This is a genomic window from Cellulomonas carbonis (assembly GCF_014636275.1).
Lineage (GTDB): Bacteria > Actinomycetota > Actinomycetes > Actinomycetales > Cellulomonadaceae > Actinotalea > Actinotalea carbonis.
Genome location: NZ_BMEB01000003.1, coordinates 108,997 through 165,593, shown reverse-complemented (window position 1 = coordinate 165,593; position 56,597 = coordinate 108,997). Strand labels below are relative to the sequence as shown.

Sequence of the window (56,597 nt, the reverse complement as noted above, 5' to 3'; positions counted from 1 at the left end):
GGCACGGGCCGAGGTGGGCCGGCCGCGGACGTAGGCTCGTGACCGTGGCGACCTTCTCCTCCGTGACGGGACAGCACGTGCTCCAGGCGATCGCGGAGTACGACCAGCGCGGCGGCGACGCGTTCCTCGACGTCTACGGCTTCGGCCCGACGCCCGGCTACGCGCTCGTCCACGAGGGCCGGACCTACGACGCCCGGGCGCTGCTCGCGGTCGCGCACCGGTTCGCGACAGGCCGGCTCGCGACGCCCGAGGAGTTCCAGAGCGGCGGGATGGACGGCGTCGTGACGATCCTGCGCCGTCGTGGGTTCATGGTCACCGAGCCGGCGGTGGCCCTCCGCGAGGCCCCCGGGCGGGCGTCGCACACCCGCACCGCGACTCCGCGCGCGACGCGGACGACGCGGACGACGCGGTCGACGGCCGAGGTCCCGCCCCCGATCTGCCCGACGTGCTCGATGACGCTGCCCGCCACGGGCATCTGCGACGACTGCGGCTGACCCCGCGCCGACGACGCCGCCCGGTGGTAGACCTCGTAGGTCGCTCGAGCGGGGGGTCACCATGGCGGGCAGCAGACGGACCGGGACGGCCACGGAGCGGTTCCCCATCGTGCGGGTGGTGGTGCTCGCGACGGTCGCGACGCCCGGCCTGTTCGGTCGCCCGTCCTCGGTCCCGCGACGCAAGGCCGAGACGCGTCGCGACACGTACCCGGTGAGGACGGGAGGCGTGACGTGCGACGACGACGCGGGGCGTGGCTGGCGGCCGTCGTGGGCGCGGCGATCGGGGTGCTCGGCGTGACCGCGTGCGGCCCGGACGGCGGGCGACCCGTGCCGCCGGGCGTCGCCGAGCAGGACGCGGACGCCGACCCGCAGGGCCTCGTCGGCCTGTGGCGCGTCGAGCGCCCGGGCGGGTCCGACGCCGAGTGGCTCCGGCTCGACGCGTCCGAGCTCCAGCTCTGGTCCGACGGCGACGTCGTGCTCGGGTCGTGGACGGCGGGTGGCTCGCTGCTCGTCGCGTCGGTCGACGGCTGGATCGGCGACGCGGACCCCGAGGACGCCGGGTGGCTGGGCGCCGTCGTCGGGTACCGCGGGACCGGCTCGGGCTGGGAGCTGGTGGACGTCGACGGCGCCGTCGTCGCGACGCTCCGCGTGGACGGCGCACCGGACCCGCACCCCGACGTCACGGACGAGTGGACGCGCCCACCTGAGGTCACCGATCGGACACGGGAGGTCCTCGCGTCACCCGCGCCACTGCCTCCCGCGTTGAGCCCGCCGACCCGCGAGGACCTCACGGGACGGTGGGTGGCCGACGCCCCCGTCGCCGACGACGAGCCGCACGTCGACCTCGCGGGCGACGGGACCTACACGGGGTCGGACGGCTGCAACGGCGCCGCCGGGCGCTGGGCGCTCGGCGCGGAGGGCCGCTTCCTCGCGACCTCCGGGCCGATGACGGCCATCGGCTGCGACGGTGCGCCCGTCCCGTCGTGGGTCGCGACGGCCCGGCGGGTCGGGATGGACGGCGGTGCGCTGGTCCTGCTGGACGCCGACGGCGAGGAGCTCGGACGGCTGAGCAGGAGCGACTGACCGCACCACCCGTGGACCCGGCTTGATCGACGACTGAGGTAAGGCTTACCTTCCTCCTCGTGACCACCGTCGAGCTCGAGCCCCTCCGTGCCGTCGGGGCGGCCGCCCGTCCCGACGCCCCCGCCCTCCGCGGCGACTCCCTGCGGCTCGCCTACCGCGACGCCGTCGTCGTCGAGTCCGCGAGCATCACGCTGCGCGCCGGCGAGGTCACCGCGCTCGTCGGGCCCAACGGCTCCGGCAAGTCGACGCTCCTCCGCGCGCTCGCCCGCCTGCACGCCCCGGCCTCCGGCTCGGTGCACCTGCCCGACGCCGACGCGCTCGCGCTCGACGCGACGTCGTTCGCGCGCCGGGTCACGCTCCTGTCGCAGAACCGGCCCGTGCCGGGCGGCGTCACCGTGCGCGACGTCGTCGCCTACGGCCGGCACCCGCACCGGCCGCGCTGGCGCGGGCACGACGCCGACGGCGCCCGGGCGATCACCTGGGCGATGGACGTCACGGGCACCGCGGACATGGCCGCGCGCGCCGTGGACGAGCTGTCCGGCGGCGAGCTCCAGCGCGTGTGGCTCGCGTCCTGCCTCGCGCAGGACACGCGCGTCCTGCTGCTCGACGAGCCGACCAACCACCTCGACCTGCGGTACCAGGTCGAGGTGCTCGACCTCGTCCGCGACCTCGTCGAGGAGCACGACGTCGCGGTCGGCGTCGTCCTGCACGACCTCGACCAGGCCGCAGCGGTCGCCGACCACCTCGTGCTGCTCGAACGCGGCCGCGTCGTCGCCGCCGGCGCGCCCGCCGACGTGCTCACCGCGGAGCGGCTCAGCGCCGTGTACGGGATCCGCGTCGACGTCACGACCGACGCGGCCGGCCGCGTCCGCACCCACCCCGTGGGACGGCACGCCCGCCGCTGACCCGACCCACCGCGACCGGCCCGGCCCGCCGCCCGCGGCACCGCACGACAACCCTCCCCACGCCGCGTCCGCGGCACCCCCTTGCCCGCGAGGGCTCGACCGAAGGACACCCATGCGCCTGACCCGTCCCGCCACCCGCACGCGTGGGGCTTCCGCCCCTGAGGCCGCCCGGAGCGCGCGCCGACCCGTCGCCGCGCTCGCCACGATCGCCGTCGTCGGCCTGCTCGCCGCGTGCGGCACGACCGAGGAGCCCGCGGAGGCGACCGGGGCCACGACCGACGACCGCGCGGTCAGCGACGCCGGGCCGGTCACCGTGACGGACGAGCGCGGCGAGGTCATGCTCGACGCACCCGCGGTCGACGTCGTCTCGCTCGAGTGGGGCCTGACGGAGAACCTGCTCAGCCTGGGCGTCGTGCCCGTCGGCCAGGCCGACGTCGCGGGCTACAACACCTGGGCGACGGTCGAGCCGCTCGACGCGTCCGTCCCCGACGTCGGGTTCCGCGGTGAGCCGAGCCTCGACGCGATCGCCGCGCTCGACGCCGACCTCGTCGTCACGACCACGGACCTGCCGGACGCCGTCATCGCGCAGATCGAGGAGTCCGTCCCGGTCCTGGCGCTGCGGGGGTCGGACGCGGAGGACCCCATGGGCTACCTGCGGCGCACCGTCGAGACCCTCGCCGAGGTCACGGGCACGCAGGACCGCGGCGAGGACCTCCTCGCCGACTTCGACGCCGCGTTGGCCGACGGCCGCGCCGCGCTCGCCGACGCCGGGCTCGAGGGCGCACCCGTGACGATGGCCGACGGCTGGGACAACAACGGCGTCGTCTCCGTGCGCATGTTCACCGGCGGCTCGTTCTTCGGGGCCCTGCTCGGCGAGCTCGGCCTGGAGAACGCGTGGACGGGTGAGGGTGACCCGGACTACGGCCTGAGCGCAACCGACGTCGAGGGCCTCACCGCGCTCGACGACGTGCACTTCGTCTACGCCGCCAACGCCGCCGAGACCGACCCCTTCGCGGAGGGCCTCGCCGACAACCCCGTCTGGCAGAAGCTGCCGTTCGTCACGTCGGGTCAGGTGCACCGCATCCCCGACGGCATCTGGATGTTCGGCGGCCCCGCGTCGGGGACCGCGTTCGTCGACGCGGTCGTCGCTGCCCTGACCGAGTGACCACGACGACGAGCACCCCGACCCCCGGTGCGTCCGCGCTCCGGGGGTCGGCGTCGCGCCCGGGAGCCGGTGCTGCCCTGCGGCGGCCCGGCGTCGCGGCGGCGCTCGCGCTGCTCGTCGCCACGGCGGCCGTGGGTGTTCTCGCCGTCGTGGACCTCACGCTCGGCAGCGCCGACGTCGGCGCCGGGGACCTCCTCGCCGCCGTGCTCGGCCGGGGCGGTGAGGCCGATGTCGCGGTGCTCGTCGCGTCGCGGCTCCCCCGGGTCCTGGCCGCGCTGCTCGTCGGCGTCGCGCTCGGCGCCGCGGGTGCGGTGCTGCAGTCGGTCGCGCGCAACCCGCTCGCGTCCCCCGACACGCTCGCCGTCAACGCGGGCGGGTACGTCGCGGTCGTGGCCGTCGCCGCCGTCGGGCTGACCCTCCCGGTCGCGCTGCGCGGGTCCGTCGCGTTCCTCGGCGGGCTCGCCGCCGCCGCCCTCGTGCTCGCGCTGTCACGTGCCGGCGCGAGCGGCCCCACGCGCCTCGTCCTCGCGGGCGCTGCCGTCGCGCTCGCGCTCGACTCCGCGGCGACGGTCATGCTGCTGCTCTACGCGCAGGAGACGACCGGGCTGTTCGCCTGGGGGGCGGGCAACGTCGCGCAGTCCGGCACGGGCACCGTCGCGCGCGTCGCACCCGTCGTCGTCGTCGCGCTCGCCGCGGCGATGCTGCTCGGGCGCCGGCTCGACCTGCTCGCGCTCGGCGACGACGCCGCGTCGGTGCTCGGCGTCGACGTGCGGCGGCTCCGCGTCGTGTCGGTGCTGGTCGCCGTCGTGCTCTCGGCCGCCGCGGTCACCGTCGCAGGGCCCGTGGGGTTCGTCGGCCTCGGCGCTCCCGTCGTCGCGCGCCTGCTCGCGCGGCGCGTCCCCGGCCTGTCGCGGCACGTGCTGCTCGTGCCGTTCGCCGGCCTGGTCGGGTGCATCGTCGTGCTCGCGGCCGACGTCCTGCTCCGCACCCTGCTGCCCGACGCCGCGCGCATGACGGTCCCGACGGGCGTCGTCACGACGGTGTTCGGCGCGTCGGTGCTGATCTGGGCGGCGCGCCGCCTGCGCGACGACGTCTCGCGCACGACGGCGGCCGCGGGCGCCCGGCCCCGGACCTCACGTCGCGCGGCCGTGACCGTCGCGGTCCTCGCGGCCGCCGTCGTCGCGGCCGGGGTCGCGGGCCTGCTCCTCGGCGACCGTCTGCTGCTCACGGGCGACGTCGTGAACTGGCTGCGCGACTCCGCGGGTCGGACCGTCACGTTCGTGCTCGACCAGCGGTCCCCGCGCGTGGTCGCGGCCCTGCTCGCGGGCGCGGCGCTCGGTCTCGCGGGTGCGCTCGTGCAGACGCTCGTGCGGAACCCGCTGGCGGACCCCGGCCTGCTCGGCATCACGGGCGGCGCGGGCATCGGGGCCGTCGTGACGATCGCGCTCGTGCCCTCGGCGGGGGTGTGGGCCGTGACCGGGTCGGCGGCCGTCGGCGCGGTCGTCGCGTTCGGGACGCTGCTCGCGCTGTGCGGACGCAGCCGCGGCGCCGACCGGCTCGTCCTCATGGGCGTCGGCCTGAACGCGGTCACCGCGGGTCTCATCACGGTGATCGTCGTCGTCACGAGCCCGTGGAACACCACGATGGCGCTCACCTGGCTGTCGGGCTCGACGTACGGCCGCACGCTCGAGCAGAGCGCCCCGGTGGCAGTCGCACTGCTCGTCGCCCTGCCCCTCGCGTGGGCCGCGCACCGCCGGCTCGACCTCGTCGCGATCGACGAGGACACGCCCCGCGTGCTCGGCGTGCGCGTCGGGGCGGAGCGGAACCGGGCCCTCGTCCTCGCCGCGCTGCTCGCGGCCACGGCCGTGTCGGCCGTCGGGGTGGTCGGGTTCGTGGGACTCGTCGCACCCCACATGGCGCGACGGCTCGTCGGGGCGGCGCACCGCTGGTCGCTCCCGGCGGCGGCGCTCACCGGGGCGCTCCTGGTGAGCGTCGCGGACACCATCGGGCGGACGGTGATCGCGCCCGCGCAGCTGCCCGTCGGGCTGGTCACCGCGCTCGTGGGTGCGCCGTACTTCGTGTGGCTGCTGAGCCGGACGGCGCGCGGCGCGCGGGTGTGAGGCGGGGCGGGCGTGTGCCATGCGGCTCGGCGCGCGCGGCGGCGCCCGGCCCTCGTCCCGTTCAGTCGAACCAGCGACGCAGCTTCTTCCGCGACGCGACCGCCCACGCCTCGGCGAACGCGCTCTCGGCCGCGTCGGCCCGCGCCTGCTCGAGCCCGTGGAGCAGACCCCAGGTGAAGCCGTTCTCACCCGCCAGGTGCGCGCGCATCCCGAGGTCGCGCAGGACCCGCCGCGCGACGACGGCGTCCTGGTGCTCGCCGAGCGCGTCCTGGACGGCCTCCATCGCGGCCGCGTAGCGCTCGGCCGGCTCCCCGAACCGGGTCGCGACCGCCTCGGCGGCGTACCGCGCGCGCTTGGCGGCCTTGCGGACCTCGTGCAGCGCGACGTCGCGCGACCCGCCCGCCGTCGACGCGGCGCGGTCGACCGCACGGACGACGTCGCGGTGCGCGGAACGGACGCGGCGCGGCAGGACGTCGTCGGCACGGTCGCGGGCCCGGCCCGTCCACGGCGGGTCGGCGACCAGTCGGTCGAGGTCGTCGAGCAGCCGCAGGTAGCGCTTCGCGTCGAGGACGCGGACGGCCGCCCGGTGCGCCGTCCGGTACGCGCCGTCGAGCTCCTCGCCGACGCGCGCGGCGACCGGGCCGACGACGAGCTCGGCGTCGAGGTCGTCGACCGTCGAGCGGAGACGGCCGCGCAGGACCTCGGCGTCGCGGGCCTCCCCGAGGACCTGGCCGAGCCGCTTCAGCTCGTCGCGGAGCGGGTCGGTGACGTCCCGGTCGACGAGCGGCCGGAACGTCCTGAGCGCGCTGCGCAGCCGCCGGGTCGCGACCCGCATGTCGTGGACGGCGTCCGGCTCGTCGGTCCGCACGAGCGGGTCGTTGGCCTGCAGCGCCGCGACCTGCGCCGCGAGGTGCTCCCACACGACCGTCCCGGCCCGCTTGCGCCCGAGCCCGCTCGACGGCTCGGGCGGGGCGTCCGGGAGGACACCGGACAGGACGCGGCCGACCTTCGACGCGCGGCCGGCCGGCTCGGCACCGGCCCGGGTCAGCAGCTCGCCGGCGGCGTCGAGGAGGTCCGGCTCGCCGTCGACGAGCTCGACCTCCCACTCGCGCCACGCGTCGTCGTCGGGCGCGGCAGCGTCGTCACCCCGCCGGACGGCGTCTCCCACCCGGCCGCGGACGACGTCGTCGCAGACCTCGGCGAGCACCCGCCCGTCGTCGGCGACGAGACGGTGGTAGGTGCGGGTCGTGCTCAACGTCGCGACGGGCACGATCGGGCGGCCGCGGACGACCACCTGGACCTGTCGTCGCAGAGCCGCGGGGACCGTGGTCGACGAGCCGAGCGGGGCGTGCAGCTCGGTGCGCCGCGTGCCGTCGGCCGACACGGGCCGCTTGAGGTGCCACCCCTCGTCCGGGCCGCCCGTGCGCCGACGCAGCGTGGTCCGGGCGCGCAGCAGGGACAGGTCGGCCGTGTCCATGTACTGCGCCTCGAGCTCGACCGTCTCGGGCCGCACCTCGGCGACGCCCGGCAGCGACCTGAGGTCCGGGACCTCGGCACCGGCCGGGACGTCGAGCTTGATCTCGTGCTCCACCTGCGAGGACGCCATGCGGCCCATCCTGCCGTGAGGGCTCGTGGGGTGCGCGGGTGGGGCAGCCCCGGCAGACCACCCTTGCGTGAAGCGTTCGGGTCGCCTTCCGGTCAGAGGTCTTCACGCAAGGCGGGGACTACGGTCGCGGGGCTCAGGCGCCCGTCGCGACCGGCCGGGAGGGGTCGCGGATCCACCCCGACCACGAGCCCGGGTAGAGCGCGACGGGCACCCCGGCCTCGTGCGCGGCGAGGACGAGCTGTGCGGCCGTGACACCGGACCCGCACGACGCCGTGAGGGCGGGGCGCGCGGCGTCGTCGTCGTCGCCATCGCCGGGGCTGTCGTCGACCCTGTCGTCGGCCCTGTGGTTGATCCCGCCGCCTGTCCCGGCACCCGCGGCCCCGGTCGCACCACCGGCGCCCACCGCGGCGAACACGCCGGCCAGCTCCCCGGCCGGCCGGTACCGGCCGCCGTCGGCCTGCACGTCCGCGACCGGCAGCGACACCGCCCCCGGGATGTGCCCCGCGACAGGATCCACCGGCTCGGCCTCGCCCCGGAAGCGCTCCGGCGTCCGCGCGTCGACGACGAGCCCGGCGCGACCCGCGAGCACGTCGTCGGCGGTCACGGTCGGCATGGCGCCCGGGTGCACGACGGCGTCGTCGGCGGCGGTCGGCTCGACCCACCCCGACTCGACGGGCAGGCCCACCTCGCACCACGCCGCGAACCCGCCGTCGAGCACGCGCACGTCGTCGTGCCCGACCCAGCGCAGCACCCACCACAGCCGGGCGGCCGCCGCGCCGTGGCCGCCGTCGTACGCCACGACCGTCCGGCCGGGCGAGACGCCGAGGCGCCGCAGGGTCCCGAGCAGCGCGTCGGGGTCGGGCAGCGGGTGGCGGCCGCCGTCGCCGGGGGGCGCGGCGAGCTCGGCGTCGAGGTCGCAGAACACCGCGCCGGGGACGTGCGCGGCCTCGTACGCGGCGCGCTCGGGGCCCGCGAGCGCCCACCGGACGTCGACCACGAGCAGGTCGGGCCGCTCGCGCAGCAGGGCGTCGAGGGCCTCGGGCGAGACGAGCGCTCGCGCGCGGTCGGGGGCATCCGTGCTGGTCATGAGCACACTCTCGCAGCCTCGCCGGGAGTGTGGCCAAGGTCACAGCCGCATAACGATCCGTCTCCCTGGGAAGAAAGTACCTAGTACCGGGGGTCCGGAGACTTCGTGTCGCTGCTAGAAACCTCTCACTCGCGGGGCGGCGTACGACAACGGGGTCGGGCGCCGCCCTCGCGATGCCCCCGACGCTCCCTCCCGCACACCACAACGAGGTGGTCCATGTCCCAGCTGCTCGCCGGCGTCGCGCTCGCGATCGCCGCCGCGCTCACGGTCGTCGTCTCCGGTCTCGTCGGTCCCGAGGTGCTCGGCGTCGCCCTGCTCGGCCTCGCCGTCGGCGGCGCGCTCGCGCTCGTCCCCGCCGCCACCCCTGCACGCCGGGCCGGGGCGTTCGCGCTCGGCCTGCTCGCCGCGTGGGCCGGTTACCTGCTGCGCGCCGTCGCCCTGCCCGACGCGACGAGCGGCCGCACGGTCGCGGTCGTCGCGGTCGTCGCGCTGTGCGTCGTCGTCGCCGTCGCGAGCGGCGGCCGGCTCCCGCTGTGGGCCGCGCTGCTCGGCGCGGGCGCGATGGCCGGCGCGTACGAGACCGCCTACACGGCCAACCCGACCGCGTTCCTCAGCACCTCACCCGCGCAGGCGACCGCCGTGCTCGTCGCGGCGGGCCTCGGGTTCGTCGCGGCGGCGCTCGTCGCGCCCGGGCACGAGACCGCTGACGACGACGCGGACGACGACGCCGGCCCGCGCCGTCGCCGCGAGCGCACCGCCGAGCAGGTCACCCCGACGCCCGCCCGCACCGCGGCCGCCCCGGAGCCCGCCGCTGCCACCGCCACCGGCGTGGTGCACCCGTTCCCGAGGGCGGGCGAGCCGTCCGCCCGCACGTCCCCCGAGCGGTCCGCCCCGAAGTCCGCCCGGACGTCCGCGCCGCTCGTGTCCCGCCCGTTCGAGCTCTTCCCGGAGGCCTGACGTGACCCACCGCCACCGCCGGGCCACGCCCGGGACCAGCCCCGCCGCCTCCCCCGTCCCCACCACGGAGTCGCGCCGCCGCGCGACCCGCCGCACGGTCACCGCCGTCGCGAGCGTGCCGCTGGTCGCGCTGCTCGCGTCACCGTTCGCGACCGCGGGTGCGGCCGCCGCGACGACCGACGACGGCGGGCTCACGATCGTCAACACCGAGACCGTCCAGGCCAAGCTCGACGCCACGGGCCGCGTCCGCGAGGCGCGCCTGTACGAGCAGCTGTCCTTCACCGGCTCGGGCACCGCGACCGTCGTCAACCCGACGTCGACCGACGGCCTGCGCAACCTCGACGCGTTCGGCGGCTTCTCGGTGCAGGACGGCGCGATGCGCGCGACGGTCGAGGTCGACGGCGAGCGCCGCCTGCGCACGGTCTCCGACCACGACGGCGACCTGCCCGTGGGCGTCGAGGTCACGTACCTGCTCGACGGCGAGCCGGTCACGCCGGGCGCCGTCGTCGGGCGCAGCGGCGAGCTCGAGGTCCGCTACACCGTCCGCAACCTCACGGTCCGCGAGGACCAGGTCACGTACGACGACGGGCACGGCGGCACCGCGACCGCGACCGCCGAGACGGTCATCCCGATGGTCGGCCAGCTCACGACCGTGCTGCCGTCGTCGTTCACCGCGGTGAGCTCGGGTGAGGCGTCGATCGCGGGCGACGGCCGGGGCGGCACCAAGCTGTCCTTCACGATGACGCTGTTCCCCCCGATCGGGTCGCCCACGGCGGAGTTCGGGTACACCGCGACGATCCGCGACGGCGTCGTCCCCGCGGCGAACGTGTCGGTGCTGCCCGTGCGGCCGCTCGAGTCGCCGTCGTTCCGCGGCGGCGCGGCGAGCTACGCGGGCGGCGCCGAGAGCGGCATCGCGCTCACCGCGGGCGCGAGCGAGATCGACGCCAACCTGCTGCGGCTGCACGACGGCGCCGCGACCCTGCTCGACGGGCTCCGGCAGCTCGAGGCCGGCGCGCGCACGCTGTCCGAGGGCCTCGCGGGCGAGGCCGTCCCGGGCGCGGGGCGGCTCGCCGACGGTGCCGCCGACCTCGACGACGGCGCACGCGAGCTCGACGCGGGCGTGCGGCGGCTGAACACGGGTACGGCCCAGCTCGCCGACGGCGTGCTGCGCGTCGGCGCGGGCGCCAAGGCGCTCGCCGACGGTGCCGACAAGGCGGCCGCGGGTGCGCAGGACCTCGCCGCCGGCGCAGACCAGGTCGACGACGGCGCGGCGACGCTCGCCGACGGCACGGGCCAGGTGGACGAGGGAGCCCAGGCGCTCGCTGCCGGGACCGCCCAGGTCGACGACGGCGCGCAGGACCTCGCGGCGGGCGCGACGCAGCTCGACGCGGGCGCACGGACCCTCGCCGCGGGCACCGCGAGCGCCGACGACGGCGCGCGGTCGCTCGCCGCGGGCGCCGCGCAGCTCGACGCGGGCCTCACGACGGCCGGCGGCGAGGCACCCGCGCTGCTCGACGGCCTCCGGCAGGTGCAGGGCGGGCTCGACCGGCTCGACGCGGGCCTCGCGCAGCTGCACGACGGCGTGGGTGCGGTCCCCGCGCAGGCCGCTCCCCTCGTCGAGGGCGTCGCCGACCTCCGCGCGGGCATCACGCAGCTCCAGGCCGGCGCGACGTCGCTGCGGACCACGGCAGGGCAGCTCGGCGCGCTCCTGACGGTGCTCGCGGACACGGGTGCGACCGTCGTCGTCGCGGAGCCCGGCAACGCGCAGCGGCTCGCGCAGCTCGGGGCGTTCGTCAGCGGGGTCGCGCAGACCAAGAGCGGCACCGAGCGCGCGACGCTCGAGGCGGTCGCGGCGCTCTACACGACGCCGCCCGCGCCGGTCGTCCCGCTCGGGCCCGGGCTCCAGGTGCTCGGCGGGGTGCTGACCGACGGCGTCGTGCCGGGCGTGTGGCGTCTGCAGTGCGGGCTCGGCGGGCTCGACGCCGCGACGACGTCGGCGGTGTGCGGGGACGAGGCCGGGCTCGACGGCGGGCTCGACGGCGGGCTCGTGCGCGTCGGCGGCGGGATCGACCAGCTCGTCACGACCGTCGTCGCGAGCGTGCAGGGAGCGGTCGGCACCGAGGGCCAGACGGTCGCGGACGGCACGATCCGCGGGGGCACCGCGTCGCTCGAGGCAGGCACGACCCAGATCCTCGCGGGTGCCGACGAGCTGCTCGCCGGACTCGGCCGGCTCTCGGCGGGTGCCGCAGCGCTGAGCACGGGCGCCGGGACGCTCGCCGACGGCACGGGCGCGCTGCGCGTCGGCGCGTCGACGCTCGCCGCCGGGACCACCACGCTCAGCACGGGTGCGGGGGCGCTGGCCACGGGCACGACCACGCTGCGCGAGGGTGCGGCGCGGCTGGCCGCGGGGACGGGCGCGCTCAGCACGGGGTCGGCGGCGCTCGCCGTCGGGACCGCCGCGCTGCACGCGGGGGCGACGACCCTCGCGGCCGGTGCCGGCACGCTGGCCGACGGCGCGGGGACGCTCGCCGAGGGGTCGGGCCCACTCGTCGCGGGTGCCACGGCGCTCGACGACGGCGCGGACGAGCTCGCGGCCGGGACGGGCCGGCTCGTCGACGGGACCGACCAGCTCGCGGCCGGGAGCGCCGAGCTCGCGGCGGGCCTCGCCGACGCGGGCGACGGGGCGGTGCTCCTCGCCGACGGCCTGACCGAGGCGGCCGCGGGCGCTCCGGCGCTGGTCGACGGCGCGAAGCGGCTCTCCGACGAGGGCACCTCGGTGCTCGTCGAGACGGGTGCCGCGACGGCCGCCGACTACGGCGTCAAGTACGCCGTCATCGAGGCGGGCACGCAGCGCGCCGAGGAGGAGGGCATGGCGTACGGGGCTCCCGACGGGGCTGCGGCGATGACGGCGTACTCGCTCGACATCGCCGCCGTCGACGGCTCGAGCGCGGGCACGCTCGGCCGCGGGATCGCCGCCGCCGCGCTGTTCGGGCTGGGCGCGGTCGCCCTCCCGCTGCGCCGCCGCTTCCTGTAGCCCGGCGCGGACCGGCCCGCGGCGCGGGGCCGGTGCTGACGGGGCGGTGCGATGGACGGGACGGTGCGATCCGGACGGGGCGGGCTGGTCACGAACCAGCCCGCCCCGTCGTCGTCGGCCCGACGGCGAGCTCGCACGTCGCCAGCGGGATCACGAGGCGGAAGGCGCGGCGACCTTCCGACGCCGAGTTCGCGTCCTTCGGCCGAACTCGCGTCGCAGGAACGCGAACTCGGCACCAGAAGCGCGAACTCGACGATGTCCGGGGGCGGTCCGACCGACACACCGCCGCTCCCGGCCGAGACAGCCACCACCGGACCGGGCGCCTACCCGCCCCAGACGACGTGGTCGCGGCCCTCGCGGGACACGAGCAGGCCACCATCGACGGCGGGGCCCGCCCGGCCGGGCTGCAGCGGGGTCGACCAGCGCTCGCTGCCGGTCCGCAGGTCCCGCGCGACGAGGCGGCGCGCGCCGTCGCGCTCGGCGAGCACGAGGAGCCGCACGCCGTCGGTCACGGCGGCCTGGTCGGGGCCGCGGTCGCCCGGCACCCCGACGCTCCACAGCAGGTCACCGGTGCGCAGGTCGACGACGCGCACGGCCCCGTCGCCCTCGAGCGCGACGAGGCCGTCGATGCGCAGGAGCACCCGCTCGACACCCGACCGCGTCCACAGGTGGAACCCCTCCCGGACGTCCACCGCCTGGAGGGACCCGTCGACGCGCACGAGCACCATCTCGGGCGCCGACCCGTCCGACACCTCGGTCCGGACCGGGTCGCCCGGGAACCACGCGCCGACCGAGCCGTCGCGGTCGAACCACGACGCGCCGACGGCGGGCCGCCACACCGTGAACCCGACGGTCGTCGCGTCGACCGTGATCGGGCCCGCGGGCGGTCGTGGCCACGCGCCGACGAGCGTCCCGTCGTCGACGTCGATCACCGCACCCAGCGCGTCCTCGACGGTCACGAGCCCTGCCTCGACGTCGATCGCCACCGTCTCGGGCGGCACGCCGTCGGCGAGAGGCTGCGGCAGCGGGGTGGACCACCGGACCTCGCCCGTGCGCGGGTCGGCTCGCTCCACGCGGACGAACCCGCCCTCGACCCGCGCGACGACGACGTCGGCGTCCGCGACGGCCACGTCGACGACGTCCGTCGCGTCCTCGACCCGCACCGTCGTGCCGTCGTCGGCGCGCACCGTGAGCAGCATGTCGGGCGGCCCGCCGAGGACGGCGTCCGTGTTGGGCGCGCGCACCCCGCCGCCGGTGACCTCGCACACCAGGACGTCGTCCGCGGCGGCGCAGTCGGGACGCGCACCACCCGCCGCGGGCGACGCGCGGTCGGTCGGGACGGGAGCGGTCCAGACGACGTCGCCCGTCGCGTCCCGGGCCGTGAGGACGACGCCGTCGGGCGTGCTGCCGTGGGTCAGGACGAGCCCGGCGACGGTCTGCGCGCGGCCCTCGACGCGCCACACCTCCCGAGGAGCGACGCGCAGGGAGGGTGCGACCCCGGGGACGGCCGAGAAGCCGGCGACCACGGCCGCGTCGTCGCGTGCCGCCGCGGCGTCGGACACGCGCGCCGACACGCCCAGCACCAGGACCGCGACGACGGCGACCGGCCAGCGACGTCGGGCGGCGCGGCGCAGGCGGTCACCGAGCGGACCGGCCGGCGCTGCAGGGCGGCCACGAGCGGCCGCCGGCTCACCCTCGAGCGGCGGCTCGTCGAGCTCGACGTCGACCATCCCGTCGCCGCCCCGGGCCATCCCGTCAGGCTACGTCCGCACGACCCGCTCGCCCAGCCGTGCCGCCCCGGCGCCCGCCGCGCCGACCCGGCTCAGTGACCCGCGCCGAGGTTCCCCGCGAGCCGGTCGTGCCGCGCGGCGCTGTCGGGGTTGAGCCCGACGATCGTGACCCTCTTCCCCCGCCGCGCGTACTTGTGGGTGATCGCGTCGAGCGTCGCGACCGTCGAGGCGTCCCACACGTGCGCCTTCGTCATGTCGATGACGATCTCGTGCGGGTCGCCCGAGTAGTCGAACTGGTAGACGAGGTCGTTCGACGACGCGAAGAACAGCTCGCCCTCGACGGCGTAGACGCGCTGGTCGTCGTCGTCGGACGCGTCCAGGCGCGTGACCGACGTGACGTGCGCGACCCGCCGCGCGAACAGCACCATCGCGACGAGGACGCCGACGACGACGCCGTAGGCGAGGTTGTGCGTGAGCACCGTGACGGCGACGGTCGCGACCATGACGGCCGTCTCGGAGCGCGGCATGCGGCGCAGCGTCGCGGGGTGCACCGAGTGCCAGTCGAACGTGCCGACCGAGACCATGATCATCACCGCGACCAGCGCCGCCATCGGCATGATCGCGACGAGGTCGCCGAGGCCGACGACGAGCCCGAGCAGGAACACCCCGGCGAGGAACGTCGAGATCCGCGTCCGCGCCCCCGACACCTTCACGTTGATCATCGTCTGGCCGATCATCGCGCAGCCACCCATGCCGCCGAAGAACCCCGTGATCACGTTCGCCGCACCCTGACCCCAGGCCTCACGCGTCTTGTTCGAGTGGGTGTCCGTGACGTCGTCGACGAGCTTCGCCGTGAGCAGCGACTCGAGGATCCCGACGAGCGCCATCGCCAGCGCGTACGGCGCGATGATCTGCAGCGTCTCCAGGGTCCACGGCACGTCCGGGATCAGCAGCGCCGGGAGCGACTCGGGCAGCTCGCCCTCGTCGCCGACGGTCGGGACGGCGATCGCCGCGAGCACCGTCGCGGCCGTGATGAGCACGATCGCGACGAGCGGGGCGGGCACCACCGTCGTCCAGCGCGGCATCAGCACCATGATCGCGATGCCCACCGCGACGAGCGGGTAGACCGCCCACGGCACGCCCGTGAGGTGGGGCACCTGCGACAGGAAGATGAGGATCGCGAGCGCGTTGACGAACCCGACCATGACCGATCGCGGGATGAAGCGCATGAGTCTCGCGACGCCGAGCACCCCGAGCACGACCTGCAGCAGGCCGCCGACGACCACCGTGGCCAGCAGGTAGTCCACGCCGTGCTCGCGCGCGACGGGCGCGATGACGAGCGCGATGGCCCCGGTCGCCGCCGAGATCATGGCGGGCCGCCCGCCGAGGAACGCGATCGAGACCGCCATGGTGAACGACGCGAAGAGCCCGAGGCGCGGGTCGACGCCGGCGATGATCGAGAACGCGATCGCCTCGGGGATGAGCGCGAGCGCGACGACGAGCCCGGCGAGCACCTCCACACGCAGTCGACGCGGTGACCGCAGCGCGCCGAGCACCGAGAAGGACTCGTCGGCCTCGGGCGCACCGCGGACGGGCAGGGGCTGAGGCGCCGGGTCGCGCAGGGTCGCGCGGACGTCGTCGGACATGCAGCTGCTCCAGGAGGTGCGGGGCCGCGCGTGCACGACCCGGGCGCCCGGCGTGCCGGGCTGGACGGGAGGGCACGCGACGCTGCGCACGGGAGGCGACCGCGTTCGCGGCGGTCAGCCGGCGGCAACCCTACCCTCACGTGACGGTAGGGTTGCGCCACCGTCCACCCGAGGAGCCCGACCCATGGCCGACGACGCCGAGCACGCGGCCCTGGCCCCGTCCGCCCCTGCACCGCCCACGGCGCCCCGCACGGCACCGTCCGCGGGCCCGGGCGCGACGATGCACATCGGCGCCGTCGCGGACCGGACCGGGCTGTCCCTGCGGACGCTCCGCCACTACGACGAGGTCGGCGTCCTCCGGCCGTCAGGTCGGACCGACGGCGGGTTCCGCCTCTACACGCAGCACGACGTCGAGCGCCTGCTGCTCATCCGACGCATGAAGCCCCTCGGCTTCACGCTCGAGGAGATGCGCGAGGTCCTCGACCTCGTCGAGTCGCTCGCCGACCCGGCCGTCGACCCGCAGGGCCCCCGCGAGCACCTCGCCGCGTTCGTCGTGCGGGCCGAGCAGCGTCGGGCCGAGCTCGCCCGGACGCTCGAGATGGCGGACGAGTTCATCGACCTCCTCCGGCGCCGCTGACGGCACGACCCGCCACCTCCGGGCCGGTCCGGCCCCGGGCACGCGCCCCTCAGCCGCAGCCCGCGATCCCCGCCTCCCGCACGACGTCCCGCAGCGCGCCGACCAGCGCGTCGCCGTGCGCGAGCCCGCCGTCGTCGTGCCCGGCCCCCTCGACCTCGCGCACCACGACGGTCAGCCCCGCCTCGCGCGCGGCGTCCGCCACGGCCCGGCTCTGCCCGGGCGGGACCAGCGTGTCCGCCGTCCCCAGGACCACCGCGACCGGGCTCCCCACCTCGCGGACCTGCCGCTCCACGGGGTACCGGTCGCGCACCACCCACCCCAGCGGCACCCCGTACAGAGCGTCGACGACGGCGGGGAAGGACGTCATGGGCGACCGGAGCACGAGGGCTGCGGGCGGGTGCTCGACCGCGAGCTCCGTGACGACGCCCGTGCCGATGCTCTCCCCCAGGTAGACGAGCCCGTCGGTCGGTACCCCCTGGTCCAGCAGCCAGTCGCGCGCCGCACGCACGTCGAGCGCGAGCCCGGCCGCCGACGGCGTCCCGGGGTTCCCGCCGTAGCCGCGGTAGTCGAGCAGCAGCACGCCCGCACCGGTCGACCGGACGGCCTGGACCAGCCCGACGCGTCCACCGCGGTTGCCCCCGTTGCCCGGCGCGACGAGGACGGTCGCGCCGCAGCCGTCGTCGGCGGGGGCGTACCAGACGCCCAGGTCCATGCCGTCGTCCGTCACGACGACGACGTCGCGCAGCCCCGGCAGCACGTCAGCCGCCCGCGGCGGCACGGACCGGTCCGGCACGTACATCAGCGACCGCTGCCCGAACCACACGACACCCGCGAGCGCGACGACGGCGACGAGCGCGCCGACCGCGACGGTCCTCCCCCTGGTCACGCCCTCACGGTCCCACCCACGGCACCGCGCGCGTCAGGACCATCGCCCCTCGGCCGCCGCTCCGGGCGACCTCAGCCGCGCCGTCGAACTCGCAGCGCGAGTGCCGACAGCCCACCGACCACCAGCACGCCGACGCCGGCCGCGGTCAGCGCCGCACGACGCGACGCGGCGGCACCCCGGACCACCTGGTGCACGCGGCACCACACCAGCGACGTCTCGCGCCGGGCCGGACCGAGCGACAGCAGCTCGTCGATCTGGTCGGTCACGGGTCCCATGTCGCCGAGCTCGAGCTCGTCGGGCGGGATCGCCCGACCGACCCGCACCTCGACCGGACCGGGCCGGAAGCGCCCGCCCTTGGGCAGCAGCGCGTGCGTGCCGACCACCGCGACGGGCAGCAGGGGCACCTGGAACTCCTTGGCGATCCGCAGCGCGCCGCTGCGGAACGTGCCGAGCTCGCCCGTCGTGGACCGCGTGCCCTCGGGGAACACGAGCAGGCTCGAGCCCGAGCCGAGCACCTGCTGCGCCGCCTCGAGCAGGCTCTCGTACCCACCCCCGCCCACGCGGCGCACGGGGACGGCCCCGATCAGCACGGTGACGACCGCACGCCGCCAGCGCGTGGTGAACCAGTAGTCCTGCGCCGCCACGACCATCGGCTTGTAGGGCGTCGGGAACGCGGCGAGCAGCGCGGGGGTGTCGGCGTGCGACGAGTGGTTCGCCACGACGACCATCGCCTCGTACGGTGCGGCGCCCGTGACGGTGAAGCCGCCGACCGTCCTGAACAGCGCGCGCCAGAGCGCACGCCGGACGGCGCCCGACCAGGTGAAGCCGGGCGGCGGGCCGACGTGGTGACGGCGGAAGCGGACGCTCACGGGAGCCTCGTCACGTCAGCGCGCCCCGACCTGGCGCTCGTCGGCGCGCGTGCCGCGTGCCGCCTTCGCGCGGTAGAGCGACCGGTCGGCGAGCTCGAGCAGGCGGTCCATCGGCACGGGCTCGGTCGCGAGCGCATACCCGACCGAGATGCCGATCCCGACCTCCCCGCCGCCGGACAGGCGGTACCGCCCCGCGACGGCGTGCCGCAACCGGTCGACGACGACGAGCGCGGCGTCGTCGTCCGGGATGTCGCGGCACACGACGAGGAACTCGTCGCCGCCGTACCGGGCGAACAGGTCGTCGCCCCGCATGGCCGCGTGCATGCGCGCCGCCGCGAGCTGGAGCACCTCGTCGCCCGCGAGGTGGCCGTGCGTGTCGTTGACGGCCTTGAAGCCGTCGAGGTCCGCGAGCGCGACCAGGACGGGCGGGGCGCCCGCAGCGAGGTCCGCGAGCACGCTGCCGAGGTGCTCCCGCGCGCGTCGACGGTTCGCGGCACCTGTGAGCTCGTCGTGCTCGGCGCGGTGCAGCATGTGCGCCTGCGCGCGGCGCAGGTCGCTGATGTCGCGGTACTGACAGACGACCCGGTCGCCGTCGACGGCCGCGTAGAACACCGCGAACGTCCGCCCGTGCAGGCGGCGGTCGGCGCTCTCGTCGGCGTAGGCGACCTCGGTCCGCAGGGTCCTGCCGGTCGCGAGCACCGTGCGCATCGTGTCGAACAGGGTCGCGTCCGAGCCGTAGAGCTCGAGCAGGCCGCGGCCGAGCAGGGCTCGCCCGGCGTTGACCTCCGCCGCCGCGTTGACCCACTCGTGGACGAGCTCGACGACCTCGCCGTCGGCGTCGCGGACGGCCTGGAGCAGGACGAGGCCGTCGTCGGGGTGCTGCGCCAGGCCTCGCCCGATCGCCTCGCACGCGACGTCCTCGGGCGGTCTGGGGTCCACGCCGTCATGATGCTCGCTCCCGCCCGTGCTCGCGCGCCGCTGCGCGCGCAGGTCCGCCGTCGTCCCGGTGCCGGCGGGCGCCGTCAGGGCACCACCGCCCGCACGTCGTCGAGCGTCAGCACGATGGGCGCCGACGTCACGCCCGAGGACAGATAGGTGTTGAGACCCGTCGAGCCCGCCGCCTGGAGACCCGCGGTCGCGTCGGTCGCGGTCGCGTTCCACGAGGTCGGCTCGGGTGTCCCCGCCTCCCACACGCGGGCCCGCACGGTGGTCGGGTTCGTCCCCACGGCCTGGGTGCGGACGAGCAGGCCCTCGCCCGGCGCGACGACGGGACCGGCGAGGAGCGTCGCGGCGGTGAGCGCGGTGTGGGTCCCGCCCGTCACCCGGACGAGCGACAGCACGACGCGCCCGTCGCCGCGCAGCTGCACCTTGGACCGGTACTCGCCGACGCCCGCGACGCGTCGCGGCGACGGGTACAGGTACAGCCCGCTCCCGCCGGCGGGGAGCTTGTCGACCCGGAAGGTCTGCACGAGGTCCGCCGAGGACGCCGTCGCCGGGAGGCTCACGTCGGGCCCGACGCCGGGTGCGGCGAGCCGGATCCGGCCCGCGCCGCCGGCGACGGAGTAGAGGTCGAGCGAGCCGCTCGTGCGCCACGCGCCGCCGGTCTCCGCGGAGCCCCACCCGCGCGCGAGGTCGCGCGTGAAGGTGTCGGCCGCGAAGACCGCCGACGGCGCGGCGACCTCGACGACGCGCTGGACGGTCCCCGTCGCGCCGTCGTCGTCGGTCACGGTGAGCCGGGCGGTGAAGGAGCCGTCGGCCGCGTAGGTGTGCGTCGTCGTCGCGCCGGACGCGGTGGCGCCGTCGCCGAGGTCCCACGCCCACGCGGTCACGGTGCCGTCGCCGTCGGACGACGACGAGCCGTCGAACGCGCACGTCCGCCCGGTGCACGACACGGTCGCGCGCGCGACGGGCGGGGCGTTGGTGCCCGGGTCGGCGGCGCGCAGCGTGAACGCGTCCGAGAACGTGGCGCCGGACGCGCGCACGAACCGCGCGCTCAGCTCGTCCGCGGTGACCTGCAGGTCGAGGACGCCCCACGACGCGGTCGCCAGGCCGTTCGCCGTCGCGAAGTACGGCTCCTCGGGGTCGCCGGTCGCGACCGCCCGCTGCTGGATCCCGCCCGTGCCGACGGTCGCGAAGACGGTCCCGGCGCCGCGCACCATCGTGGGGTCGGCGTCGACGACGCAGTCGAGGTCCGCGGCGGCCCCGGGGACGACGGTCGGGCACGCCGCACCGAGCGCGAGCTGGTGCGTGCGCTGGTAGAGGTGCTCGTGGCCGCTGAGCACCAGGTCGACGCGCTTGCTCAGCAGCAGGTCGTTGAGGTCGCTGCCCGAGAGGCACGAGTAGGTGCCGACCGACAGGCACGGGTGGTGCATCCCGACGACGACCCACGGCACCCCCGCCGCGCGCGCGCCGTCGATCGCGGCCTCGGTCCACGCGTAGCGCGGGCTGCCGACGGTGTACTCCCACCGCGCCTGGCCGGGGAAGTCGAGCGCCGGCGAGACCATCACGACGCGGACCAGCGGGTCCTGCGCGGGGACGTCGACGTACCACTCGCGCCCGTAGGTGCCCACGAGGCCGGGGAGCTGGTTGGGCAGGCACGCGGAGAAGTCGTTGATGTTGCCGTTGAGGCCGTTCATCTCGTGGTTGCCCGCGACGAGCTGGAACGCGAACCCGGCACCGACGCGGGCCACGACCTGGTCGCACCACGCCTGCTCCGCACCCGTCTGCCCGTAGGAGAGGTCGCCGAGGACGAGCATCGCGTCGGGGTCGAGCGCGCGGACCGAGTCCAGGACCGCCCACGTGTTCGAGGTGGCGCCGATGTCCCCCGCGGCGGTGAGGTGCACGCCCCCGGCGACGGCCGCCGCCTGGACCTGCGGCTGGGCCGGAGCCTGGGCGCCCGCCTGCGCGTGCACGGCCGCGCCGACCCCTCCGGGAGCGGGCCCCGTGGCGAGGCCGTCACGCGTGGCGACCGCACCGCCTCCACCGAGGGTGGCGGCGACGGCGAGCGCCGCGGCGGTGAGCGGGACCAGGGCGGGACGAGCGCGCACGGCGGCCTCCGGTTGTCGGCGCTGACGGTCCGTTCCTACTCCTGAAACGGACATTTCGGAAGCGTCGCCGTCGCCGGCCGGGGTGGGTCGTGCGCCGGGCGCGGACCCCGCTCCTGTTGCCGACCATGAACGGCGCTCCTACGGTCGAGATGGAGGGCGACCAGGCCGGACGTCCGGCGCCCACCTCAGCCAGGAGGACACGATGAGCACGAGCCCCCAGGAGCCCCGCCGCACCGACCCGGCCACGCCCGGGCGGGACGACCGGACCACCGCACCGACCTCCGGCACGACGGGCACGACCCACGGTGCCCACGCCGACGACGCGCGGCGCGGCGAGCGTCGCGGCGACGACACGTACCGCGGCACCCACGACGACCGGCACGACGACCGGCACGACGACGTGCGGCGCGACGACCACTCCGCGACCGACTCCCCGCGGGACCTCGACCGCGACCGCCGCACGGTCCTCGCCCGGGAGCGCGAGGAGTTCGGCGGGATGAAGATCGGCTCCGCCTTCTTCGGCTGGCTCACCGCGACGGGCACCGCCGTCATCCTCACCGCCCTCGCCGCGGCGATCAGCGGTGCGCTCGGCCTCGTCACGGACACGCCCGAGGAGGCCGCCGACCAGGTGGGCACGTCGACGACGACGCTCGGCCTCGTGAGCGGCATCGTCCTGCTGGTCCTGCTGTTCGTCGCGTACTTCGCGGGCGGCTACGTCGCCGGGCGCATGGCCCGGTTCAGCGGCGCGAAGCAGGGTGTCGCGGTCTGGCTGTGGGCCGTCGTCATGGCCATCGCCGTCGCGGTGCTCACGCTGCTCGCCGGCGCCGAGTTCGACGTCCTGTCCGACGCGCTCGCGTTCCCGCGCATCGAGGTCGAGGACCTCACCACGACCGGCGTGCTCGTCGCGCTCGGGGTCGCGGTGGTGACGCTCCTCGGCGCCGTCCTCGGCGGCGTCACCGGGATGCGCTACCACCGTCGCGTCGACCGGGTGGGCCTGGGCGACTGACCGTGCCTGGCCGGACCGCGGGTCGCCGTCCGGCGTCCGCCCGCCCCGCCGTCGGCGGACGGTCCCGGGCCCGGCGCGCGCCCCGCACTAGACTCCCCCTGTGATCTTCAAGGCCGTGGGGGACGGACGCCCCTACCCGGACCACGGCCTGACGACGCCGCGGGACTGGGCCGAGGTGCCGCCGCGGCAGATCCGGCTCGACGAGCTCGTGACGACCAAGCGCACGCTCAACCTCGACAACCTGCTGTCGGAGGACTCGACGTTCTACGGCGACCTCTTCGCGCACGTCGTCCAGTACAAGGGCGTCATGTACCTCGAGGACGGCCTGCACCGTGCGGTGCGCGCGGCCCTCCAGCAGCGGTCGATCCTGCACGCGCGCGTCCTGGTGCTGGAGGACTGATGACCGCGCGTGACCCGCAGGCGCTCCGGCGCCGCCACCGCCGCGAGCGGCAGGCCGTCGTCTTCGGCAGCATGCTCGCCGCGATGGCCGTCGCCGCGCTCGGCGCGACGGCCGTCTACACCGGCGTGATCGACCCGCCGTTCGCGCGCGAGTTCACGACGCTCCGGCCCGAGGCGGAGGGCGCGGGCGCCGCCCCGTGCCCGCCCGAGGGTGCGGTGCCGACGACGTACGGCGAGGTCCAGGTGCAGGTCCTCAACGGTGCCGGGCGCGCCGGTCTCGCGGCCGACGTCGGCGACCAGCTCGCGGCGCGCGGCTTCACGGTGCTGAGCGCGGACAACTTCCCGGGCGACTACCCCGGCATCGCTCTCGTGCGCTTCGGCGAGACCGGCCTGCGCGCGGGGTACACGCTCGCGGCCCAGATCGACGGCGCGGCGCTGCTCATCGACACCCGCACCGAGCCGACGGTCGACCTCGTGCTCGGCGGCGCCTACTCGACGCTCGTGGAGCCGGCGGCCGTGCCGCTCGCCCCCGGCGAGCCGCTGGTCGGGGTCGAGGGCTGCGTCCCGCTCGACGAGGCGCTCCAGGTCGCACCTCCCGGGCCGGCCCCGGCCACCGAGGAGCCCGCCGAGGGCGAGCAGGCTCCCGCCGAGGGCGAGCAGGCTCCCGCCGAGGGCTGACGTGCTTGAGCGCGACGGGGACCGCCCGGCCGACGGGTCGACGGCGCTGACCGTGCGCGGTGCCCGGGCGACCGACGTCGCGCGCCTGTACGAGATCTGCCTGCGGACCGGCGCCGCGGGCTCGGACGCGACCGGGCGCCACGACCCGCTGCTGCTGGGGGACGTCTACGTCGGCCCGTACCTCGCGCTGTCCCCCGACCTCGCGTTCGTGCTGGCGGGGGCCGACGACGTCGCGGTCGGGTACGTCCTGGGCGTCGCCGACACCACCGCGTTCGAGGAGCGCTGCGACGTCGAGTGGTGGCCGGGCGCCCGTGAGCGCCATCCCGTCGGGTCGGCGACCCACCCGGGCGACGCCGAGCTCGTCCGGCTGGTCCACGAGCCCGAGCGCACGCCGTCGGCCGTGACCGCGGACTTCCCCGCCCACCTGCACATCGACCTGCTGCCCGAGGCGCAGGGCTCCGGAGGTGGTCGCCGGCTCGTCGAGCACCTGCTCGCGGAGCTGCGGCGGCGCGGCGTGCCGGGTGTGCACCTCGGCGTCGACCCGGAGAACCTGCGGGCGCGCGGGTTCTACGCGCACCTCGGCTTCCGGCCGGTCCCGGCGGTCACCGACCCGGCCGCGGCGGCGTCGGACCCCGACGCCGCCGCGGGTCACCTGCTCGGTCTGCGGCTCGGCTGAGTCGCAGGGCCGGCGGGCTCATCGCTCTCAGCCGTCGCGTCGGACGCCCTCGAGCCGCGTGCCCTCGAGCTCCGTACCACCCGGCACGGACGCCGGGCTCGCCGGCTCCTGCGACGTGCCGCGCCACCGCGAGACACCGCGCATCAGGTGGTAGACGACGATCGCCGCGGCCGTGCCGAGCGCGATGCCGCGCAGCTCGAGGCCCGGCTCAGGCGCCCAGGTGAAGTCGGCGATGCCGACGATCAGCGCGATGGCGGCCGTGGTGAGGTTCACCGGGTCGGAGAAGTCGACGCGGTTCTGGACCCAGATGCGCGCGCCGAGCAGGCCGATCATGCCGTAGAGCAGCGTGCCCGCGCCGCCGAGGACGGCCTCGGGCATCGTGTCGACGAGTGCGCCGAACTTGGGCGACAGGCTCAGCAGGAGCGCCGTGAACGCGGCGACCCAGTACGCGGCGGTCGAGAACACGCGCGTCGCGGCCATGACGCCGATGTTCTCGGCGTACGTCGTCGTGCCCGAGCCGCCGCCCGCACCCGCGAGGGTGGTCGCGAGGCCGTCGGCCATGAGCGCACGGCCCATGAGCGGGTCGAGGTCCTGCCCGGTCATCGCGGCGACGGACTTCACGTGGCCGACGTTCTCCGCGACCAGCACGAAGACGACCGGCAGGAACAGGACGATCGCGCTCCACCGGAAGGTCGGCGCGGTGAGCTCGGGCAGGCCGAGCCACGCGGCGTCGGCCACCGGACCGAGGTCCACCTCGGACCGCACGAGCGCGAACAGGTAGCCGACGACGACGCCGACGAGGATCGCGAGGCGGCCGAGCATGCCCTTGAAGAAGACCGTCACGAGCACCATCGCGCCGAGCGTGACGAGCGCGGTCACCGGCGAGGAGCGGAACCCGGTCGCCGAGCCGTCGGCGTTGACGCTCCCCCACGCCACGGGCGCGAGGTTGAGGCCGATGAGCGCGACGATCGCGCCCGTCACGACGGGTGGCATCGCGGCGTCGATCCACCGCGCACCGGCGAGCTGCACGACGAGCCCGACGACGACGAGCAGCAGACCCGTGACGAGGATGCCGCCGGTCGCGTCGGACACGCCGCCCGACGCCGTCGCGGCGAGGATCGGCGCGATGAACGCGAACGACGACCCGAGGTAGCTCGGGAGCCGATTGCGGGTCAGCAGCAGGAAGGCGACCGTGCCGATCGCGGAGAACAGCAGCGTGGTCGACGCCGGGAAGCCCGTGATCGCCGGGACCAGCAGCGTCGCTCCCGACATCGCGATGACGTGCTGCATGCCGATCGCGACCGTCCGCGGAACGGAGAGCCGCTCGTCCGGGGCCACCACGGCACCGGGCGCGACGCGCCTGCCGTCCCCGTGCATGCGCCAGCCGAAACTGCTCATCGTGACTCCTCGACGTCGCGACGGCCCACGGCGGGCGCCCGGGCCGGGTGAACCCTAACGGCCCCGCGACGCCCCGACGTGGGTCCGACCGCGCCGCGGCGGAGGAGCCCCGGCGGTCAGTCGCCGGGGCGCGCGGACCGGAGGCGCTTGGTGTCGGAGCGGTGCCTCTTCGCGGCGAGGCGGCGCTCGGTCGACCCCTTGGTCGGTCGGGTCGCGCGGCGCGGCCGGGCCGGCGGCGCGATGCCGTCCGCGACGAGGGCCGCGAGGCGTCGCTCGGCCGCCGCGCGGTTGCGCAGCTGCTCGCGGTGCTCGGACGCGACGACGGTGAGCACGCCCGCCACGAGGCGGGGGCCGAGCCGCTCGAGGAGCCGCTCACGCTGGGTGTCGGTCAGGACCGCGGACGCGACGACGTCCCACGACAGCTCGACGCGCGAGTCCGTCGTGTTCACGCCCTGCCCGCCCGGCCCCGAGGAACGCGAGAACCGGGTGCTCAGCTCGGCGCGCGGGATGACGAGCGTCGGTCCGACGACGACGTCCGCGCTCATGCCTCGATCGTCCCACCCCGCGGGTAGGGTCCGCCGCATGCGAGGCGTGAGCGGGACCGTCCCACCCGGGACCACCCGGCCCGCCGCGTCGCTCGTCCTGCCCGCCGTCGTCGTCGCCGCGCTGTGCGGGGCGATGGTCGCGGCGCAGGGACGGCTCAACGGCGACCTGTCGACGGCGGGCGCGGGCGCCCTCACGGCGAGCTGGCTGTCCTACGTCGGGACGCTGCTCACCGTCGTCGTGGTCGTCGTGCTGCGCGGGTCGGCGGGCCGCACCGTGACGGTGCTGCGCCGCGACGGCCGCTGGTGGTGGTACGCGATCGGCGTGTGCGGCATCCCGATCGTGCTCGCGATGACCGCGGGCGTCCCCGTCGTCGGCGTCGCGATCGCGTCGGTCTGCTCGGTCGCCGGGCAGACCGTCTCCGGGCTCGCGCTCGACGCGCGCGGCATCGGGCTCCCCCGGCCGCTCCCGCTCTCGGGACGCCGTGCGCTCGCGGGGGTCGTCGCCGTCGCCGGGCTCGCGGTCGCGGTGCTGTCGGGCTCGGGCTCGCTCGAGGCGGACCTCCCGACCGTCGTGCTCATGGGTCTCCTGCTGTTCCTCGGCGGGGTCACGCTCGGCGTGCAGCAGGCGGGCAACGGCAAGGTGACCGCGCTCGCGGGCGACCCGGTGGTCGCGGGGCTCACGACCGCCACGGGCGGGACGCTCGTGATCTCGGTCGTCCTGGCCGGCGCGTGGGCGACCGGCGGGCTGGGCGACGTCGTCCTGCCGTCGCTGGTCGACCACTGGTGGCTGTACCTCGGCGGACCGCTCGGCGCCGCGATCACGGTGGGCGCGGCGTGGGCCGTGCGGCACCTCGGGACGTTCGCGCTGACCCTCGCGATCGTCGGCGGCCAGATGGTCACCGCCGTGGGCCTCGACGTCGCGACGGGCCTGGGCGTGCACTGGAGCACGCTGGTGGCCGCCGCGATGATCGCGGTCGCGACCGTCGCCGCCGTCGGACGGCGCCCCTCCTCCTGAGCAGCGGGTCCGCGCCGTTGTGACATGCTCGAGGCAGCAGCCGATCGATCGAGGAGCTCACGTGTCCGAGAGCCAGCCCATCCCGCGCGACGACCAGCCGACGCCGCCCCCGCCGGGCGGGACCGGGCCGACGGGAAGCACCGCGGACGCCCCGTACACCGCTCCCGACCAGGGCTCGTCGCAGGGCTCGTCGCAGGGCCCGGCGCAGGGCCCGGCGCAGACCGATCCGGGAGCCGACCCCGGCCAGGGGCAGCAGCCGCCCTACGCGCAGCCCGGGTACGGGCAGCAGCCGTACGGCTCGTCGTACGGTCCCGCGTACGGCCAGCCGTACGGGCAGGGCTACGCACCGCCGCCGTACGTGAAGACCAACACGATGGCGATCATCTCGCTCGTGTCGTCCGTCCTGGGCCTCACCTTCGTCCCGGTCCTCGGGAGCATCGCCGGGGTCATCACCGGCCACATGGCGCGTCGGCAGATCGCGGACACCGGCGAGCAGGGCAGCGGCGTCGCGACGGCCGGGCTCGTCGTGGGGTACGTCGGCATCGCGCTCGTCGTCCTCGTCGTCGTCGGCTTCATCCTGTTCTTCGCGCTCGCGGCGGGCGTCGCGTCGACGTCGCCCTGACGGCCCGGCTCCCGCGCGCGACCTGAGGTGAGCGGGACGGCGGTGCTGCCCACGACCCCTGCACGGCTCGCGGCCGTGTGGGGGTCGTTCGTCGTCGTCCACGCGGTGCTGACGGTCGTCGGCGTCGTGGTGGTCCCCGCGGAGGCGTTCTGGGACCTCGACCTGTACCGCTGGTGGGCGTGGACCGTGCTGGACGGCGCGGGCGCGCCCCTGCTCGACGAGCCGTGGGTGTACCCCGCGGGGGCCCTCGTGCCCGTCGTCGCGGCCGGTGCGGTCAGCACCGTCTCGACGCCGGTCTACGCGCTGACGTGGTGCGCGCTGGTCACGGTGCTCGACGCGCTCGTCGTCGCGGCGCTGCTGCGTCGCGACGCCCACCGCGCCGCGTGGTGGTGGCTCGCGGCCCTCCTCGCGCTGGGGCCGGTCGCTGTCGGGCGGCTCGACGCGGTCGCCGCGGCGCTGCTCGCGCTCGGCGTCCTGGCCGCGACGTCGGAGCGGCCCGGGCGGGCGTCGGTCCTGCTCACCGCGGGCGCATGGGTCAAGGTCGCGCCCGGGGCGCTGCTGCTCCCGCTGGCCGCCGCGGCCCGGCGACCGTGGCGCGACGTCGTCGTCCCGGCCGCGGTGGTGACGGGGCTCGTCGTGGGTGCGGTGGGGCTCGCGGGTGGCGGCCCGCGCGTGCTGTCGTTCCTCGGGGCGCAAGGCGAGCGCGGGCTCCAGGTGGAGTCGGTGGCCGCGACGCCGTGGGTCGTGGCGGGCGCCGTCGACGGTCGACCGGCCGCCGTGCTGCACGACGAGCTCGTGACGTACGAGGTGCCCGCGGGTGCGACGGCGGCGTCCGCGCTCGACGTCGTGCTGCCCGTCGGGGTGGTCGCGGTCGGGGCGCTGCTCCTCGTCGCGCGCCGCCGCGGGACCGCCGTCGAGGCGCTCGTCCCCGCGGTCCTCGTCCTGACGACATGGCTCGTCGTCGCGAACAAGGTCGGGTCGCCGCAGTTCATGACGTGGGTCGCGGCCGCGGTCGCCGTGGCTCTCGCCTCGACACGGGGCGGAGACTGGGCGCGTCGGACGTGGGTCGTCGCGGCGCTCGCACTCGCCGCCGCGGCGCTGACCCAGGTCGTCTTCCCGTGGGGCTACCCGGCGCTGCTGGCGGGTGACCTCGCGGTGACGGCCGCGCTCGCCGGGCGCAACGCGCTGCTCGTCGCGCTGCTCGTCGTCGCCGCGGCGTGGCTCGTGCGCGTCGTCGTCGGGCGGGACGTCGCGGTGCGCGAGCGCTGACGCCGCCCCGCGCGGGAGGCGGCGTCAGCGGCTCGCGTGGCGGGTCCGCTCAGCCGAGCTGCGGGACGACCTCGCGCGCGACGAGGTCGAGGTGGTCGAGGTCGTGCAGGTCGAGCACCTGGAGGTAGACGCGCTGGACGCCCATCTCACGGAGCGCACCGAGCCGGTCGACGGCCTCGCTCACGGTGCCCGCGACACCGTGCTCGCGGAGCTCGGCGGGCTCCCGGCCGATCGCGGCGGCGCGGCGCGCGAGCTGCGCCTCGTCCTGACCGACCGCGAGCACGAGCGCGACCGAGTACACGAGGTCGTCGGCGGGCCGGCCGACCTCCTCGCACGCCGCACGGACCGCCGCGAAGCGCTGGGGGATGTCGGCGATCTCGGGGAACGAGCTGTTGTACTCGGCGGCGAAGCGCGCGGCGAGCGCGGGCGTCCGGCGCGGGCCGTTGCCGCCGACGACGACGGGCACGCCCGCGCGGGTCGGGTCGGTCGCGCTGCGCTGGGCGGGCTTGGGCAGCGCGGGCGAGTCGACGAGCGTGTAGTGCTCGCCGCGGTGCTCGAACCGCTCGCCGACGGGCGTGCCCCACAGGCCGGTCACGACCTCGAGCTGCTCGGTCAGCATGCCGAAGCGCTTGGCCGGGAACGGGATGCCGTAGGCCTCGTGCTCGGCCGCGAACCAGCCGGCGCCGAGGCCCAGCTCGACGCGCCCGCCGGACATCTGGTCGACCTGCGCCACCTGGATCGCGAGCACACCGGGGTGCCGGAACGTCGCCGACGAGACGAGCGTGCCGAGCCGGATCCGCGACGTCTCTCGCGCGAGCCCCGCGAGCGTGGTCCACGCGTCGGTCGGCCCGGGCAGGCCGTCGCCGTCGCCCATCGCGAGGTAGTGGTCGGAGCGGAAGAAGGCGTCGAAGCCCAGGTCCTCGGTCGCGCGCGCCACGGCGAGGAGGTCGTCGTAGCTCGCGCCCTGCTGCGGTTCGGTGAAGATGCGGAAGTCCATGCGCCCAGCCTGCCGCAGTCGTCGGACGTCTCGCTCCCCGAGGTCGTGGGTGCGGTCCGCAGTCCCGGCCCCGGTGGCGGCATGACCGTCTGACCGCGGCGATCGCCGTGTCCCGGCCCAGCGCGGCCTTGCGACGGTCCGGGGAGCCGCCTACGCTTTGAGTGCCCAAGGCCGTAGCCGCGGGAAGTCGAAGGCTCGAGATAGCTCCGGATGGTGTCTACGCTCGAGCCTTTCGCATGTCCGGGATCAGACCGCGACGACGTGCCGGATGACGGCACCAGCGAGGTCACGCCACTCTCCACCGCGCGCGTAGGCCCACCCCACGGCGTCCGGCACCCAGAGCAGAGGCTCGTCGTACGGGCTCATGTGCCGGTACCGCAGCTCGCGGCACCCCAACCGCGTCGTGATCGATGCAAGGTCCTGACGATCACGGCGGCGGCCAGGGCGCTGAGGATCTTCCGTCGCAGGGGGTCCGCCTCGGCCACCATGTGCAGCCGGCGCTGCCCGCGAGGCAGGAGAGCGCGAACCGCCTTGCGCACCTCGGCGACATCCCGGGCGCGACGGCGGCGGCTGCGACCACGTACCCCTTGGCCTTCGACCCGTCGACGTACACCTGCGTCTTCGCCACGTCCGGCCCCCCGCACGACCACCTGCCCCCAAGTGTGGCGACACGTCCGACACGATCACCGCGCGTCTCGCGGGATCCATGGCACGGGTCACCCGTCGACGTGGGGGCAGCCGTAGGACGTCGCACGACGGCGGCCGCGTGGCCGACCGCGCTAGCGTGCGTCGGTGATCACGACGCGACGCGCACGACGGGCCCTGTCGCTCACCGGAGCGGCGCTCATCGCGGGAGCCGCCGGGATCCACGTCCTGTGGGCCACGGGGTCCGCCTGGCCGGCGCGGGACCGCCGTGAGCTCGCCGAGGTCGTCGCCGGCGCCGACGAGTTCCCCGGGCCGGTCGCGTGCGTCGCGGTCGCGACGCTCCTCGCGGGGGCGGCCGTCGTCGTCGGGGCGGGGGACGACGGGCGCGTCGCGCGGACCGGCCGGGCCGGGGTCGCCGGGGTCTTCGCGGTCCGGGGCCTCGCGGGCCTGACCGCGGGCACCGGGAAGCTCGTGCCGTGGACGCCGTCCGACCGGTTCGTCCGCGTCGACCGGCGGGTCTACAGCCCGCTGTGCCTGACGATCACCGCGCTCGTGCTGGCCGGAGCGCCTCGCGCGCGGCGCTGAGATGGCTCAGGTGCCGTCGACGGGGCGCGACAGCGCGACGGAGTGCACGACGGCGGTCTTCGGGTAGACGTCCGCGGGGTCACGGGGGCCGATCTCGAACAGGTCGACCATGAGCTGCATCGGGTAGTCGATGACCTGCGCCGACGTGTAGACGGGCGCTCCGTCGCACGCGACGACGACGCCCTCGGCATCCCACCGCGCGGACCACGTGTGCGCCTGGCCGGCGCCCACGGGGACGGTCACCTCGGTCATGTCGGTGGTCAACCGCGGGTCGTGGTGCGCCTTGATCCCGACCCGCGCTCTCGTCGTCGTCGGGCCGACCGCGTCGGCGTCCATCTCGACCACGCAGACCTCACCGCTGTCCTGCTCGTCGAGGTGCTCGGTCCCGACGAGCCAGACCGCGAGCATGCACGCCCGGTCGAGGCTCGCGGTCACGGTGACGTCGGCCTGCCCGGACGTGGGGGCCCACAGGAGCCGCTGCGGCACGGCGGTGCGGACCACGAGCCCGTCGGGTCGGTGGCGGTGGGTGCCGCGGGCCGAGCCGACGGGGCCGCCGAACGTGGCGGTCTGCAGGTTGGACACGCGCAGCGGGGCGTCCTCGGGCCGCCAGTCGGGCTGGTCCGCGTCGATGCGCAGGCGCAGGCCGGTGGGGTGGGCGGCGTCGTCCGTGTCGTCGGCGGGGCGGAGCGCGTCGCGCCCGTGCCCGACGTCGTAGCGGGCCCGGGAGCGCTCGGGCGTCGTCCACTGCGGCAGGTAGTGGTCGACCCACAAGGTGGGGTCGAGCTCGGGGGCGCTGAAGTCGTCGGTGAGCGCACCGGCTGCGGGGTCGAGCGGCTCGAGGCGGGCGCCTGAGGTGGCCGCGCCGTCGGGGGCTGTCACCGAGGCTCCCGGAGCTCGACGGGGACGGCAGCGCCGCTGGTCGCGTCCGTCAGCGTGCGGTCGTCGACCGGCTGCTCGAGCGGGACCGCGACCGTGTCCAAGCAGCCGTCGCCGGGCCACCCGGGGGCGGGGACGGTCGCCGTGATCTGGAGGCGGATCTCGTCGCGGGTCTCCTCCAGCAAGGTCACCTCGGGCTCGCCGTTGCACGACCACGCGTTGACGAGGAGGACGCCGTCGTCGGTCCACGCCTCCCCGAAGCCGACCGCCCTGCGCTCGGCGTCCTCGACGGGTCCGGGGAAGACCTCGAACGCGTACGGCGCACCCGCCCGGTCGAGGATCTCCGCGAGCGCGGCGCACGTTCCCCAGCCGTCGTCGTCCCCTGCCGCGACGCCGAGGACGACGCGGCCCTCGGCCTCGTCGACCCACCACCCGCTGACGCCGGGCACGTCGTCGACCTCGCCGCGGACGGTGTCCATCGAGGCGACGAGCTGCCGAGGGTCGACGCGACGGCCGTCGTCGACTCCCGCCCCGGCGGAGCACGGATGGCCTGCGGCCGAGGGCTCGGCCCGCAGGCCGGCGCACGCGGCCGCGGTTGATGCGAGGGCGGCCGCCGCACATGCGGCGAGGAGGGGTCTCCTCCGCTTCCGGACCCGTCGAGCCACCGGCACCGCTCCTCGTCTCTCGGCGTTGAGCACAGGGTGGCAGCGAGCACCGACAAGCGGGAGCGACGCCTGGTCACGATCCGGGCGCGGTGGTGCGGGATGTGCGGGTGTCGAGAGGCATTCTGGTGCGGCGGCGGATCGGCTCAGTGCGGACGATAGACGTCGGCGCGATGCTCGATACGCAGGACGACGACCTCTCGCAGATCGTCGTTGATCCGGTACAGGACTCGGTAGGTCCCGCGCCGCGCTGAATGGATCCCCGCCAGGTCGCCGCGCAGTGGCTTGCCGACTCGGCGCGGATTGTTGACCAGGGCGCCGGTCAGGAACTCGATCACCGCGGCTGCGATGGCCTCGGGCAGTCGGGAGCGGATCGCGCGGACCGCCGGCGGCGTCAGGACCAGTTCGTAGGGTTCCGCTTCCGTCACGGGCGCAGGGCACGAACGGCGTCGATGCCCCGCACGACGTCACCGGAGGAGTACGCGCGGTCAGCCTCCCGGATGTCTGCCAACGCGTCCGGATCGCTGAGGACCGCGAGCGTCTCCTCGAGCTCGGCGAGATCCTCCGGACTCATGATGACCGCCGCAGCGCGTCCGTTGCGGGTCACGGTCACCCTCTCGTGCTCCCGCTCGACGCGGTCGACGACGTCGCTGAAGTGGTCACGGACCTCGCGTAGCGGCTCGACGCTCATGACCACAATTGTGGCGCTCGAAGGTCGGCAGGGCAAGCCTCGGGGCCGTCCCCATCTCGGCAGATCCGGACATCGGCACGACAGCGCACCGATGTCCCCGCCGGGACGGACCCCGACACCTCCCGAGCACGAGCCCGCGCCTCCTCAGACCTGGCACCCCGGGCACCAGTAGAGCTTCCGGCCGGCCATCTCGGCGAGCGCCACGGGCGTCCCGCAGCGCAGGCAGGGCTCGCCCGCACGCCCGTACACCGCGTGCCGCTGGGACCGGTCGGCGAGCGCGGCGCGGCGTCCCTCGTCGTCGAGGTCCTCGCGCGTGATCATCACGCCGGTGCGGATGCCGTCGTCGAGCAGCACCTCCCAGTCGCGCCACAGCTCACGCGCGACCTCGGCCGGCACGCTCGACCCGGGCGTGTACGGGTCGAGCCGCGCGCGGAACAGCATCTCGGCGCGGTAGATGTTGCCGATCCCGCTGACGACGGCCTGGTCCATGAGCAGCTGCCCGACGGCGACGCGGCGGCGCGTGAGCCGCTCGACGAACCGCTCCTCGCCCTCCGCGCCCGGCGTGCTGCGGGGGTCGGGCCCGGCGGCGTCGACGACGGCGCGCACCTCGTCGGGTGTGACGACGACGCACGCCGTCGGGCCCCGCAGGTCGGCCGCGGTGGCGTCGGTCAGGAGCCGGACGCGGACCTGGCCGACCGGGTCGGGCGGGAAGGCGTCGGGCTCGTCGATGGCGCGCTCGGCGTCGTCGGCGTCGATCGACCGCTCGCCCTCGCCCATCCGGACCCCGCGACGCACACGCGGCGCACCGAGGGACGCGGTCGCGTCCCCGCCGGGCAGCAGCGGCGACACCTGGCCGTGGAAGTCCCAGGCGCCGTAGAGGCCGAGGTGGACGCGCAGCCACCGCTCGGCCGCGACACCCAGCACCGGCTCGACGTCGGCCGCGCCGTCCGCGGCGAACCCCAGGAAGAGGTGCTTGCCGTGCGCGCGCGAGCCGACCATGACCAGGCCGTCGAGCAGCGCGGCGCCGTCGGCGAACCGCCCCTGCGGGGACGACGCGCCGACCCGGCGCCCGACGAAGTCCGCCTCGAACTGGCGCACGATCCTGTGGACGGTATGACCCTCGGGCACGTCGGGAGCGTACGTCGTCAGGCGCGGACGGGCGCCGTCGTGCGGGGCGTGACGAGGAAGCGCAGCGTGAACATGTCGAGCGTGCCCGGCAGGTCCGCGGGCGGCCGCAGAACCTCCGCGGCAGGGCCCGTGAGCATGAGGTCGCGCTCGGTCACCAGTCGCGCGAGGGCGGTGCTCGCGGTGTGCAGGACGACGTTCTGCGCGGGGCAGCCGGCCGGTCCCGCGCTGAACGGGATGAGCGGCCAGTCGGCCTCGGTCCGCTCGTGCGCCCAGAGCGTCGGGTCGAGCCGGTTCGCGCTGTCGAGGTTCTCGTCGTCGCGGTGGAAGAACGGCGCGTACGTGATGACGAGCGTGTCCTCGGGCACGGGTCCGCGCTCGAACCGGGTCCGCCGGACCGTCTCGCGCAGCACCGCGGGTGTCGTCGGCCAGAGGCGGAGCGACTCGAGGACCGTCGCGCGCAGCAGCGGCAGGCGCTGCGGGGTGCGCAGGTCGACGCCGTCGGCCTCCGTGCGGACGTCGGCCAGGTGGTCGGGGTGCGTCGCGAGGAGCGCGAGCGCGCGGAACATCGCCCAGCCCGCGGCGTCGTACGCGAACAGCCACTGCGGGACCTGGTCCTCGACGCGCGTCCCGGGCTCGATCGCGGACGCGCCCCAGCCCAGCAGCGACGACGGGTCCGGGTCGGCGGCGTAGCGCGCGATCGACTCCCGCAGCCGCCGCCGCAGCAGCCGACGCCGCGGACGCAGGAACGCCCAGTTCGCCGCCGCCCGCAGCGCGACCATGTCGTCGGTCACCTGCTCGTCGTCGGCGGCCGCGTCGCCGAGCGTGAGGCGCCGCACGATCCGCATCCACGTGCGGGCCCAGTCGTCCCAGTCGAGGACACCGGTCGCGTCGACGCGGCCGAGCAGCATGTCGAGCTCCGCGTGGATGACCGCGACGAGGCGGTCGGCCCCGCGGTGGACGGCGTGCGGCGTGTCGAGCGCCTGCTCGTGGAAGCGACGGCGCACCGGGCGGTCCTCGGCGCTCGAGACGAGGACGTTCGCGGGCTCGAAGTGACCGAGCGCCGCACGCTTCTCGCGCGTCGCGGCGGTGAACGGGTCCGGCGTCTCCGCGAGCACGCGGTGCACGTGGGCCGGGTCGAGCAGCAGCACGGCGCGGCGGCCGGGGATCGGCAGGCGCAGCGGGCCCGTGCCGTAGGTGCGGCGCAGACGCTGCAGCAGCTGGACGGCGCGTCGGTCGGCGTCGGCGCGGGCGAGCGCGCCGACCACGGGCGGCCGCCGGACGATCACCCCGCGCGCGAGCAGCGGCACGACGACGTCCCTCGCGACGGCGAGCGTGTCCGGCACCGAGGCGACGGGCAGGGAACGGCTGGGCACGAGGACCTCCACGGGTGGGTTCCTCCCACCCTGGGCGATGCGTGGACGGGTCGCACCCGGGGCGGTGGGTCGGTCAGGCCGTGGGCGTCCCCTCGCGCAGGACCGAGGACATCTTCTTGCCGCGCGCGACCTCGTCCACGAGCTTGTCCATCCACCTGATCCGCTGCATGAGCGGGTCCTCGATCTCCTCGACGCGCACGCCGCAGATGACGCCCGTGATGAGCGGGGCGTTGGGGTTCATCGCGGGCGCCTGCGCGAAGAACGTCTCGAGGTCGCGCTCGTCCGTGAGGGTCTGCGCGAGCCCGTCGGCGTCGTAGCCCGTCAGCCAGGAGATCACCTGGTCGACGTCGTCCTTGGTGCGGCCCTTGCGCTCGGCCTTGGCGACGTAGTGCGGGTAGATCGCGGCGAACGGCGTCGCGAAGATGCGGTGACCGGGCATGGTGCGGCTCCTGGGGCTCGGCAGGGACGGGTTCGCGGCTCGTGCGGCCCGCGTGCCGGGCCGGGCCGGGTGGGTGTCCGGCCCTCTCCCCCGATGGTCCCGGACGCCACGCGGCAGGGGAAGCCCGCGCTCGCCGCTCCCGGCCCCGACCGGCGCCAGACTCGTCCCCTGCCGATACTGGCCGGATGGATCCCGCGACCCAGCAGCCACCGTCGCGCCACGGGGTCACGGCCGCCGAGGCGCTCGCCGCCCGTCTCGACACCCCGATGGGGGCGCTCGGCGTCGTCTTCCTCTTCGTCGTCCTCGGTCAGAACCTCGCCCGCGGCGGCCTCGCCACGGCGCTCGGCGTCGTCGGCTGGGTGCTGTGGGGCGTGTTCGTCGCGGAGCTCGCGCTGCGCGCGTACGTCGCGCGCGACCAGCGGACGTTCTGGCGCCGCAACTGGTGGCAGGTCGTGTTCCTCGCCGTGCCGTTCCTGCGGGTCGTGCGGGCCGCGAGCGCGGTGCGGCTGCTCCGCGTCGCGCGCGTGGGCGGCGTCGTGAGCAGCGCGGTGCGGGGGTCACGGTCGGCGGGGCGGCTGCTCAGCGGGCGGGTCGGGTGGCTCGCCGTCGTCACCGGCGTCGTCGTCCTGGCGAGCAGCCAGGTGCTGTACATCCTCGGCGCCTACGCGTCGTACGCCGAGGCGCTGCACGCGTCGGCCCTGGCGACGATCACGGGCGAGCCGCTCTCGGCTCCCGGCGCCGCGGCGCGGTGGCTCGAGGTCGCGCTCGCCGCGTACTCCGTCGCGGTGTTCGCGACGCTCGCGGGCGCGCTCGGCGCCTACTTCCTGCGCCGCGGCGACGAGGCGACGCCCGCCCCCCGCGAGGTGTGACGCCCTCAGGCCGCGAGCGTCACCGCGTCGGGGCCCGGGAGAGGAGCCGGATCGACGTCGTGCACCGGGACCGCGAAGCGCTCGCCCGCCCGGCGCGACCGGCGGACGACGACGATCGTCGCGATCGCGAGCGGGCCGTTGACGACGCTCGGCGCACCCACCCAGAACGAGTCGATGAGCACCGCGTACGCCGTCCACGCGACCGCCCCGCCCACCGACATCGCCTGCGTCAGCAGCGACACGCCCGACAGCTGCACCGGGTCGTGCCTGACCCGCCACACCCGCGCCGCCTGCGGCATCCACACCACGAGCGAGAAGAGGGACGCCACGAGGCCGACGGCCTCGGTGAGCAGCTGCATGGTCCTCCGTCCGGGGGCCGGCGGTCGGCCGGCGCGTGGTGGGCGCGCCTCGTGGGCGGCCCGCACGGACTGTCGGCGATCCCGGCCCGAGCGACATGGGACGTCGGTCGCACACGGCCATCCGGACCGGGTGAAGTCAGCGTCCCCGGCGACGTCGTCGGCGCGCTGCAGCAGATCGGCGCCGGGCCGCGTCTTGAGGGTGTGAGCGAACGACGAGGTACCGGCCCGGGCCCCGGCCACCCCAGGATGGGGCCGTGGCCGACCCTCCTGCCCCCCGGGGTGCGGACGTGACCGCCGGGCAGGAGGCCCCCGCGGGCACGCGGGAGAGCTGGGACCTCGTCACGCTGCGGCAGTACGACGACTTCGAGACGTTCGCTCGGGCCCGGATGGGCGACCTCCTGCGCTACGCGACGGCTCTCACCGGCGACCCGCACCAGGGCGCCGACGTCGTCCAGGAGGTCCTCGTGCGGGCGTCGTCGAGGTGGCGCCGCATCCGCCTCACCGCGCGGCCCGACCTCTACGTCAAGCGCATGATCACCAACGAGCACCTGTCGTGGCGGCGCCGCTGGCACACGCGCACGGTCGTCGCGACCGACGACGCCGCGCTGCACGCGCTCGCGCCGACCCACGCGGACCCAGCGGCCGGCGTCGCCGACCGCGACGACGTCCGCCGGCGCCTCGCGTCCCTCACGCCCCGGCAGCGCACCGTCCTGGTGCTCCGCTACTACGAGGGCATGGACGACGCCGACATCAGCCAGGTGCTGGGGCTCGCGCCGAGCACCGTCCGATCCACCGCCGCGCGTGCGCTCCTGAGCCTCCGCGCCGACGCGACCCCGGAGGACGTCCGATGAGCACCACCGATCACGTGCGGCACGCGCTGCGCACCGACGCCGAGACCGCCGACCACCTCGACCAGGACGCCGTCTGGGCGTCCGTCCGGACCGGTATCCACCGACGACGACGTCGCCGCGCGGCCGCGTCCGTCACGGGTGCGGCGCTGCTCGTCGGAGGCGTCCTCGTCGGCGTCCCGGCGCTCGACGAGGCGTGGTTCGTGCAGACCGAGCCCGCGGGCCCGGTCGTGCCGCCCGTTCCCGAGCCGACCGGGCCGGAGCCCGCACCGACCCTCGAGCCGACTCCGGCGGAGGACTACGTCGAGGTACCCGCCGACGCGCTCCTACCGATGGGGGTCGCGCGCCGCTCCACCGACGACGGAGCGGTCCCGTGGGTGCTGCCCGAGGAGTGCGCGGCCGGCGTCCCGTCCGGTACGACGTCGATGGTCACCGCGCGCGACGGGACGGGTGAGCTCGAGGCTCAGATCCTGGTGCAGCAGGTCGCGCTCTTCGCGGACCCCGAGCAGGCCGCGGCCGAGGTGGACCGGCTCGCCGCCCTCCTCGAGGCGTGCGCGGGCGACTCCGACCTCGTGGGCACCGAGCCCGTCGACGTCCCCGAGCGGGGCGTGGGCGTCGCGTCGTACTTCGGCGACGGCGAGGGCGGAGCGACGCCCTTCGGCACCTACGCCGTCGTCAGCAGCCGCGCGAACGCCGTCGCTCTCGTCACGGCCGAGGGCGGCGAGGGGACGCCCGAGGGGTCCCGCGACGCCACGGTCGAGCGGGCTCGCGGGCTGTGGGAGCGGCTCTGCACCTACGACGCGGCCGACTGCTGAGCGGACGACGACGGGCGGCGGTCGGTCCTCGGACCTACCACCGGCGCACGCAGGCGGTGAGTGGGTCTCCTGGGCCGCCCGTCGCCCGACCGTGTGAGCGACGTAGGCTCGCCCGGTGCGTCGTCGTCGGGTGGTCCGTGCCCTCGCGCAACGCGTCGGCGGCGGGCCCTCCGAGGTCCGCGCCGGCCTGAGGTCGCGGCCCGGCGGGCCCGACCCCGTGATGATCCGCGACGTGCTCGAGCTCGCGCTGCGGGTCGGTGAGGCGATGCTGTCGCTCGGCGCTGCCGCGGTCGACGTCCAGCAGGCCGTGCGCGGCGTCGTCAAGGCGTTCGGACTGACGGGTGCCCAGGCGGACCTGACGTTCACCGCGATCACCGTGTCCTACGACCGGGCGGGCGACGGGCGCCCGGTCACCATGGTGCGGATCGTCCAGGAGCGGATCCCCGACTACGGCCGGCTCCAGGGCGTCGTCGAGCTAGCCCGCCGCATCCGCGAGGAGCCCGTGGCCGCCGACGACGCCGCGGCCGCCCTCGACGCCGCGCACGACGAGCTCGACGCGATCATCAGCGCGCCGCAGACCTACCGGCGCTGGGTCGTGACGGTCGCGCTGTCCGCACTCGCCGCCGCGGTCGCCGTGCTGCTGGGCGGCGGACCCGCGGTCGCCCTCGTCGCGGCGGTGACGACGACGCTCATCGACCGCGTCGTGTGGTCGCTGCGCCGACGCGGCCTGCCCGAGTTCTTCCTCCAGGCCGCGGGTGCGGCGGTCGCGGCGCTGGTCGCCGTCGCGCTGTTCCTGTGGGCGCCGCTCGTGGGGATCGACCTCTCGGTGCTCCCGCCGTCGCTCGTCGTCGCAGCGGGGATCGTCGTCCTGCTCGCGGGGCTGTCGCTGGTCGGCGCCGCCGAGGACGCCATCAGCGGCTTCCCCATCACCGCGGGCGCCCGCACCTTCGAGGTGGTGCTGCTGACCGCGGGCATCGTCACCGGGATCGTCGGCGTCCTCGACGTCGCGCGCCGCATGGGCGTCCCGCTGGTCCTCGCCGACCCGCCGGGTGCGCTCGCCCCCGTACCGGTCGCCGTCTCGGCGGCGGCCGTCATCGCTGCCGCGTGGGCCGTCGCGTCGTACGCGCGGCCGCGCGCCGTCGCCGTCGCCGCAGCCGCCGGAGCCGTGTCGTGGGGCGCGTTCGAGGCGACGACGGCGCTCGGTGTGGGGCCGGTCGTGGCCAGCGCGGCCGCGGCGACCGTCGTCGGGTTCCTCAGCGAGTGGGGTGCGCCGCGGCTTCGGATGCCGTCGATCGTCACGTCGGTGTGCGGGATCGTGCCGCTGCTGCCCGGGCTCGCGATCTACCGGGGGCTGTTCGCCGTCGTCGAGGGCGGAACGGGCGGGCTGCTGACCGGCGTCTCGATCCTGCTCGGCGCCGCGATGGTCGGGCTCGGCATCGCCGCGGGCGTCACGCTGGGCGAGTTCCTCGGCGCCCCGCTGCGGCTCGGCACGCGCGGCGGCGGCCGGGCCCGCTCGAGCGCGGGCCGCGGCGTGACCCCGCGCAGCCTCCGCCGCCTCGTCCGCCGCCCACCCCGAGCCGCTCGCTGACCCATGGGTCGGGCCCCGCCCCGCCCCCCTCCGCTCCCTCCACCCCTCCGCTCCCTCCACCCCTCCACCCCTCCGCCCCTCCGTCGAGATCAGACTTCCGGTCGGCGTGTCGCGCGACTCGCCGACCGGAAGTCTGATCTCGACGAGGATGCGGGTGCGGGTGCGGGTGCGGGTGCGGGTGCGGGTGCGGGTGCGGGTGCGGGTGCGGGTGCGGGTGCGGGCGCGACGGTGGGCGTCAGGGACGCGGCTCGGCGGCGACGAGGACGTGCGTCCCCCCGTCGAGGGCACCGGGCTCCCGGCACGCCTGGACCTCGTGGTCGAGGAAGCGAGCCCAGCGGTCCGGGTCCGCCTCGACCCGCCCGAGGACGTCGGGATCCGCGAGGGAGGCCCAGTTGCTCGCGCTCGTGGCGAGCACGTGGCCACCCGCCCGCTCGACGAGGTCGACGACCTCGTGTGCTCGGAACATCCGGCACTGGTGCTCACCGCCGACGTGCCTGAGGTCGCCCGTGGCGAGCACCCGGTCGTTGACGTCCTCGCCGAGCGCCTCAGCCAGGGCCGTCACGCCGGCGGGTGCGTGCCGCCACGTGCCCAGCATCGACATGACCGACGCGAGCACCCGCCCGCCCGACCGGGTCACGCGCAGGAGGCCGCGCACCGCGCTCTCCTCGGCCTCGAACGCGTACGACAGCGGGCCTCCGTACGCGACGACGACGTCGAACTCATAGTCGTCGTACCGCGAGAGGTCGCACACGTCCAGCAGCTCACGCCGCTCGACGTTCCCCTCGTCCGCCGTCCCCGTGAGGTTCTCGCGGTTCAGGTCGAGCTGGACCGGCGAGAGGTCCGTGACGACGACGCGTGCCCCCAGCCTCGCGAGCTCGGCGGTGAACCGCCCCGGTCCGGCGCCGATCTCCAGCACGCGGTCGCCCGCGCGGACGTGCTCCGCCAGCAGTCGGCGGTGCACCTCGAAGGACACGCGGCCTGCGACGTCCTGCACGAGCCGGTCCTCCTCGAGCCTCCCGAGCCGGTCGTAGTAGTCGCGGGTCCTCTCGGCGTCGGCGGTCGACCGGTCGGGTGTGGGCACGAGCGCCAGCATGCCGGGCCGAACCCCCAGCGTGGTCAGCGTCGAGATCAGACTTCCGGTCGGCGTGTCGCGCGACTCGCCGACCGGAAGTCTCATCTCGACTAGAGGTGGGCGAGGCCGCGCGGGTGAGAGGTGGGCGAGGGCGCGCGGGTGAGGCCGCGCGGGTGGGAGGTGGGCGAAGGCGCGCGGGTGAGGGCGCGCGGGTGGGAGGTGGGCGAGGCCGCGGTGGGGGCGTACGGGCGGGGACGTCGCGGTGAACGCTCAGGGACGGGTCGCGTCAAGGGTTGTGATCTCGCTTCACCCGGGTGAAGCATGACGGCGCACCTGACCGGTGCGACCCCACTCAGGGAGGAACCCCCCGATGAGCATCCCCCTCCGACGCCGCGCGACGACGCTCGGTGTCCTGGCCTCGGCGGCCGCGCTGGTCGCCGTCGGTGTGAGCCCCGCCACCGCGGGCAACGGCAACGGCAAGCCCGCCCCGCGCACCGCCGAGGTCACCGTCATGGGAACGACGGACCTGCACGGCAACGTCTTCAACTGGGACTACTTCCGCGACGCGGAGTACACCGACTCGGCCGGCAACGACGTCGGCCTGGCGAAGATCTCCACGCTCGTCGACCAGGTGCGCGCCGAGAAGGGCGCCGACAGCACGCTGCTCGTCGACGCCGGCGACACGATCCAGGGCACGTCGCTCGCGTACTACTACGCGAAGGTCGACCCGATCACCGAGGGCAGCGAGCACCCCATGGCGACGGCCATGAACGCGATCGGCTACGACGCCGCCGCCCTCGGCAACCACGAGTTCAACTACGGGCTGGACCTGCTGCGCGAGTTCGAGGACCAGGTCGACTTCCCGTTGCTGGCCGCCAACGCGGTCGACGCGACGACGGGTGAGCCGGCCTTCGAGCCGTACACGATCATCCCGATGCGCCCGGAGGGCCACCGCGGCAAGCCGGTCCGCGTCGGGATCCTCGGCCTGACCAACCCCGGCAGCGCGATCTGGGACCGCGCCAACGTCGAGGGGAAGATCGAGTTCCCCGGACTCGTCGAGCAGGCCGCGTACTGGGTGCCGCGCATGAAGGCAGCGGGCGCCGACGTCGTCGTCGTCTCCGCGCACTCGGGGACCAACGGGTCGTCGTCGTACGGCGACGCGCTGCCGCACGTCGAGAACGCCTCGCGGCAGGTCGCCGAGCAGGTCCCGGACATCGACGCGATCCTCGTGGGCCACGCGCACGTCGAGATCCCCGAGCTGCGCGTGACGAACCAGGTCACGGGCGAGGAGGTCGTGCTGTCCGAGCCGCTGCGCTGGGGCATGCGGCTGTCCACGTTCGACATCGGCCTGACCTTCGAGCGCGGCCGGTGGGACGTCGACTCGGTCGAGGCCGAGGTCCTCAACGCCAACACGGTCGAGGAGGACCCGGAGATCGTCGAGCTGCTCGGCGACGAGCACGCCACGGTCGTCGACTACGTCAACAGCGTCGTCGGTGAGTCCGCGGAGGCGATGTCCGCCGCGACGGCCCGGTACGAGGACACCAAGGCGCTCGACCTCATCAACCACGTCCAGGCGCTCGAGGTCCGCGAGGGCCTGACCGGGGCCGACGCCGAGCTGCCCGTCCTGTCCATCGCGGCGCCGTTCAACCGCGATGCGGCGATCCCGGCCGGGCCCGTGTCGATCCGCGACGTCGCGGGGCTGTACATCTTCGACAACACGCTGCTCGGCATCCGCATGACGGGCGCCGAGGTGAAGGCGTACCTCGAGAAGTCGGCCGAGTACTTCCGGCCCGTCCCCGGCCCCGGCACGTACGCGCCGGACGACGTCACCAACGCCGTCACGCCGACGGCGCCGAACGGCACCCCCGACTACAACTACGACGTCATGTACGGGCTCGACGCGCCGCTCACGTACGACATCGACCTGTCGCGCCCCGTGGGTGACCGCGTCGTCGACCTGGAGTACGGCGGCGAGCCGCTCGACCCGGCGCAGGACTTCGTCATCGCGATCAACAACTACCGGCAGTCCGGGGGCGGCTCGTTCCCCGGCGTCACGACGGCTCCGGTCGTCTACAACCGCCAGCTGGAGATCCGGCAGCTGCTGATCGACTGGGTCGCGGCCGAGGGCGTCGTCGACCCGGCGGTGTTCTCCGCGACCAACCCCGACTGGCGCCTGACGTACGCCGGGGAGCCGCTGACGTTCGCGCCGTGACGCGCTGACGGCACCGGCACCGGCACCGGCACCGGCACCGGCACCACGCACGACGACGGCACGACGACGGCACGACGACGGCCGGTCCCGCCCTCGGTGGCGGGGCCGGCCGTCGTGCCCGCTCGGACCCCTGGGTCCGCCCAGCCCCGTCGCGTACAGTGGACGCCGCCTGCGGCCGCCCGTGGGAGCCCACCCCACGAGAGCAGGACCAGCATGACCGCGCCCACCGACGCACCCGTGCCCGCGACCCCCACCGACGACGACGCGCCTGGCACCACCGACGCGACCAGCGCCCCGCACGCGCCCGGCATCGACCCGGCCGACCTCGCGGTGTTCCTCCGCGTCGCCGACCAGGTCGCGGTCCTCCCGCAGGACCACCCCGACCACGTCGCGGCGCGCCGTGCCGCCTCGGCGCTGTTCAAGTCGGCCAAGAAGCACCGCCGCCTCGAGAAGCGCCAGGCGATCAGCGCCGCGGACACCGCCGTCATCGAGTCCACGGCGACGGGCAGCCGCGGCCGGATCGACGACGAGACGCGCGGCATCCCGCTCGTCTCGTCCGTGAAGGGCGCGACCGCGGGTGAGCTGCTCAAGCCCCGTCCCTGCTACATCTGCAAGCAGCCGTACACGACGGTCGACGCGTTCTACCACCAGCTCTGCCCCGCCTGCGCGGCGTTCAACCACGCCAAGCGCGACGCGCGCACGGACCTCACGGGCCGCCGTGCGCTGCTCACCGGGGGCCGCGCCAAGATCGGGATGTACATCGCGCTGCGGCTCCTGCGCGACGGGGCGCACCTGACCATCACGACGCGCTTCCCGCACGACGCCGCGCGCCGCTTCGCGGCGATGGAGGACGCGGGCGACTGGATGGACCGCCTGCGGGTCGTCGGCATCGACCTGCGCGACCCGTCGCAGGTCGTCGCGCTCGCCGACGACGTCGCGTCCGCGGGCACGCTCGACATCCTCATCAACAACGCCGCGCAGACGGTCCGCCGCTCCCCCGGCGCGTACTCGCGCCTCGCCGAGGCCGAGCAGGTCCCGCTGCCGCGCGAGCTCGAGGGCCTCGTGACGACGTTCGGGCACACGAGCGACGCCCACCCGCGCGCGCTCGCCGGGTCGGTCACGACGCTCACGAGTCCCGCCCTCGCCATCGAGCGCGCGGCGTCCCTCGCGGCCGACGACCTCGTCGCGCAGTCGCTGACCGCCGACGCAGCGAGCCTCGAGCGCCTCGTCGCCGGGACGTCGATCGACGCGGGCGGCCTCATCCCCGACACCGAGCACACCAACAGCTGGGTCGCGACCGTCGAGCAGGTCGACCCGATGGAGCTGCTCGAGGTGCAGCTCTGCAACCAGACCGCGCCGTTCATCCTCGTCAGCCGCCTGCGGCCCGCGATGAAGGCGTCGCCCGCCCGCCGCACGTACGTCGTCAACGTCTCCGCGATGGAGGGCGTCTTCTCGCGCGGCTACAAGGGGCCCGGGCACCCGCACACCAACATGAGCAAGGCCGCGCTCAACATGCTCACCCGCACGAGCGCCGCCGAGCTCGCCGAGGACGGCATCCTCATGACCGCCGTCGACACCGGCTGGATCACCGACGAGCGGCCGCACTTCACCAAGGTGCGCCTGGCCGAGGAGGGCTTCCACGCACCCCTCGACCTCGTCGACGGCGCGGCCCGCGTGTACGACCCGATCGTCCGCGGCGAGGCCGGCGAGGACCTGTACGGCTGCTTCCTCAAGGACTACGCCAAGGCGCCCTGGTGACCGGTGCCCGGGCGGCCACGGTGCGAGTCGGACGACGGGCGCGGTGCGAGTCGGACGACGGCCGCGGTGCGGGTCGGACGACGGGCGCAGCGTGAGTCGGACGACGGGCGCAGTGTGAGGCGGACAACGGGCAGATCCGCTTGAGTCGGGCGCCCTCGCGCCGATGAACGAGGTGTCGGCACAGGGCCGACCCTCTCCTCCTCAGGACGCCACGCATGAGCCTCATGACCGCCCCGGTCCTCACCTTCCCCGCCACCGTCCACGCCGTGGACGAGTCGGGCCGCCTGCGCACCTGGCAGGTCGCCGAGGACGCCGCGACCGGCGGGTTCGTCGTCGAGTCCGCGCCGGGTCAGATCACGCACCCGGCCGTCTGGATGCAGGCGACCAAGGAGCGCACCGTCGTCACCGAGTCGGAGGCCGTCGCCCTCGTCGAGCGGCTCACGCGCGCCTGAGCCCCGCCGGGCCCCGACGGCCCGACGATCACCCTCCGACCCCTGCGGCAGGACGCCCGCGCGCCCGCACGAGGCACGGTGTCCCGTGGCCCTTCCGCCGACGACGCCGCGGTGCCACAGTGGGCGCGTGGCGCGCTCAGGGACCCACCGGGCGGCCTTCGTCGCGACCACGGGCGGGCACCTCGTGCAGATGGCGCTCATGGCGCCGACCCTCGAGCCCGAGCGGCACGAGGACGCCCTCTGGATCACGCACCGGAGCCCGCAGAGCGAGTCGATGCTGACGGGGCGCCTGGTCCACTACGTGCCGATGGTCGACGCACGCGACTGGCGCGCCGTGCTGCGCAGGACGCCGTCCGCCCTCGCGGCCCTGCGGCGGCACGCCGTCGACCGCGTCTACAGCACGGGTGCCGCGGTGTCGCTCGCGGCCCTGCCCCTCGCCCCGCTCGTGGGCGCTCGCGCCGACTACTACGAGTGCATCGCGCGGACCTCCGGCCCGTCGGTCACGGGTCGGGTCCTCGAGTGGCTCCCGTGGGTGGGCCGGTACACGCACTACGCCGCGCTCGCCGGACCGCGGTGGCGGTTCGACCGGGGGCTCTTCGAGTCGTTCACGGTCGCGGGCGCGGCGCCCGAGCCGCGCGTCGCCCGCGTCTTCGTGACTCTGGGGACCGCGCGCCCGTGGGGCTTCCGGCGGCTCGTCGAGCGCGTGCTCGAGATCGTCCCGCCGGAGGCGGAGGTCGTCTGGCAGACCGGCGCGACGGACGTGTCCGGCCTCGGCGTCGACGGGCTCGACGTCATCCCCGACTCGCGGTTCCAGGCGGAGATCGACCGCGCCGACGTCGTCGTCTCGCACGCGGGGTGCGGCACGTTCCTGCGGTGCCTGGAGGCCGGGAAGGTCCCGGTGCTCGTGCCGCGCCGCGCGGCCCACGGCGAGCACGTCGACGACCACCAGGAGCAGATCGCGCTCGCGGCGGCCGAGCGCGGGCTCGCCGTCGTCCGCGAGGCCGACGAGCTCACGCTCGACGACCTGCTCCTGGCGGCCGGGCAGCGCACCGCGCAGCTCGTCTGACGACGGCGGCACGGCTCGGCCATGCCTCCGGGGAAGATCGGTGCCGGCATGCGGAGCCGACCTTCCCCGGTGACGTCGTGCCGGGCGCGCAGCTAGCCGACGGCGTCCGCGCGGGCGAGGTCACGACCGCCGTCGGGCCACGTGCGTCGCAGCCGCAGGGCTACGTAGACGAGCGCGACCAGGACCGGGACCTCGATGAGCGGGCCGACGACCCCGGCGAGGGCCTGGCCCGACGCCGCGCCGAACGTGCCGATCGCCACCGCGATCGCGAGCTCGAAGTTGTTGCCCGCGGCCGTGAAGGCGAGCGTCGTCGACCGCGCGTAGCCGAGACGCAGGGCGCGTCCCGTGACCATGCCGACGGCCCACATGACGGCGAAGTACGCGAGCAGCGGCAGCGCGATGCGCACGACGTCGAGCGGGCTCGACGTGACCGCGTCACCCTGGAGCGCGAACAGCAGCACGATCGTGAAGAGCAGCCCGTAGAGCGCCCACGGCCCGATGCGCGGCACGAAGCGCTCTTCGTACCAGTCGCGCCCCCGCACCTGCTCACCGATCCGTCGGGACGCGAACCCGGCCACCAGCGGCACGCCGAGGAACACGAGGACGTTGACGGCGATCTGCCCCACCGAGACGTCGAGGCCGTCGGTCGCCAGACCCAGCCAGCCGGGCAGCACGGCGAGGTAGAACCAGCCGAGCACCGAGAACGCGACCACCTGGAACACCGAGTTGACCGCGACGAGCACGGCCGCGGCCTCCCGGTCCCCGCACGCGAGGTCGTTCCAGATGACGACCATCGCGATGCACCGCGCGAGCCCGACCACGATCAGGCCCGTGCGGTACTCGGGCAGGTCCGGCAGCAGCGCCCACGCGAGCGCGAACATCAGGGCCGGCCCGACCACCCAGTTGAGCGCGAGCGAGCTCACGAGGAGCCGCCGGTCGCCCGTCACGGCGGCGACGCGGTCGTACCGGACCTTCGCGAGGACCGGGTACATCATCACGAGGAGCCCGACGGCGATCGGCAGCGAGATGCCACCCACCTCCACGGCGCCGAGCGCATCACCGACCCCGGGGAGGAACCGACCCAGCGCGAGCCCGCCGACCATCGCCGACCCGATCCACACCGGGAGCCAGCGGTCGAGCGCGCTCAGGCGCGCCGGCGCGTCGTCGGCGGCCGGCGACGACGGGCGGGGCGACGCGTCGACGACGGCGGTCGCGTGCGTGCCGTCGCTCACCGCGCGGCGTCGACGGCGGGGACGCCGAGCTCCTCGAGGAGCGCGAGGACGCGACCGCGGATGTCGTCGCGGATGACGCGGACCGACTCGACGCCCTGGCCGGCCGGGTCGTCGAGCTTCCAGTCCTCGTAGCGCTTGCCCGGGTAGATCGGGCAGACGTCGCCGCAGCCCATCGTGATGACGACGTCGGACGCCTCGACCGCCTCGTCCGTGAGGACCTTGGGCGTCTGGTCGCGCAGGTCGATGCCGAGCTCGAGCATCGCCTCGACGGCCGCGGGGTTGACCTGGTCGGCGGGCATGGAGCCGGCCGACCGGACCTCGACGGCCCCTCCGGACAGGTGGTTCAGGAAGCCCGCGGCCATCTGCGAGCGCCCCGCGTTGTGGATGCAGACGAACAGGACGGACGGGCGGGTGGTCTCGGGCACGGGTTCTCCTCGGGTGGTCGCCGGCGCGTCGGCCGGGGTCGGGTGGTCGGGTGGGTCGCTGGAGGCCGGGTGGCCCGGTCGCCGGGTGGTCAGCGGGTCGTGTGCCCGCCTCGGTCACGGAGCTGCGCGCCCAGCTGCTCGTGGAGGGCCCGGACGCGCTCGGCCAGGTCGTCGTAGATCGCGCGGACGCCGTCGGGCGACGCCATCGCCGGGTCGCCGACGGGCCAGTCCTCGTACGTCTTGCCGGGCAGCTGCGGCGTCGAGTCGCCGCAGCCCATCGTGATGACGACGTCGGCCGCGCGGACCGCGTCGTCGGTCAGCGGCTTGGGGAACGGCTCGACGTCCGGCCCGGCGCCGTCGTCGCCGAGCAGCTCGGCGAGCAGCGGGGCGACCGTCGCGTGGACGTGGGCGGCGGGCATCGAGCCGGCCGACCGGACGACGACGCCGTCGCCCGCGAGCCGGCGCAGGAGCGCGGCGGCGAGCTGCGAGCGCCCGGCGTTCGCGGTGCACACGAACAGCACCTGCGGCGGGCGCGGGGCGTCGGTCGCGGCTGCGGCCTGGTCCTCGAGCCGCTGGGCCGCGAACCGCTCGGCGAGCACGGGCAGGTGCGCCGTGACCGTGGCCGTCCTCGCGAGCGCCGCGTAGGACTCGCGCACGACGAGGCGCACGACCTCGGGCGCGGCGCCGGGGAACCGCGCCGCGAGGCGTTCGGTGCTGCGCGCCAGCGCGGCCTCGACGTCCGCGCGCGGGCCCTCGTCGACGTCGTCGTCGGACCGCGGTGCGGACGCCGCGCGGGCCAGCGCGTCCAGCAGCGCCGACGCGACCCGGTCCATCCCGGCCGCGAGCGAGTAGAACACCCAGGTGCCGCGCCGCTCGGCGACGACGACGCCCGCCTCGCGCAGCTGCTTGAGGTGGTGCGAGACGGTGGGCCCGGCCAGCTCGGTGAGCGACGCGATCTCGCCCGCCGGCAGCCGCCCGCCGGGCGCCGACGCGAGCGCCGAGACGATCTGGAGGCGGAGGGGGTCGGCGAGCGCGCGGACCACGGGGACGACGCTCTCCGCGACGTCGCGCGGCATCGCGTGCACGGGAGCACCTGTGGTGGACGTTCCGTCGACGACCGGCATCGCGACCTCCTCGGTCTTGTTTCGACAAGCATCTACTAAGACGCTCGTCGAATCAAGCCTCGGGTGGCGCGGATGCTCAGGCGGGCGTGTGCGCCGCGAGGAGCTCCTTCACGTGGCCCACCGTGGGGACGCGCCCCGCCAGCACGACCTCGTCGTCGACGACCAGCGCGGGCGTCCGCATGACGCCGTACCCCGCGATGGTCGCGTAGTCGGTGACCTTCTCGACGTCGGCGGCGAGGCCGAGCGCAGCCAGCGCCTCGCGCGTGACCCGCTCGAGCGTCACGCAGTTCGCGCACCCCGGGCCGAGCACCTTGACCTGCACCTTCTCCTGCACCGCGTCCTGCACCTCGTCCTGCATGGCGATCTCCTTCGTCCGGCCGTCGTCAGAGGACGGCGTTGAACAGGTACCCGACGGCCACGATCCCGGTGGCCACGACGCCGACGAACACGGCGATGAGCGGGGGTCTCAGGACGCGGCGCAGCAGCACGAGCTCGGGCAGGCTCAGCGCGACGACGGCCATCATGAAGGCGAGGAGCGTGCCCATCGGCAGGCCCTTGTCGTGCAGCGCCTCGACGAGCGGCAGGATCCCGGCGGCGTTGGAGTACAGCGGCACGCCGAGCACCACCGCGACGAGCACCGCGAACGGGTTGCCCGCGCCGGCGTAGCGCTCGACGAACCCCTCGGGCGCCCACCCGTGGATGACCGCGCCGATCCCGATGCCGACCACGAGGTAGGGCCAGATCCGCCGCAGGACCACGCCGACCTCGTCGACGCCCATGCGCACGCGGTCGTCCCACGTGAGCCCCGCCGACGGGTCCACGACACGGCCGCTCACGCGCGTCTCGAGCACGAACGGCTCGACCCAGCGCTCGGGCCGCATCCGGCCGAGCACCCACCCGCCGACGACGGCGATCAGCAGCCCCGCCCCGACGTACAGCAGCGTCGGGCCGATGCCGAAGAGGCCGAGCAGCAGCGCGATCGCGACCTCGTTCACGAGCGGGCTCGCGATGAGGAAGCTCAGCGTCACGCCGACGGGGACGCCCGCTGCGACGAACCCGATGAACGCGGGGACGGCGCTGCACGAGCAGAACGGCGTCACGACACCGAGGCCCGCGGCCATGACGTTGCCGACCCCCTCGCGCCGACCGCCGAGGAGCGCCCGCGTCCGCTCGACGCTCACGAACGACCGCAGGACGGTCACGACGACGATGATCCCCGCGAGCAGCAGGGCGATCTTGACGGTGTCGTAGAGGAAGAAGTGCACGCCCGACCCGAGCCGCCCCTCGAGGTCGAGCCCGACGACGTCGCCCACGAGCCAGTCCCAGAACGGCCGGTTGACCGCGTACAGCGCGACCCAGACGGCGACCGCCCCGGCCTGGACGACGACGCGCCGCGACAACGCATCCATGGTTGTCGATGTAGCCATGTCCTCAGTGTTCGCCCGCCGCGTGCGGGCCACGCCGGACGTTGGTCCCGCCGCGGCGACCGACTCCCCGGCGAGGGGCTACCGCAGCGTCCAGGTCGACTGGCACCGGTGGGCGTCGATCGACGTCCCGCCCCGCGCGGTGAACGTCAGCTCGCCGTAGTAGTTCTCGGCCGCGGCCTGGTTGCCCTTGCCCTCGTCCCAGCGGTCCGACCCGTAGACGTAGGCGGTCCGGCCGGTGGACGTCCGTACCGGCCAGACGCCCGCCGGCTGGCCCCCGCACGAGTCGGCGCTCAGCGTGCGGCGGTTCGTCCACGGGCCGAGCGGTCCGGGCGCGTCCATGATCCCGCTGCCGGTGGTCCGGTACGGCCGCGCAGGGTCCGAGAACACCATGTGCCATGTCCCGGTCGGAGCGCGGAAGAGCGCGGGCGCCTCGACGAGCTCCCTCGCCGGCGCCATGGCCGCGAGCTGCACGAACTCGCCCGTGCCGGTGGTGCCGCTCGGGTCCAGGCGCTCGACGACGAGCTGGTGCGTGTTGTCGTTCGCCCAGATCACCGTGTAGGTGACGTACAGGTGACCCGTGACCGGGTCGACGGTCAGGTCGTGGTCGCCGTACCGCAGCCCTCCCGGCGGCGGCACGATCGCGAGCTCGGGGGCGAGCCCGGTGTCGACGAAGGGACCCGCGGGGTGCTCGGCGACGAGGACCTTGTACCCCGCGTCGTGGTGCGTGTTGACCCACATGACGTACCTGCCGTCGGCCGGCCGCTGGACGACGTGCGGGCGGTAGCAGCCGTAGCTCCTCGTCGGGGCGCACAGCGCCTGCCACGGGCCGGCCAGGTGGTCGAAGGCGTAGAGGCCGCCGACGGCACCCGCGGGCACGAAGGTGCTCAGGTCGGTCGTGCTGTAGACCCGCACGCCGCAGTACGGCGACGGCTTCCCGAGCGTGAACCCGCAGCCGTAGCTCGTCCCGTACAGGTACGTGGTCCCGTCCGGCGCCTGGAGCAGGTCGCCGTCGTGCGCGTCGAGACGCATGCCGAGCGAGTCGGTCCGGACGACGGTGTTGTCGACGGGGCCGGTCGGCGCGGGCGGGTCGGCCTGGGGCAGCGGGTTCGCGGGCGCGGTCTCCCCGGACGTGATCCAGGCGGGGAGGTCCGTCAACGGGTCGACGACGGCGGGAGGTCCGTCGACGACGGCGCCCGCGGCGAGCCCGTCAGTCGGCCCGACGGTCGGCCTGACGGTCGGCGGAGCGGGAGCACCCGCATCGCCGACCTGGGGCGAGGTGGCCGACTCCTGCTGCACCCCGACGGCCCCACCGGTCGCGCCGTCGTCGGCCGCGACCCGCAACGAGCCCGCGAGGGTGAGCGAACCGGTGACCGTCGGCACCAGGACCGCGACCGTCATCAGGGTGCGGCGCAGCGTCGGACGCGTCACGTGAGGGTCTCCACGTCGGGCCCCATCGACGGCACCCCGGGGTGCCGTGACGGGATGCGGACGTGACGCCGGTCACACGGGCGTCACCCTCCCGCCGTCAGCGCGCCGGGGCGAGCGCCTCCCGGAGGGTCTCGATCGCGGCCGGGACGGCCGCGTACCAGACGTTGGTGCCACGCTTCTCGCTCGTGACCAGGCCCGCCTCGCGGAGGATCTTGAGGTGGTGGCTCACGGTCGGCTGGCTCTTGCCCACGGGCTCGACGAGGTCGCACGCGCAGACGGCGCCGTCGGGGTCCGTCGACAGCAGGCTGAGCAGGCGCAGCCGGACGGGGTCGGAGAGCGCGGCGAACCGGCGGGCGAGCACCGCGGCCTCGGCGTCGGACAGCGCCGCCGACTGCAGCGGCGCGCAGCACGCCTCGACGGCGGTCGGCTGCGGGGGCACGACGGGCAGCTGACGCGCGCCGCTCGGCGCTGCGGTGGTCGTGGTGGCGGTGCTCACGGGATCTCCTCGCACTCTATTGACATCCATCGATGCTTACGCCAGTGTGGCACTCGCATCGACAGATGTCGATGTTACGGCACACCGGCCGCACCTGCCAGGAGGACAGCATGAGCACCACCACGGACCTGCCCGTCGTCGTGATCGGCGCGGGCCCCATCGGCCTGGCGGCGGCGGCGCACCTCACCGACCGCGGCCTCCCGTTCGTCGTGCTCGAGGCCGGCGACGCGGTGGGCGCCTCGGTCCGCGAGTGGTCCCACATCCGGACGTTCACGCCCTGGCGGTACGTCGTCGACCCGACGGCCGAGAAGCTCCTCGCACCGACCGGGTGGACGCGCCCGACGACGCCCGTGCCGCCCACCGGTGCCGAGCTCGTCGAGCACTACCTCGAGCCGCTCGCGCGCGCCGTCGCCGACTCGATCCGTCTCGGCACGCGCGTCGTCGCGGTCTCGCGCGAGGGCATGGACCGCAGCCGCAGCGTGGGCCGCGCGGACCGGCCCTTCGTCGTCCGCGTGCGCACCGCCGACGGGACGACGACGGACCTGCGCGCCCGTGCCGTCGTCGACGCCTCGGGGACGTGGGCGGACCGCAACCCGCTCGGCGCGTCCGGTCTGCCCGCCGTCGGGGAGCCGGAGGCGGCCACCGCCGGGTTCCTGGTCGGCCCGCTGCCCGATGTCCTCGGGCGCGACCGCGAGCGCTTCGCCGGACGCCGCACGCTCGTCGTCGGGGCGGGGCACTCGGCGGCCAACACGCTCCTCGCGCTCGGCCGCCTCGCCGCCGAGGAGCCCGGCACCGAGGTGGTGTGGGCCATCCGCGGCGCGTCGCCCGCGAAGGTCTACGGCGGTGGTGCGGCCGACGAGCTCGCGGCGCGCGGCGCGCTCGGCTCGGACCTGCGCTCGCTCGTCGCCTCGGGCGCCGTCCGGCTCGTCACGGGTGTCGAGGTGACCGCGCTCGAGGTGCACGACGACACCGTGACCGTCGTCGGCGCCACCGCCGACGGCGAGCTGCGGCTCACCGGCCTGCACGCGGTGGCTGCGGCGACCGGCTTCCGTCCCGACCTGTCGATCCTCGCCGAGGTCCGCCTCGACCTCGACCCCGGCCTCGAGGCGCCGCGAGCGCTCGGCCCGCTCATCGACCCGGCGTACCACTCGTGCGGGACGGTGCCGCCGCACGGCCACCGCGACCTCGCCCAGCCCGACGAGGGCCTGTACGTCGTCGGCATGAAGTCGTACGGCCGCGCACCGACGTTCCTCATGACGACCGGGAACGAGCAGGTCCGCTCGGTGGTCGCCGCCATCGCGGGGGACCTCGCCGCGGCCGACGAGGTCCAGCTCGTCCTCCCCGAGACCGGCGTGTGCTCGACGAACGCTGCGGGCGTCGACACCGCGGCGGCGGGTGGCTGCTGCGGCACCGCGACGGGCGTCGACGGGCTGGACGTCCCGGACGAGGCGCACCGCGACCGGCCCGAGGGCGCGCCCGCGCAGGGCTTCGCGACGGGCGCCGCGGGTGGCGGGCTCGTCGCCCAGCTCGCGCTCGCGCAGGCGCCGTCGGGCTCGTGCGGCACGGGCGGCTGCTGCGCGTGAGCGGGTCCGGCGGCGGCCGGGCGGGACCGTCGGGCGGACAGGCGGGCCGGCCCGCCGCACCGGGGCCGCCGGTCGCGTCCGCGGCGCCCGGGGGACCGCGTCTCCAGGGACCGCGCTTCCCGGGCTGGCGGATGGTCGGCGTGCTCGCCGTGACCGAGACCGTCGGCTACGGCGCGCTGTTCTACTGCTTCGCGGTGGTCCTCGTCCCGATGCGCGACGACCTGGGCGCCACGACGGCGCAGGCGTCCGGCGCGTTGTCGCTGTCGCTCGCGGTCTCCGGGCTCGCGGCCCCGCTCGTCGGGCGCTGGGTCGACCGTCACGGCGCGCGGGCGCTCATGACGGCCGGCAGCGTCGTGGCCGGCGTGGGGGTCCTCGCGTGGTCGCGCGCGACGACGCTGCTCGAGCTCTACGCGGCGTTCGTCGTCGTCGGGCTCGCCGGCGCGGCCGTGCTCTACGAGCCCGCGTTCGCCGTCGTCACGGCGTGGTTCCGCGACGGCCGTCGCCGCGCGCTCCTCGTGGTGACGGTCGTCGCGGGCCTCTCCTCGACGGTGTTCCTGCCGCTCACGCAGGCGCTCGTCGAGCGGTCGGGGTGGCGGGGCGCGCTCGTCGTGCTCGCGCTCCTCGTGGGCGCGTGCGCCGTGCCGCACGCGCTCGTGCTGCGCAGGGGCCCCGCGGACCTCGGCCTCGCGCCCGACGGCGCCGGGCTCGCGCCGTCGGCCGACGACGACGCCCCACCGCGGGGTGAGGCCCGCTCCCCCGCGGACGGCGCCGCCGCACCGGTCACGCCGCGCCTGGCCACCCCGCGCGGCGACGCCCCGGCAGGCCGCCCGAGGTCGGTCCACCACCTCACGGTCGCCGCCGTCCTCCAGGCGGTCGCGACGACGACCGTCACGGTGCACCTCGTCGCGCACCTGCAGGGCTCCGGGGTCGCCCCCGACCACGCCGCGCTCGCCGCGGGTGCGCTCGGCGTGATGTCCGTCGCCGGCCGGCTCGTGTTCGCGGGCGGTGCGCGCGTCGGCCCCGCGCGGGCCGCGGCGACGCTGCTCGCGGGTCAGGCGCTCGGCGTCGTCGCCCTGCTGGCCGTTCCCGGCACGGCGGGTCTCGTGGCGTTCGTGGTGCTCGCCGGGGCAGGGTTCGGGGTCATGACGATCGCGCGCGCGGCGCTGCTCGGCCAGTACGTGCCGCTGACCCGGTACGCGTCGGCCTCGGGCCGGCAGGCTCTCGCGACGACGGCAGGGCGCGTCGCGGCTCCCCTCGCGGGCGGCGCCGCGATCACGGCGGTCGGCTCGGGGCCGACGTTCGCCGCCGTCGCCGCGTGCTCGGCCGCCGCGGCCGTCGCGCTCCTGGCCGCGGAGCGCGCCGCGTGACCCCGCCCGCGGTGCGGGACGCGACGCCCGACGACGCCGGGACCGTCGCGGTGATCGTCAACGCCGGGATCGACGCGCGGACCGCGACGTTCGAGACCGAGCACCGCACGACGGGCGCGATGGCGGAGCGCATCGCCTCGACCTCCCCGCGGCACGCGTTCCTCGTCGCGGAGCTCGACGGCGTCGTCGTCGGCTGGGCCGCGACC

General features: G+C 75.7%; 55 protein-coding genes (2 of these 55 only partly in view). 28 read left to right on the top strand and 27 right to left on the bottom strand.

The features are described from left to right. The 6 genes from IEV86_RS10765 to IEV86_RS10740 all read left to right on the top strand — a co-directional run. On the top strand, nt 1-42 hold the final stretch of the coding sequence (locus IEV86_RS10765; protein WP_081978896.1) for an ABC transporter ATP-binding protein. Its footprint begins 609 nt before the window's first position; the window shows 42 of its 651 coding nt (coding positions 610-651); the start codon falls outside the window, past its left edge; the stop codon is at nt 40-42. A gap of 2 nt (nt 43-44) precedes the next feature. Beyond that, nucleotides 45-494, top strand: coding sequence for a ScoMcrA-related endonuclease (locus tag IEV86_RS10760; protein WP_043609134.1), 450 nt, complete (start codon nt 45-47; stop codon nt 492-494). Nucleotides 495-725: 231 nt separating this feature from the next. Continuing rightward, complete coding sequence (locus IEV86_RS10755) at nt 726-1,577, top strand: META domain-containing protein (protein ID WP_152605755.1); 852 nt, start codon at nt 726-728, stop codon at nt 1,575-1,577. Between the two features lie 59 nt (nt 1,578-1,636). Next, complete coding sequence (locus tag IEV86_RS10750) at nt 1,637-2,482, top strand: ABC transporter ATP-binding protein (RefSeq protein ID WP_081978895.1); 846 nt, start codon at nt 1,637-1,639, stop codon at nt 2,480-2,482. Nucleotides 2,483-2,594: 112 nt separating this feature from the next. Next, nucleotides 2,595-3,647, top strand: a complete 1,053-nt coding sequence (locus tag IEV86_RS10745) for an ABC transporter substrate-binding protein (protein WP_081978894.1) — start codon at nt 2,595-2,597, stop codon at nt 3,645-3,647. Next, complete coding sequence (locus IEV86_RS10740) at nt 3,644-5,767, top strand: iron ABC transporter permease (protein ID WP_052426487.1); 2,124 nt, start codon at nt 3,644-3,646, stop codon at nt 5,765-5,767. The genes IEV86_RS10745 and IEV86_RS10740 overlap by 4 nt, the downstream gene beginning before the upstream one ends. 61 nt (nt 5,768-5,828) lie before the next feature. Here IEV86_RS10740 and IEV86_RS10735 read toward each other — a convergent pair whose 3' ends face one another. Together IEV86_RS10735 and IEV86_RS10730 are read right to left on the bottom strand one after the other, a co-directional pair. Continuing rightward, nucleotides 5,829-7,373 (bottom strand): CYTH and CHAD domain-containing protein, encoded by a 1,545-nt coding sequence (locus tag IEV86_RS10735; RefSeq protein ID WP_043609119.1) that lies wholly within the window; start codon nt 7,371-7,373, stop codon nt 5,829-5,831. Between the two features lie 133 nt (nt 7,374-7,506). Beyond that, nucleotides 7,507-8,460 (bottom strand): sulfurtransferase, encoded by a 954-nt coding sequence (locus IEV86_RS10730; protein WP_081978897.1) that lies wholly within the window; start codon nt 8,458-8,460, stop codon nt 7,507-7,509. Between the two features lie 216 nt (nt 8,461-8,676). On the opposite strand from IEV86_RS10730, the gene IEV86_RS10725 reads away from it, so the two are divergent. Further along, nucleotides 8,677-9,417 carry a hypothetical protein gene (locus IEV86_RS10725; protein WP_188484665.1) on the top strand — a complete coding sequence of 247 codons (741 nt, stop codon included), beginning with the start codon at nt 8,677-8,679 and terminating at the stop codon, nt 9,415-9,417. A 1-nt stretch (nt 9,418) separates the two neighbouring features. Next, nucleotides 9,419-12,451, top strand: a complete 3,033-nt coding sequence (locus IEV86_RS10720) for a hypothetical protein (protein ID WP_188484664.1) — start codon at nt 9,419-9,421, stop codon at nt 12,449-12,451. Between the two features lie 323 nt (nt 12,452-12,774). On the opposite strand, the gene IEV86_RS10715 is transcribed toward IEV86_RS10720, so the two are convergent. Further along, a complete protein-coding gene (locus IEV86_RS10715; protein ID WP_043606554.1) occupies nt 12,775-14,202 on the bottom strand; it encodes an outer membrane protein assembly factor BamB family protein in 1,428 nt (475 codons plus the stop codon). A gap of 71 nt (nt 14,203-14,273) precedes the next feature. Then, nucleotides 14,274-15,827, bottom strand: coding sequence for a SulP family inorganic anion transporter (locus tag IEV86_RS10710; protein ID WP_043606557.1), 1,554 nt, complete (start codon nt 15,825-15,827; stop codon nt 14,274-14,276). Between the two features lie 280 nt (nt 15,828-16,107). Here IEV86_RS10710 and IEV86_RS10705 point away from each other — a divergent pair, with 280 nt between their 5' ends. Beyond that, nucleotides 16,108-16,464: a MerR family transcriptional regulator gene (locus IEV86_RS10705; RefSeq protein ID WP_043606595.1), complete on the top strand. Its 357-nt coding sequence runs from the start codon at nt 16,108-16,110 to the stop codon at nt 16,462-16,464. A gap of 49 nt (nt 16,465-16,513) precedes the next feature. On the opposite strand, the gene IEV86_RS10700 is transcribed toward IEV86_RS10705, so the two are convergent. The 4 genes from IEV86_RS10700 to IEV86_RS10685 form a co-directional block, all read right to left on the bottom strand. Beyond that, complete coding sequence (locus IEV86_RS10700; RefSeq protein WP_043606560.1) at nt 16,514-17,350, bottom strand: alpha/beta hydrolase; 837 nt, start codon at nt 17,348-17,350, stop codon at nt 16,514-16,516. Between the two features lie 71 nt (nt 17,351-17,421). Continuing rightward, nucleotides 17,422-18,219, bottom strand: coding sequence for a lysophospholipid acyltransferase family protein (locus tag IEV86_RS10695; RefSeq protein WP_052426196.1), 798 nt, complete (start codon nt 18,217-18,219; stop codon nt 17,422-17,424). A gap of 15 nt (nt 18,220-18,234) precedes the next feature. Next, nucleotides 18,235-19,158 carry a GGDEF domain-containing protein gene (locus tag IEV86_RS10690; protein WP_052426197.1) on the bottom strand — a complete coding sequence of 308 codons (924 nt, stop codon included), beginning with the start codon at nt 19,156-19,158 and terminating at the stop codon, nt 18,235-18,237. Between the two features lie 83 nt (nt 19,159-19,241). Beyond that, a complete protein-coding gene (locus IEV86_RS10685) occupies nt 19,242-21,266 on the bottom strand; it encodes a PKD domain-containing protein (RefSeq protein WP_081978720.1) in 2,025 nt (674 codons plus the stop codon). 202 nt (nt 21,267-21,468) lie between these two features. Between IEV86_RS10685 and IEV86_RS10680 the strand changes: the two genes are divergently transcribed. The 4 genes from IEV86_RS10680 (at nt 21,469) to IEV86_RS10665 (ending at nt 24,025) form a co-directional block, all read left to right on the top strand. After that, nucleotides 21,469-22,272 carry a hypothetical protein gene (locus IEV86_RS10680; protein WP_052426198.1) on the top strand — a complete coding sequence of 268 codons (804 nt, stop codon included), beginning with the start codon at nt 21,469-21,471 and terminating at the stop codon, nt 22,270-22,272. A 100-nt stretch (nt 22,273-22,372) separates the two neighbouring features. Then, nucleotides 22,373-22,672 (top strand): type II toxin-antitoxin system VapB family antitoxin, encoded by a 300-nt coding sequence (locus IEV86_RS10675; protein WP_043606564.1) that lies wholly within the window; start codon nt 22,373-22,375, stop codon nt 22,670-22,672. Then, a complete protein-coding gene (locus IEV86_RS10670) occupies nt 22,672-23,349 on the top strand; it encodes a LytR C-terminal domain-containing protein (RefSeq protein WP_043606567.1) in 678 nt (225 codons plus the stop codon). The genes IEV86_RS10675 and IEV86_RS10670 overlap by 1 nt, the downstream gene beginning before the upstream one ends. A gap of 1 nt (nt 23,350) precedes the next feature. Then, entirely contained in the window at nt 23,351-24,025 is a 675-nt protein-coding gene (locus IEV86_RS10665) for a GNAT family N-acetyltransferase (RefSeq protein WP_229734612.1), read from the top strand. A 27-nt stretch (nt 24,026-24,052) separates the two neighbouring features. On the opposite strand, the gene IEV86_RS10660 is transcribed toward IEV86_RS10665, so the two are convergent. Both IEV86_RS10660 and arfB read right to left on the bottom strand, forming a co-directional pair. After that, the gene (locus tag IEV86_RS10660) at nt 24,053-25,423 is read right to left on the bottom strand and encodes a uracil-xanthine permease family protein (protein WP_043606570.1); all 1,371 of its coding nucleotides are present in this window, start codon (nt 25,421-25,423) and stop codon (nt 24,053-24,055) included. A gap of 116 nt (nt 25,424-25,539) precedes the next feature. After that, nucleotides 25,540-25,968, bottom strand: a complete 429-nt coding sequence (arfB, locus tag IEV86_RS10655) for an alternative ribosome rescue aminoacyl-tRNA hydrolase ArfB (protein ID WP_043606614.1) — start codon at nt 25,966-25,968, stop codon at nt 25,540-25,542. Between the two features lie 37 nt (nt 25,969-26,005). Between arfB and IEV86_RS10650 the strand changes: the two genes are divergently transcribed. The 3 genes from IEV86_RS10650 (at nt 26,006) to IEV86_RS10640 (ending at nt 28,874) form a co-directional block, all read left to right on the top strand. Then, the gene (locus IEV86_RS10650) at nt 26,006-26,983 is read left to right on the top strand and encodes a DMT family transporter (RefSeq protein WP_161784046.1); all 978 of its coding nucleotides are present in this window, start codon (nt 26,006-26,008) and stop codon (nt 26,981-26,983) included. A gap of 61 nt (nt 26,984-27,044) precedes the next feature. Further along, nucleotides 27,045-27,605: a DUF4190 domain-containing protein gene (locus tag IEV86_RS10645; RefSeq protein ID WP_052426199.1), complete on the top strand. Its 561-nt coding sequence runs from the start codon at nt 27,045-27,047 to the stop codon at nt 27,603-27,605. Between the two features lie 27 nt (nt 27,606-27,632). Continuing rightward, complete coding sequence (locus tag IEV86_RS10640) at nt 27,633-28,874, top strand: glycosyltransferase 87 family protein (RefSeq protein WP_081978722.1); 1,242 nt, start codon at nt 27,633-27,635, stop codon at nt 28,872-28,874. A 49-nt stretch (nt 28,875-28,923) separates the two neighbouring features. On the opposite strand, the gene IEV86_RS10635 is transcribed toward IEV86_RS10640, so the two are convergent. After that, complete coding sequence (locus IEV86_RS10635) at nt 28,924-29,871, bottom strand: LLM class F420-dependent oxidoreductase (protein WP_043606575.1); 948 nt, start codon at nt 29,869-29,871, stop codon at nt 28,924-28,926. A gap of 792 nt (nt 29,872-30,663) precedes the next feature. Here IEV86_RS10635 and IEV86_RS10630 point away from each other — a divergent pair. After that, nucleotides 30,664-31,101, top strand: coding sequence for a DUF3995 domain-containing protein (locus IEV86_RS10630; protein WP_052426200.1), 438 nt, complete (start codon nt 30,664-30,666; stop codon nt 31,099-31,101). Between the two features lie 6 nt (nt 31,102-31,107). Here IEV86_RS10630 and IEV86_RS10625 read toward each other — a convergent pair whose 3' ends face one another. The 7 genes from IEV86_RS10625 to IEV86_RS10595 form a co-directional block, all read right to left on the bottom strand. After that, nucleotides 31,108-31,980 (bottom strand): LamG domain-containing protein, encoded by an 873-nt coding sequence (locus IEV86_RS10625; protein WP_202595164.1) that lies wholly within the window; start codon nt 31,978-31,980, stop codon nt 31,108-31,110. Continuing rightward, complete coding sequence (locus IEV86_RS10620) at nt 31,977-32,456, bottom strand: hypothetical protein (RefSeq protein WP_043606580.1); 480 nt, start codon at nt 32,454-32,456, stop codon at nt 31,977-31,979. The genes IEV86_RS10625 and IEV86_RS10620 overlap by 4 nt, the downstream gene beginning before the upstream one ends. 329 nt (nt 32,457-32,785) lie before the next feature. Then, nucleotides 32,786-33,067, bottom strand: coding sequence for a type II toxin-antitoxin system RelE family toxin (locus IEV86_RS10615; RefSeq protein ID WP_043606583.1), 282 nt, complete (start codon nt 33,065-33,067; stop codon nt 32,786-32,788). Further along, nucleotides 33,064-33,330, bottom strand: a complete 267-nt coding sequence (locus IEV86_RS10610; protein ID WP_043606628.1) for a type II toxin-antitoxin system Phd/YefM family antitoxin — start codon at nt 33,328-33,330, stop codon at nt 33,064-33,066. Before IEV86_RS10610 ends, IEV86_RS10615 begins: the two co-directional genes overlap by 4 nt. A gap of 144 nt (nt 33,331-33,474) precedes the next feature. Further along, on the bottom strand, nt 33,475-34,458 hold the full coding sequence (locus IEV86_RS10605) for an Fpg/Nei family DNA glycosylase (RefSeq protein ID WP_043606587.1): 984 nt from the start codon (nt 34,456-34,458) through the stop codon (nt 33,475-33,477). A 17-nt stretch (nt 34,459-34,475) separates the two neighbouring features. Then, nucleotides 34,476-35,831 (bottom strand): cytochrome P450, encoded by a 1,356-nt coding sequence (locus tag IEV86_RS10600; protein WP_043606631.1) that lies wholly within the window; start codon nt 35,829-35,831, stop codon nt 34,476-34,478. Nucleotides 35,832-35,904: 73 nt separating this feature from the next. Continuing rightward, on the bottom strand, nt 35,905-36,270 hold the full coding sequence (locus IEV86_RS10595; RefSeq protein ID WP_043606590.1) for a DUF2200 domain-containing protein: 366 nt from the start codon (nt 36,268-36,270) through the stop codon (nt 35,905-35,907). A gap of 185 nt (nt 36,271-36,455) precedes the next feature. Between IEV86_RS10595 and IEV86_RS10590 the strand changes: the two genes are divergently transcribed. Then, the gene (locus IEV86_RS10590) at nt 36,456-37,139 is read left to right on the top strand and encodes a hypothetical protein (protein WP_052426202.1); all 684 of its coding nucleotides are present in this window, start codon (nt 36,456-36,458) and stop codon (nt 37,137-37,139) included. 5 nt (nt 37,140-37,144) lie between these two features. Here the strand turns inward: IEV86_RS10590 and IEV86_RS10585 are convergent, their stop codons facing one another. After that, entirely contained in the window at nt 37,145-37,498 is a 354-nt protein-coding gene (locus IEV86_RS10585; protein ID WP_052426203.1) for a PQ-loop repeat-containing protein, read from the bottom strand. A 287-nt stretch (nt 37,499-37,785) separates the two neighbouring features. On the opposite strand from IEV86_RS10585, the gene IEV86_RS10580 reads away from it, so the two are divergent. From IEV86_RS10580 to IEV86_RS10570, 3 genes are all read left to right on the top strand, one after another. Then, nucleotides 37,786-38,349: a SigE family RNA polymerase sigma factor gene (locus IEV86_RS10580; RefSeq protein ID WP_052426204.1), complete on the top strand. Its 564-nt coding sequence runs from the start codon at nt 37,786-37,788 to the stop codon at nt 38,347-38,349. Continuing rightward, a complete protein-coding gene (locus IEV86_RS10575; RefSeq protein ID WP_043606593.1) occupies nt 38,346-39,161 on the top strand; it encodes a hypothetical protein in 816 nt (271 codons plus the stop codon). The genes IEV86_RS10580 and IEV86_RS10575 overlap by 4 nt, the downstream gene beginning before the upstream one ends. A 115-nt stretch (nt 39,162-39,276) precedes the next feature. Continuing rightward, nucleotides 39,277-40,749 carry a threonine/serine exporter family protein gene (locus IEV86_RS10570; protein WP_188484663.1) on the top strand — a complete coding sequence of 491 codons (1,473 nt, stop codon included), beginning with the start codon at nt 39,277-39,279 and terminating at the stop codon, nt 40,747-40,749. 235 nt (nt 40,750-40,984) lie between these two features. On the opposite strand, the gene IEV86_RS10565 is transcribed toward IEV86_RS10570, so the two are convergent. After that, nucleotides 40,985-41,926, bottom strand: coding sequence for a class I SAM-dependent methyltransferase (locus IEV86_RS10565; protein WP_229734611.1), 942 nt, complete (start codon nt 41,924-41,926; stop codon nt 40,985-40,987). A 265-nt stretch (nt 41,927-42,191) separates the two neighbouring features. Here IEV86_RS10565 and IEV86_RS10560 point away from each other — a divergent pair, with 265 nt between their 5' ends. The 4 genes from IEV86_RS10560 (at nt 42,192) to IEV86_RS10545 (ending at nt 47,309) form a co-directional block, all read left to right on the top strand. Continuing rightward, nucleotides 42,192-44,033, top strand: a complete 1,842-nt coding sequence (locus IEV86_RS10560; RefSeq protein ID WP_043608435.1) for a bifunctional metallophosphatase/5'-nucleotidase — start codon at nt 42,192-42,194, stop codon at nt 44,031-44,033. A gap of 213 nt (nt 44,034-44,246) precedes the next feature. Further along, nucleotides 44,247-45,791, top strand: a complete 1,545-nt coding sequence (locus IEV86_RS10555) for an SDR family NAD(P)-dependent oxidoreductase (protein WP_081978863.1) — start codon at nt 44,247-44,249, stop codon at nt 45,789-45,791. A 215-nt stretch (nt 45,792-46,006) separates the two neighbouring features. Beyond that, the gene (locus tag IEV86_RS10550) at nt 46,007-46,243 is read left to right on the top strand and encodes a hypothetical protein (protein WP_043608438.1); all 237 of its coding nucleotides are present in this window, start codon (nt 46,007-46,009) and stop codon (nt 46,241-46,243) included. A 127-nt stretch (nt 46,244-46,370) separates the two neighbouring features. Then, nucleotides 46,371-47,309, top strand: a complete 939-nt coding sequence (locus tag IEV86_RS10545) for a glycosyltransferase (RefSeq protein ID WP_043608440.1) — start codon at nt 46,371-46,373, stop codon at nt 47,307-47,309. A gap of 92 nt (nt 47,310-47,401) precedes the next feature. Here IEV86_RS10545 and arsB read toward each other — a convergent pair whose 3' ends face one another. The 7 genes from arsB to IEV86_RS10510 form a co-directional block, all read right to left on the bottom strand. Beyond that, nucleotides 47,402-48,457, bottom strand: a complete 1,056-nt coding sequence (gene arsB, locus IEV86_RS10540) for an ACR3 family arsenite efflux transporter (protein ID WP_043608449.1) — start codon at nt 48,455-48,457, stop codon at nt 47,402-47,404. Between the two features lie 80 nt (nt 48,458-48,537). Continuing rightward, a complete protein-coding gene (locus IEV86_RS10535) occupies nt 48,538-48,966 on the bottom strand; it encodes an arsenate reductase ArsC (RefSeq protein ID WP_043608442.1) in 429 nt (142 codons plus the stop codon). A gap of 89 nt (nt 48,967-49,055) precedes the next feature. Beyond that, nucleotides 49,056-50,090 (bottom strand): metalloregulator ArsR/SmtB family transcription factor, encoded by a 1,035-nt coding sequence (locus IEV86_RS10530; protein ID WP_052426420.1) that lies wholly within the window; start codon nt 50,088-50,090, stop codon nt 49,056-49,058. A 76-nt stretch (nt 50,091-50,166) separates the two neighbouring features. Further along, nucleotides 50,167-50,448 (bottom strand): thioredoxin family protein, encoded by a 282-nt coding sequence (locus tag IEV86_RS10525; protein WP_229734610.1) that lies wholly within the window; start codon nt 50,446-50,448, stop codon nt 50,167-50,169. Between the two features lie 25 nt (nt 50,449-50,473). Further along, a complete protein-coding gene (locus tag IEV86_RS10520; RefSeq protein WP_043608443.1) occupies nt 50,474-51,517 on the bottom strand; it encodes a permease in 1,044 nt (347 codons plus the stop codon). 78 nt (nt 51,518-51,595) lie between these two features. Further along, on the bottom strand, nt 51,596-52,945 hold the full coding sequence (locus tag IEV86_RS10515; RefSeq protein WP_052426421.1) for a glycoside hydrolase family protein: 1,350 nt from the start codon (nt 52,943-52,945) through the stop codon (nt 51,596-51,598). 97 nt (nt 52,946-53,042) lie between these two features. Further along, the gene (locus IEV86_RS10510; RefSeq protein WP_229734609.1) at nt 53,043-53,441 is read right to left on the bottom strand and encodes an ArsR/SmtB family transcription factor; all 399 of its coding nucleotides are present in this window, start codon (nt 53,439-53,441) and stop codon (nt 53,043-53,045) included. Nucleotides 53,442-53,551: 110 nt separating this feature from the next. On the opposite strand from IEV86_RS10510, the gene IEV86_RS10505 reads away from it, so the two are divergent. The 3 genes from IEV86_RS10505 to IEV86_RS10495 form a co-directional block, all read left to right on the top strand. Then, entirely contained in the window at nt 53,552-55,024 is a 1,473-nt protein-coding gene (locus IEV86_RS10505) for an FAD-dependent oxidoreductase (protein WP_188484662.1), read from the top strand. A 149-nt stretch (nt 55,025-55,173) separates the two neighbouring features. Further along, the gene (locus tag IEV86_RS10500) at nt 55,174-56,391 is read left to right on the top strand and encodes an MFS transporter (protein ID WP_229734608.1); all 1,218 of its coding nucleotides are present in this window, start codon (nt 55,174-55,176) and stop codon (nt 56,389-56,391) included. Beyond that, nucleotides 56,388-56,597: the 5' end (the start) of an arsinothricin resistance N-acetyltransferase ArsN1 family A gene (locus IEV86_RS10495; protein WP_052426417.1), read on the top strand. 288 nt of this gene lie beyond the right edge of the window; only the first 210 of its 498 coding nucleotides appear in the window; its start codon is at nt 56,388-56,390; its stop codon lies beyond the right edge, outside the window. The genes IEV86_RS10500 and IEV86_RS10495 overlap by 4 nt, the downstream gene beginning before the upstream one ends.

What these genes read in the sequence shown, in the direction of transcription:
- IEV86_RS10745 (WP_081978894.1), top strand. Translation starts at nt 2,595, where the DNA reads ATGCGCCTGACCCGTCCCGCCACCCGCACGCGTGGGGCTTCCGCCCCT.
- IEV86_RS10735 (WP_043609119.1), bottom strand. Translation starts at nt 7,373, where the DNA reads ATGGCGTCCTCGCAGGTGGAGCACGAGATCAAGCTCGACGTCCCGGCC.
- IEV86_RS10730 (WP_081978897.1), bottom strand. Translation starts at nt 8,460, where the DNA reads ATGACCAGCACGGATGCCCCCGACCGCGCGCGAGCGCTCGTCTCGCCC.
- IEV86_RS10725 (WP_188484665.1), top strand. Translation starts at nt 8,677, where the DNA reads ATGTCCCAGCTGCTCGCCGGCGTCGCGCTCGCGATCGCCGCCGCGCTC.
- IEV86_RS10715 (WP_043606554.1), bottom strand. Translation starts at nt 14,202, where the DNA reads ATGGCCCGGGGCGGCGACGGGATGGTCGACGTCGAGCTCGACGAGCCG.
- IEV86_RS10710 (WP_043606557.1), bottom strand. Translation starts at nt 15,827, where the DNA reads ATGTCCGACGACGTCCGCGCGACCCTGCGCGACCCGGCGCCTCAGCCC.
- IEV86_RS10705 (WP_043606595.1), top strand. Translation starts at nt 16,108, where the DNA reads ATGCACATCGGCGCCGTCGCGGACCGGACCGGGCTGTCCCTGCGGACG.
- IEV86_RS10680 (WP_052426198.1), top strand. Translation starts at nt 21,469, where the DNA reads ATGAGCACGAGCCCCCAGGAGCCCCGCCGCACCGACCCGGCCACGCCC.
- IEV86_RS10670 (WP_043606567.1), top strand. Translation starts at nt 22,672, where the DNA reads ATGACCGCGCGTGACCCGCAGGCGCTCCGGCGCCGCCACCGCCGCGAG.
- IEV86_RS10660 (WP_043606570.1), bottom strand. Translation starts at nt 25,423, where the DNA reads ATGAGCAGTTTCGGCTGGCGCATGCACGGGGACGGCAGGCGCGTCGCG.
- arfB (WP_043606614.1), bottom strand. Translation starts at nt 25,968, where the DNA reads ATGAGCGCGGACGTCGTCGTCGGACCGACGCTCGTCATCCCGCGCGCC.
- IEV86_RS10650 (WP_161784046.1), top strand. Translation starts at nt 26,006, where the DNA reads ATGCGAGGCGTGAGCGGGACCGTCCCACCCGGGACCACCCGGCCCGCC.
- IEV86_RS10635 (WP_043606575.1), bottom strand. Translation starts at nt 29,871, where the DNA reads ATGGACTTCCGCATCTTCACCGAACCGCAGCAGGGCGCGAGCTACGAC.
- IEV86_RS10620 (WP_043606580.1), bottom strand. Translation starts at nt 32,456, where the DNA reads ATGGACACCGTCCGCGGCGAGGTCGACGACGTGCCCGGCGTCAGCGGG.
- IEV86_RS10610 (WP_043606628.1), bottom strand. Translation starts at nt 33,330, where the DNA reads ATGAGCGTCGAGCCGCTACGCGAGGTCCGTGACCACTTCAGCGACGTC.
- IEV86_RS10595 (WP_043606590.1), bottom strand. Translation starts at nt 36,270, where the DNA reads ATGCCCGGTCACCGCATCTTCGCGACGCCGTTCGCCGCGATCTACCCG.
- IEV86_RS10590 (WP_052426202.1), top strand. Translation starts at nt 36,456, where the DNA reads ATGGATCCCGCGACCCAGCAGCCACCGTCGCGCCACGGGGTCACGGCC.
- IEV86_RS10585 (WP_052426203.1), bottom strand. Translation starts at nt 37,498, where the DNA reads ATGCAGCTGCTCACCGAGGCCGTCGGCCTCGTGGCGTCCCTCTTCTCG.
- IEV86_RS10575 (WP_043606593.1), top strand. Translation starts at nt 38,346, where the DNA reads ATGAGCACCACCGATCACGTGCGGCACGCGCTGCGCACCGACGCCGAG.
- IEV86_RS10565 (WP_229734611.1), bottom strand. Translation starts at nt 41,926, where the DNA reads ATGAGACTTCCGGTCGGCGAGTCGCGCGACACGCCGACCGGAAGTCTG.
- IEV86_RS10560 (WP_043608435.1), top strand. Translation starts at nt 42,192, where the DNA reads ATGAGCATCCCCCTCCGACGCCGCGCGACGACGCTCGGTGTCCTGGCC.
- IEV86_RS10555 (WP_081978863.1), top strand. Translation starts at nt 44,247, where the DNA reads ATGACCGCGCCCACCGACGCACCCGTGCCCGCGACCCCCACCGACGAC.
- IEV86_RS10550 (WP_043608438.1), top strand. Translation starts at nt 46,007, where the DNA reads ATGAGCCTCATGACCGCCCCGGTCCTCACCTTCCCCGCCACCGTCCAC.
- IEV86_RS10530 (WP_052426420.1), bottom strand. Translation starts at nt 50,090, where the DNA reads ATGCCGGTCGTCGACGGAACGTCCACCACAGGTGCTCCCGTGCACGCG.
- IEV86_RS10525 (WP_229734610.1), bottom strand. Translation starts at nt 50,448, where the DNA reads ATGCAGGACGAGGTGCAGGACGCGGTGCAGGAGAAGGTGCAGGTCAAG.
- IEV86_RS10520 (WP_043608443.1), bottom strand. Translation starts at nt 51,517, where the DNA reads ATGGCTACATCGACAACCATGGATGCGTTGTCGCGGCGCGTCGTCGTC.
- IEV86_RS10505 (WP_188484662.1), top strand. Translation starts at nt 53,552, where the DNA reads ATGAGCACCACCACGGACCTGCCCGTCGTCGTGATCGGCGCGGGCCCC.